Source organism: Pseudomonas sp. 22082, from assembly GCF_052046055.1.
Classification (GTDB): Bacteria; Pseudomonadota; Gammaproteobacteria; order Pseudomonadales; family Pseudomonadaceae; genus Aquipseudomonas; species Aquipseudomonas pharyngis.
The window spans coordinates 169588-226681 of the sequence record NZ_JBQEQB010000004.1 but is presented as its reverse complement, the minus strand read 5'-3'; the positions used below and the strand labels follow the sequence as shown (position 1 = coordinate 226681).

The following is a 57094-nucleotide window of genomic DNA, read 5'->3' as shown; positions in this document are numbered from 1 at the left end:
TCAGGTAGTCCACGGAGGCCGCGCCGACTTCTTCGCGATCTTTCATGGCGGCCATACCGACCTTCATGGTCAGTTCGCCCCACTCTTTGTTCAGTGCAGCCAACGGTGCGACGAATTCTTTAACAGCTTCGTTGCCTTCGTTGTTCTGGCAGAACTTGTGGACGATCTTGGTGAAGCCTTTGAGCGCCTCGCCTTGAGTCATCAGCACTTTACGGCCCAGCAGGTCGAGTGCCTGGATGCCGGTGGTGCCTTCGTACAGCATCGAGATGCGGCTGTCGCGAACGTTCTGCTCCATGCCCCACTCGGCGATGAAGCCGTGGCCACCGTAGATCTGTACGCCGTGGTTGGCGGATTCGAAACCGACTTCGGTCATGAACGCTTTGGCGATCGGAGTCATGAAGGCCAGTAATGCGTCGGCTTTCTTCTTCTCTTCGTCGTCCACGCCGTATTTGACGATGTCGACCTGTTTGGCGGTGAAGTACACCATCGCACGGTTGCCTTCGGCGAATGCCTTCATGGTCAACAGCATGCGGCGTACGTCTGGGTGAACAATGATCGGGTCAGCAGCCTTGTCCGGCGCTTTCGGGCCAGTCAGGGAACGCATTTGCAGGCGATCGCGAGCGTATTTCAGGCCGCCCTGGAAGCCGATTTCGGCGTGAGCCAGACCTTGCAGTGCGGTACCCAGACGTGCGGTGTTCATGAAGGTGAACATGCAGTTCAGGCCTTTGTTCGCCGGGCCGATCAGGAAGCCGGTCGCGCCGTCGAAGTTCATCACGCAGGTCGCGTTGCCGTGGATGCCCATCTTGTGTTCGATCGAACCGCAGGTCACAGCGTTGCGTGCACCGACGGTGCCGTCGGCGTTCGGCAGGAACTTGGGAACGATGAACAGCGAGATGCCCTTGGTGCCGGCCGGTGCGTCCGGCAGGCGAGCCAGTACGATGTGGACGATGTTGTCGGCCATGTCGTGTTCACCGGCCGAGATAAAGATCTTGGTGCCGGAAACTTTGTAGGAACCGTCGGCCTGAGGTTCGGCCTTGGTGCGCAGCATGCCCAGGTCGGTGCCGCAGTGCGGCTCGGTCAGGCACATGGTGCCGGTCCATTCGCCGGAGACCAGTTTGGTCAGATAGGCTTCCTGCTGCTCTGGGGTGCCGTGCTCGGAGATGGTGTTCATCGCGCCGTGCGACAGGCCCGGGTACATGCCCCACGACCAGTTGGCTTCGCCGACCATCTCGCTGACAGCCAGACCCAGCGACTCAGGCAGACCCTGACCGCCGTGCTCGACGTCATGGGCCAGGCTCGGCCAGCCGCCTTCGACGAATTGCTTGTAGGCCTCTTTGAAGCCGGTCGGGGTTTTCACGCCGGACTCGCTCCAGGTGCAGCCTTCGGTGTCACCCACGCGGTTCAGCGGTGCCAGCACCTGCTCACAAAACTTGGCGCCCTCTTCGAGAATGGCGTCAACCATGTCCGGCGTTGCTTCTGCACACGCTGGAAGGCTCTGATAGTGCGCTTCGTAGCCGAGCAGTTCGTCACGAACGAAGCGAATATCACGCAAGGGGGCCTTGTAGTCAGGCATAGCGATAAACCTCTGCTGATGTAACCGGGAATGAACGACCGCGTTGATTTGTTGTGACGGTCAAACAGTTGTTTGAAACATACGTTTACGCCGAAATCTTGTCAAGCGTCGTTCTTTTGCCATTCGTCATCACATTTTCCGAACGCCGGACACAGCAGCGCGACATGTGCCCGACCGAGCCATGTGCACTGAAAAAAGATTAGTTGAGGGAGAAGGACTTACAACGAAAAACGCCGCGAACAGTCGCGGCGTCTGGCAAAGCGCAGATCAAAAAAATCAGGCGAATGTGTCGATGATCGTACCGAGCATTTCATCGGAAGCCTTGGCGACTTTCACGCCCAGTTCCGCCTGAAACTTGCCTTGGGCCATCTCGACCATGTTGCTCGACAGGTCCGATTGCTGGGCGCGATCCACCGAACGCAGACGATCGACCTGCACTTCCGAAGACTGGCTGGTCACCGAACGCTCGATAGTGCTGCTGGCGATCTGGCTGGCCGCCTGATCGACGCGGTTCTGCCCGGTCTGAATGGTGCTCAGACCTGCATAAAAAGCTGTGTTTCCGGAGATTTCCATGGGAGCTCTCATCCTTGGGAAGGATCAATGGTCGCCATTGAACCAGAGGCGCCAGAAAAACACCCGTCAAAAACACTAATGGCACAGTGCCTTGTCATAGCCAAAATCAGTCGAGCAGATCCAGTTGCAAGTGATCGGCAACCGCTTCGGCGCTGACCGCCTTGAGTTTTGGCACCCGCCCCAGGCACGGCGCCGGGATTCGCTCGGCCAGTGTCGCCAGGTTTTCCTCCAGCCGCGAAGTCTTCGGATCAATAATATTCGCCACCCACCCGGCCAATTGCAGCCCGTCTCGGGCAATTGCCTCGGCAGTCAGCAACGCATGGCTGATGCAGCCCAGACGCACGCCGACCACCAGAATCACCGGCAACTTCAACGCAATCGCCAGATCCGACAAATTGTCCTGATCCGCCAACGGCACCCGCCAGCCGCCCGCACCTTCGATCAGCGTGAAGTCGGCGTTCATGGCCAGGATCTCGCGCATCGGCGCCAGCAACGATTGCACGGTCAGCGCCACACCCGCCTCACGCGCTGCCAGATGCGGCGCGATGGCCGGCTCGAACGCCACCGGGTTAACCTGTTGATAGGTCAGCGGCAACGAGCATTCGGCCTGCAACGCCAGCGCATCGGAATTGCGCAAACCTCTGGGCGTCACCACACAACCGGACGCCACCGGTTTGCCCGCTGCCGTGCTCAATCCTGCCGACCGCGCAGCGTGCAGCAACCCGGCGGCGACGGTGGTCTTGCCGACGTCAGTGTCGGTTCCGGTGATGAAATAGGCTGCGCTCATAAGGGTTTCTCCAACACGGCGTAGACCACCTGATAGGTCGCTGGCAGCCCTTGAGGCTGACGGAACTGCTCGTAAGCCTCGACCAGCCCCAGAATCCGCGCCCGCCCGGTCAATCCACCCGGCCGGCCAGGGTTCAGGTTATGCGCGCCCAGTGCCTTGAGTTCGTGGGTCAGGCTGCGCACATCCGGGTAATGCAGCACATGCGGCCGATTCTCCAGACTGGCCGTACGCAAACCACTGGCCGCGCACAATTGCTCATAGCGGGCGAACTCGCGGAAGCGGTTGACGTGCACCAGGCCATCGACCTGACGCCAGCTGTCGCGCATTTCGTACAGCGTCCCTACACAAAGACTAGCAAACGCGAAAATCCCCCCCGGTTTCAGCACCCGAAACGCTTCGCCGAGCACCGCTTCAAAGTCTGCGCACCACTGCACGGCGAGGCTGGAGAAGATCAGATCACATGTCGAATCCTGTAACGGCAAACGTTCGGCATCGCCAGCGATAAAGTGCGTGGCGCCACCCAACGGCCGCGCGTGATTGAGCATGCCTTCCGCGATATCCAGCGCCAGCCCCTCACCAAATCGCTCGGCCAGTGCCCGAGTGAAATACCCGGTGCCGCAGCCCAGATCCAACCAGCGTGCCGGCCGAAAATCCACCGGCAAGCGATTCATCAACTGCGTACCGACATCGCGCTGCAATTCGGCGACGCTGTCGTAGCTGGCCGCTGCGCGAGAAAAAGAAGCTGCGACCTGGCGCTTGTCAGGCAAGCCGCCGGGCAACGCCGCAACAGACAAATCAGTCATCACCGCACTCACTCAAAAACGCCTGGATCGCACCCGCCACACCGTGGGGGTCTTCCAGAAGAAACGCATGGCTGGCCTGTTCGATCAGACCAACTTCGACATCTGCCAGCAAGGCGAACAACTCACCCGCGGCTTCCGCAGGCACCAACCCGTCCAGCCCGCCAAACAGATGCAATTGCGGGCCGCGAAACGCCTGCAAGGCTTCACGCGTATCGATCTGCGCCAACAATTCAAGACCGGCCATCAAAGCGGCCGGCGAGGTATTCGGCGCGCCGCCGAGCAACAGCCGCGACAAGCCGCGCGCATCTTGCGCGCCCTGGGCGCACAGCAGCGAGAATCGCTTGAGGGTCGTGCGCGGGTCGGCGCTGCAGCCGGCCAGAAACGCATCGAAGGTCTCGCCGGGCATCGCGCTCGGCCATTGTTCATGGGCGACAAACGAAGGATTGCTCGCCAGGGTCAGCAAGCCGCAGCAATGTTCGCCACGCCGGGCCGCCAGCTCGGACGCGAGCATGCCGCCCAGCGACCAGCCGCCAAGCCAGGCATCTTCGGGGACGCGCTCATCGAGCTCGTCGAGCCAGTCGTTCAGATCGCTGGAGTCCAGCTCCGGCAACGGCTCGATGTCGACCTGCAGGTGTTCGTCGAGTCCGCGCAACGCAGCGGCCAACGGCTCCAGCGGCGAAACGCCGAGCCCCCAACCCGGTAACAAAATCAGGCGATCACGCATGACTCGGCTCCGACGTAAGTTGAGCAAAGCAATCGGCCAGTCCTTCTAACAATAGCTGCACCTGCGCCTCGCTGTGGGCAGCGGTCAGCGTCACCCGCAACCGCGCACTGCCGGCAGGCACGGTCGGCGGGCGGATTGCGGTGACCATCAGCCCACGCTCACGCAGCATCTGCGACAGACGCACGGCGCGACCGGCATCGCCAATCAGGATCGGCTGGATCGGCGTGAAGCTGTCCATCAGTTCCAGGCCGATCTGTTCGGCGCCGTGGCGGAACTGGCGGATCAGCGTCTGTAAATGTTCGCGACGCCAGTGTTCGCTGCGCAGCAGTTCCAGACTTTTCAACGTTGCGCAGGCCAGCGCCGGCGGTTGGCTGGTGGTGTAGATGTACGGGCGGGCGAACTGGATCAGGCTTTCGATCAGCTCTTCACTGCCCGCGACGAACGCACCCGCCGTGCCGAACGCTTTGCCGAGGGTGCCGACCAGTACCGGCACATCCTCCTGGCTCAAACCGAAATGCTCGACGATGCCGCCACCGTTCGCCCCCAGCGGACCGAAACCGTGAGCGTCATCGACCATCAGCCAGGCGCCTTTGGCCTTGGCTTCCCGGGCCAGCGCCGGCAAATCAGCAAGGTCGCCGTCCATGCTGAATACGCCGTCAGTGACCACCAGTGTATTGCCGGTGGCTTTCTCCAGGCGCTTGGCGAGGCTGTCGGCGTCGTTGTGCAGATAACGATTGAAGCGCGCGCCGGACAACAATCCGGCATCCAGTAACGAGGCATGGTTGAGCCGGTCTTCCAGCACCGTATCGCCCTGCCCGACCAGCGCCGTGACCGCGCCGAGGTTGGCCATGTAACCGGTGGTGAACAACAGCGCACGCGGCCGTCCGGTGAGGTCAGCCAGGGCTTCTTCCAATTCGTGATGCGGGCCGCTGTGGCCGATCACCAGATGCGAAGCACCGCCACCGACGCCCCACTTCGACGCACCGGCGCGCCAGGCCTCGATCACTTGCGGATGATTGGCCAGGCCCAGGTAATCGTTGTTGCAGAACGCCAGCAACGGCTGACCGTCGACCACCACTTGCGGCCCTTGCGGGGTTTCAAGCAGCGGTCGCTGGCGGTAGAGATTTTCGGCACGACGGGCAGCAAGGCGTGCGGCGAGATCGAAAGACATGCAAGCCTCACGGGTGGCAAATGAATCAGCAGGTGCCGTCCGAGGCAGCGCCTGAGAAGGACGGGCGATCAGACCGCCGCGTTGTAGAACTGCTCGCTGCTCTTCTGCTCCACCAGCGCCTGCTCGATAGCGGCCTGATGGACTTCGTCGGCATGCTCTTCGCGGGCTTCCGGCTGAATGCCCAGGCGCGCGAACAGTTGCATGTCCTTGTCGGCCTGCGGGTTGGCGGTGGTCAGCAGTTTGTCGCCGTAGAAGATCGAGTTGGCGCCGGCGAAGAATGCCAGGGCCTGCATCTGCTCGTTCATCGCTTCGCGGCCGGCGGACAGGCGTACGTGGGATTGCGGCATGAGGATGCGCGCCACGGCGAGCATGCGGATGAAATCGAACGGATCGACGTCGTCGGCGTTTTCCAGCGGCGTGCCGGCCACTTTCACCAGCATGTTGATCGGCACCGACTCCGGATGCTCCGGCAGGTTGGCCAGCTGGATCAGCAGGTTGGCACGGTCATCGAGGGACTCGCCCATGCCGAGAATGCCGCCGGAGCAGATCTTCATCCCCGCGTCGCGCACATAGGCCAGTGTCTGCAGACGCTCGGCATAGGTGCGGGTGGTGATGATGCTGCCGTAGAACTCCGGCGAGGTATCGAGGTTATGGTTGTAGTAGTCGAGCCCGGCCTTGGCCAGGGCTTCGGTCTGGTCCTGATCGAGACGGCCGAGGGTCATGCAGGTTTCCAGGCCCATGGCCTTCACGCCTTCGACCATCTTCAGCACGTAAGGCATGTCCTTGGCCGACGGGTGTTTCCACGCCGCGCCCATGCAGAAACGGGTCGAACCGATGGCCTTGGCGCGGGCAGCCTCTTCGAGGACCTTCTGCACTTCCATCAGCTTTTCTTTTTCCAGCCCGGTGTTGTAGTGACCGGACTGAGGACAATATTTGCAATCTTCCGGGCAGGCGCCGGTCTTGATCGACAGCAGAGTGGAAACCTGGACGCGGTTGGCGTCGAAATGCGCGCGGTGCACCGTCTGCGCCTGGAACAGCAAGTCGTTGAATGGCTGAACGAAGAGTGCTTTGACTTCGGCCAAAGTCCAGTCGTGACGCAGGGTGGCAGTGGTGCTGGCGCTCATGGGCGTTTCCTTGGTTATGCTTGGCTGGCGCCTGGGGAAACGGAATACCCACAGGCACGACACGGATGTTCGGCATATTTAAGGAAGAGTCATGCGCTGTCAACCATACTACGACAGGCCGGTTTACATCTGGCTAAAAAACAAACAATACTGTTTATTGTGCGACGAACCGGCAGACGCGCAAATCCCGATCTGCACCGCTTGCGAAACCGATCTGCCGTGGTTGGGCGATCAATGCCTGACCTGCGCCCTGCCCCTCGCCGCCGACCTGATTTGTGGTGGCTGCCTGCAGGAGCCACCGGCCTTTGAACAGGTCGCCGTGCCCTGGACTTACGGCTTTCCGGTGGACACGCTGATCACCCGTTTCAAGCACAACGCCAAATGGCCGCTTGGCCACTTGCTCGCCGACGTTCTCGGCGAGTTTCTGCAACATCGCTTCGAAGAAGACCTGCCTCGCCCGGACGCCCTGCTACCGGTGCCGCTTGCGCCGAAACGCTTGCGCCAGCGCGGCTTCAATCAAGCGGCGATGCTCGCGCAGTGGCTGGGCAAGTCACTCGACCTGCCTTGCGAGGAACACAGTCTTTTGCGGGTGCAGGATACCGACGCCCAGCAGGCGCTGAACGCCAAGGCGCGGAAACACAATCTGCGTCATGCCTTCGCCTTGAGCCCCGATGCCCACGTGAAAGGCCGGCACCTGGCCCTGGTCGACGACGTGCTGACCACCGGCGCCACCGCCCAGGCGCTGGCCCGTTTGCTGATGGACGCCGGTGCCGCGCGGGTGGATGTGTACTGCTTGGCCCGCACGCCAAAACCCGGCGACGCGGCTTGACGGATACGCCATGAGCCGCCAACGTCCTCCCTCAACCCTTCAGTACAAAGCGTCCGCCATGTCCCTGCCCAGTCTGTTGTCCCAGCACATCGTCCGCCGTCCGCAGCGCATCGCCTTGCTGCAACACATCGCCGAACAGGGTTCGATCACCCGTGCCGCGAAGAGCGCCGGCCTGAGTTACAAGGCGGCGTGGGATGCCATCGATGAGCTGAACAACCTCGCGCAAAAGCCTCTGGTCGAGCGCGCGGTAGGCGGCAAGGGCGGTGGCGGAGCCAAACTGTCGAGCGAGGGCGAGCGAGTGCTGCGCCTCTATCAAAAGCTGCAAGCCTTGCAGGCTCAGGTACTGGAGGCGGCCGAGGATGCCAGCGATCTGGATCTGCTCGGTCGGCTGATGCTCAGGACCAGCGCACGCAATCAGCTGCACGGCAAAGTCGTGCTGATCGAAGGTCAGGGCCGCAACGACCTGATCCGCCTCGAACTGGCCGAGGGCCTGTCGATCAACGCACAGATCACCCACGACAGCACCGTCCATCTGGAACTGCAACCGGGCACCGAAGTGGTGGCGCTGATCAAGGCCGGCTGGCTCGAACTGCTCGCTCCACAGGCCACGCCTGCCGTCGGCCACAACCTGTTGAACGGTCGGATCGAGGCGATTCTCGACGCCGAAGATGGCCCGAGCGAAGTGCGCATCGCGCTGCCCAACGGCCAGACCCTGTGCGCGCTGGCCGAACCGCTGGACTTGCGCAGCCGGGGCCTGACGGTCGAGCAAGCGGTGCAGGTGCAGTTTTCCCCGTCGAATGTGCTGCTGGGCACACCGCTCTGAGCGCACTGCAACGAAAGCGTCATCGACCCGCATTAAGGTGGCTGCCAAAACCATGCAGGGAGCCTGATGTGAGCCTATTAGAAGAAAACCAATCCACAGACCTGGAAAAAATGGTCGGCCTGAGCCGTCGCGGTTTCATCAGCGCCGGCGCGCTGTGCGGCGCGGCGATGTTCCTCGGCGGCAACCTGCTGAGTCGCAGCGTGCTGGCCGCCAGTGTCAGCGCCGGCAACAGCCGTCTGCTCGGCTTCGACAGCATTCCAGCCGCCACCACTGACACCATCAGCCTGCCCAAAGGCTACAAGTCGTCGGTGCTGATCAGCTGGGGTCAACCGCTGCACAAGAACGGCCCGGCCTTCGACCCGAGCGGCAATGGCACCGCGGCTGCACAGGAAGTGCAGTTCGGCGACAACAACGACGGCATGAGCCTGTTCGAATTCCCGGGCGAGAAAAACCGTGCGTTGATGGCGATCAACAACGAATACACCAACTACCGCTACCTCTATCCGCACGGCGGCATGCCGCAATCGGCCGAGGACGTGCGCAAGGCTCTGGCCTGCGAAGGCGTGTCGGTGATCGAAGTGCAGCGCAAGAACGGCCAGTGGCAGTTCGTCCAGGGCTCGCGCTACAACCGGCGCATTCACGGCAACTCGCCGCTGCGCATCAGCGGCCCGGCCGCCGGTCACGATCTGATGAAAACCAGCGCCGACAAGCACGGCAAAAAAGTCCTCGGCACTTTCCAGAACTGCGCCAACGGCAAGACACCGTGGGGCACTTATCTGACCTGCGAAGAGAACTTCACCGACTGCTTCGGCAGCAGCAACGCCCAGCAACAGTTCGACCCGGCGCAAAAGCGCTACGGCGTATCGGCCGCCAGCCGCGAGATCAACTGGCATCCGTTCGATCCACGCTTCGACATGGCGAAGAACCCCAACGAGCTCAACCGTCACGGCTGGGTCGTGGAGATCGATCCGTTCGACCCGCAATCGACCCCGGTCAAACGCACTGCGCTGGGCCGCTTCAAACATGAAAACGCCGCGCTGGCCGAGACCGACGACGGTCGCGCCGTGGTGTACATGGGCGACGATGAACGCGGCGAGTTCATCTACAAATTCGTCAGCCGCGACAAGATCAATCACCGCAACGCCAAGGCCAACCGCGACATCCTCGATCACGGCACGCTGTACGTGGCCAGGTTCGATGCCGGCGACGGCAATCCGGATCACCCGAAAGGCCAGGGCCAGTGGATCGAACTGACCCACGGCAAGAACGGCATCGACGCCAGCAGCGGTTTCGCCGATCAGGCCGAAGTGCTGATTCACGCGCGTCTCGCCGCCAGCGTGGTCGGCGCCACGCGCATGGACCGTCCGGAGTGGATCGTGGTCAGCCCGAAAGACGGCCAGGTCTATTGCACCCTGACCAACAACGCCAAGCGCGGCGAAGACGGCCAACCGGTGGGCGGGCCGAACCCGCGCGAGAAAAACGTCTACGGACAGATCCTGCGCTGGCGCACCGACCGCGACGATCACGCGGCGAAAACTTTCGCCTGGGACCTGTTCGTGGTCGCCGGCAACCCGGGCGTCCACGCCGGTACGCCGAAGGGCGGCTCGTCGAATATCACCCCGCAGAACATGTTCAACAGCCCCGATGGCCTCGGCTTCGACAAGGCCGGACGGTTGTGGATTCTCACCGACGGCGACTCGAGCAACGCCGGTGATTTCGCCGGGATGGGCAACAACCAGATGCTCTGCGCCGATCCTGCCACCGGGGAAATTCGCCGGTTCATGGTCGGGCCGATCGGCTGTGAAGTCACCGGGATCAGCTTCTCGCCGGATCAGAAAACCCTGTTCGTCGGGATTCAGCACCCGGGCGAGAACGGCGGTTCGACCTTCCCCGAGCACCTGCCGAACGGCAAGCCGCGGTCATCGGTGATGGCGATTACCCGTGAGGATGGCGGGATCGTTGGCGCCTGATCGGGCGACGCTCTGATCGTTCCCGTGCACTGCACGGGAACGATCCCACTCAAGACAGCCCGTCTGCGCTACCATGCTGAGCCGGACGCGGCAGCCTGCTGCGCGCAGGAGTCAGCATGGCCCACCCGTTTGAAACCCTCACCCCAGACCTCGTGCTCGATGCTGTCGAAAGCATCGGCTTCCTGAGCGACGCGCGCATTCTGGCGCTCAACAGTTACGAAAACCGCGTCTATCAGGTCGGCATCGAAGACTCGGAACCGCTGATCGCCAAGTTCTATCGCCCGCAGCGCTGGACCAACGAAGCGATCCTGGAAGAGCACCAGTTCACCTTCGAACTGGCCGAAGTCGAGATCCCGGTGGTGGCGCCACTGATCCACAACGGCGAAACCCTGCACGAACACGCCGGATTTCGTTTCACCCTGTTTCCCCGTCGCGGTGGCCGGGCGCCGGAGCCGGGCAATCTCGATCAGTTGTATCGCCTCGGCCAGTTGCTCGGGCGCATGCACGCGGTCGGCGGCACCAAACCGTTCGAGCACCGCGAAGCGCTGGCGGTGAAGAATTTCGGCCATGACTCACTGGCCACCCTGCTGGAAGGCAACTTCATTCCCAAGAGCCTGCTGCCGGCCTACGAGTCCGTCGCCCGTGACCTGCTCAAGCGTGTGGAAGACGTCTACGCCAGCACGCCGCACCAGAACATCCGCATGCACGGCGACTGCCACCCCGGCAACATGATGTGCCGCGACGAGATGTTCCACATCGTCGACCTCGACGACTGCCGCATGGGCCCGGCGGTGCAGGACATCTGGATGATGCTCGCCGGCGACCGTCAGGATTGTCTCGGGCAGCTGTCGGAATTGATGGACGGCTACAACGAATTCCATGACTTCGACCCGCGCGAACTGGCGCTGATCGAACCGCTGCGCGCCCTGCGCCTGATGCATTACAGCGCCTGGCTGGCCCGGCGCTGGGACGATCCGGCGTTCCCCCGCAGCTTTCCATGGTTCGGCAGCGAGCGGTATTGGGGCGATCAGGTGCTGGCGTTGCGCGAGCAACTGGCGGCGCTGAACGAAGAGCCGTTGAAGCTTTTCTGACACGACACGTCTATACAACTGCCCGTACAATCGCTGCTTTGTTAGCTGCCTAAGCAAGGATTCTGCATGCAAGCCGCCAACCCGCGTCGCGGGTACATTCTGGGCCTGAGCGCCTACATCATCTGGGGACTGTTCCCGCTCTACTTCAAAGCCATCGCCGAAGTGCCGGCGGTGGAAATCATCATTCACCGGGTGCTGTGGTCAGCGCTGTTCGGCGCGCTGCTGTTGATGGTGTGGAAGCATCCCGGCTGGTGGCAGGAACTGCGCGACAACCCGAAACGCCTGGCGATTCTTGCGCTCAGCGGCACCTTGATCGCGGCCAACTGGCTGACCTACGTGTGGTCGGTGAACAACGGCCGGATGCTGGAAGCGAGCCTCGGTTACTACATCAACCCACTGGTGAACGTGCTGCTGGGCATGCTGATCCTCGGCGAACGCTTGCGGCGCATGCAGTGGCTGGCGGTTGGTCTGGCGGCGGTCGGTGTTGCGCAGCAGGTGTGGCAGGTCGGCAGTCTGCCGTGGGTATCGCTGGTGCTGGCGCTGACCTTCGGTTTCTACGGGCTGATCCGCAAGCAGGCGCCGGTCAAGGCGTTGCCGGGGCTGGTGGTGGAAACCTGGATGCTGGTGCCGATCGCCCTCGCGTGGCTGCTGTTCAATCCGACCGCCACCAGCGCCCAGGTCGAGTTCTGGACCACCTCCGAAGCCTGGTGGCTGGTAGCGGCCGGCCCGGTGACGCTGGTGCCGCTGGTGTGCTTCAACGCGGCGGCACGGCATCTGCCCTACACCACCCTCGGTTTCCTGCAATACCTGGCGCCGACGTTGGTACTGCTGCAAGCCGTGCTGCTGTTCGGCGAGCACTTGTCGTCCAGCACGCTGATCGCCTTCATGTTTATCTGGGCCGGTCTGGCGGTCTACAGCGTCGATGCGTGGCTGAGCCTGCGCCGGCGCAGCTGATCAAAAAACGCACAAACCTCCACAGGCCACGGTTCTCGTGGCCTGTATCGTTCCTTCCCAAGGTTATCCACAGCGTGATCCCCGCCGTTTGTGCGCAAGTCACTGAATGCTGGCGGTTTTTTGATCAATTTTCGCCAAGCCACGGCGGACGTGGCCTGGCGTCCGGTCTCTACAGGTTATCCACAGGCAGGTGCACGCTAAAACTGGATAACCCATTCCGCTCTCATGGATCAGTGCGCAGCACCAGTTCCACCATCAAGTCATCGGCCAGGGTTTCCAGGCGCGATTGCAGCACGTCCAGCGACAGGGTCAGCGGCACTGCCAGGATCGCCTCGGCGTGGAACAGCGGCTCGCTGCTCATCGGCGCCGGTCGTACTTCGGTCACCAGCCGTTCGAGGTTGACGCCCTGCTCGCTCAGCAACCGAGTAATGTCGCGCACGATGCCGGGACGATCATTGCCCACCAACTCCATGGCGATCGGTTTCCAGGTGCAGGCCTGTTCGATACCGCTTTCCGCCACCAACACGCGAATGCCCTGTGCCGACAGTGCTTGTAAGGCATCGACTAATTCGTCGTAAGCCTCCGCCGGCACGCCGACCCGCAGGATCCCGGCGAACTGCCCGGCCATGCACGACAGGCGGCTTTCCAGCCAGTTGCCGCCGTGTTCGGCGATGCATTGGGCGATGCGCTCGACCTGCCCGGGCTTGTCCGGTGCGAAGACGGTGAGTACGAGGTGATCCATGGCGCAGCCCTCTTGTCATGACTTTTGTTATAGAAAAGCAAGTATAGGCAAGCGTTCTACAGACGCCTCAGACGCTCGAAGTCACAAATCGTGTACAACTTTTTATATTTAACTGGAACAATCCATTGGTTTTTTGAGAACATCCCGTTCCGCGCCGTGACCGCAATGCGTCATGGGGTCGCAGAACGACGTAATTAGTCCGATTTTCACAACCGCAACTCATCATGTAGTATGCCGCAGCGCGCACTACATAACGCTGGATCGATGTCTGCCCAAGGCACGTTCGCAACCCTGAAAGCCCCGTCAGCAAGGCCCCCAAGCCGTTGATTGGTCCCAACCCAGCCGCCAGCGATGGCATGTACTGGTCGAAGGGTTTGTGGTTTAAATGGCCAGAGGCTTCATTGTTAAATTGACGAGCTGAAAAGCGAAATAGCTGAGCAGAGTGAGGCAAGCAATGACTGAACACGTTCAAGTCGGTGGCCTGCAGGTCGCCAAAGTCCTGTTCGACTTCGTGAACAACGAAGCCATTCCCGGTACCGGCCTCACCGCCGACAAATTCTGGGAAGGTGCCGACAAGGTCATTCACGACCTGGCGCCGAAGAACAAAGCCCTACTCGCCAAACGCGATGACTTCCAGGCTCGTATCGATGGCTGGCACCAGAGCCGTGCCGGTCAGCCCCACGACGCCGTGGCCTATAAAGCCTTCCTGCAAGAGATCGGTTATCTGCTGCCAGAAGCGGCTGATTTCCAGGCAACGACGCAAAACGTCGATGACGAAATCGCCCGTACCGCCGGCCCGCAACTCGTGGTGCCGGTGATGAACGCCCGCTTCGCCCTCAACGCCTCGAACGCCCGCTGGGGTTCGCTGTACGACGCCCTGTATGGCACCGATGCCATCAGCGAAGCCGGCGGCGCGGAAAAAGGCAAAGGCTACAACAAGGTGCGTGGCGACAAAGTCATCGCCTTCGCCCGTGCATTTCTCGACGAAGCCGCGCCACTGGCGACCGGCTCCCACGTCGATTCCACCGGCTACAAGATCGCTGACGGCAAACTGGTCGTCACCCTCAAGGGCGGCAGCACCAGCGGCCTGCGCAACGACGCACAGCTGATCGGTTTCCAGGGCGACGCCAATGCGCCGATCGCGATTCTGCTGAAAAACAACGGCCTGCATTTCGAGATCCAGATCGACGCCAGCACCCCGGTCGGCCAGACCGATGCCGCCGGCGTCAAAGACATCCTGATGGAAGCGGCCCTGACCACCATCATGGACTGCGAAGACTCCGTGGCTGCTGTCGATGCCGACGATAAAGTGGTGATCTACCGCAACTGGCTCGGCCTGATGAAGGGCGATCTGGCGGAATCCGTGTCCAAGGGCGGCCAGACCTTCACCCGCACCATGAACCCGGATCGTACCTACACCAAGGTCGACGGCAGCGAACTGACCCTGCACGGCCGCTCGCTGCTGTTCGTGCGCAACGTCGGCCACCTGATGACCATCGACGCGATCCTCGACAAGCACGGCAACGAAGTGCCGGAAGGCATCCTCGACGGTCTGGTGACTTGCCTCGCGGCGATGCACAACCTGAACGGCAACACTTCGCGCAAGAACACCCGCACCGGTTCCGTGTACATCGTCAAACCGAAGATGCACGGCCCGGAAGAAGCGGCGTTCACCAACGAGCTGTTCGGTCGCATCGAAGACGTGCTGGGCCTCAAACGCAATACCCTGAAAGTCGGGATCATGGACGAGGAGCGCCGCACCACGGTCAACCTCAAGGCCTGCATCCAGGCTGCCAGCGAGCGCGTGGTGTTCATCAACACCGGTTTCCTCGACCGCACCGGCGACGAAATCCACACCTCCATGGAAGCCGGCCCGGTGGTTCGCAAGGCTGACATGAAGGCCGAGAAGTGGATCGGTGCCTACGAGAACTGGAACGTCGATATCGGCCTGAGCACCGGCCTGCAAGGTCGTGCGCAAATCGGTAAAGGCATGTGGGCGATGCCCGACCTGATGGCGGCGATGCTCGAACAGAAAATCGCTCACCCGATGGCCGGCGCCAACACCGCCTGGGTTCCGTCGCCGACCGCCGCTGCGCTGCACGCGCTGCACTACCACAAGGTCGACGTGTTCGCCCGTCAGGCCGAGCTGGCCAAACGTGCCCGCGCTTCGGTCGATGACATCCTGACCATCCCGCTGGCGGTCAACCCGAACTGGACCCCGGATCAGATCAAGAACGAGCTGGACAACAACGCCCAGGGCATTCTCGGTTACGTGGTGCGCTGGATCGATCAGGGCGTGGGCTGCTCGAAAGTGCCGGACATCAACGACGTCGGCCTGATGGAAGACCGTGCAACGCTGCGTATCTCCAGCCAGCACATCGCCAACTGGCTGCGTCACGGTGTGGTCACCGAAGCGCAAGTGATGGAAAGCCTCAAGCGCATGGCGCCGGTGGTGGACCGTCAGAACGCCAACGACCCGCTGTACCGCCCGCTAGCCCCGAACTTCGACAGCAACATCGCCTTCCAGGCGGCAGTCGAACTGGTGATCGAGGGCACCAAACAGCCGAACGGTTACACCGAGCCGGTTCTGCACCGTCGTCGTCGCGAGTTCAAGGCTGCCAACGGCCTGTAACCTTCGCGGATGCCGGACATGAAAAAGCCCTGATCTTTTGGTCAGGGCTTTTTTGTTTGTGATAAACATCAATCGGACGAAGCCGTATAGCTGCCGGAGATTTTGACAATCGGAACACTGTCCGAAAACGTTACGTTCTCCAGCGTACCGTGATGTTTGAAGTCCCCACCGAACGGAGGACGCTCGACGATTACCGTGAGCTTGCCACTTTTCGGACCGAAATGTTCAGTACCTTCGGGATCACGATAGTCCAGCCGTTGACCGGGCTGCGCTGCGTAATCTATGGTGTGCGTACCGTCAGGCAGAGCAGAGCCGTATTGGACAAAGACACTTTCAGGCCATTCACCATTGAGCGTTGCATACGATAGATAGGCGATGCCGTCTTCCACTTCAAACTTGCGTGGCGGCTCATCCCCTACATAAACCAGAAAAGTACCTGTTACGGTCACTTTCGGCGATGCGGAATCCTGGGTACTCATGACAAACTCCTTTAACCGGGTTTTAGGCGCTGACTGATTGTCAGCCCTGGAGCGCTCAGTTAACGGAGTTTCGGAAGTGTATGGCTACTGTCAGAACTGACAGTTGACAATGATTTCAGATCAACGGCAATACCAAAACGAACATAGCCGATTCAGGGCTCGATCCCCAGTTCATGTCTGACGAGACCGAGCAACTTGGCGGTATCGATCGGTTTGAGCAGGAAATCCACCACACTCAAATGCATCGCCGCGATCGCGTCCTTCACGTCGGCATCGCCCGAAACAATGATGATCGGCATCGCCGCCCGTACCGATTCACGCACCTGACGAATCAGGTCCAGCCCATCGACATTGCCCATCCGCAGATCGGTGATCACCAGGCCGATGGAGGGCCTTTCCTCGAGCATCTTCAGCGCGGACTCACCGCTGGCCGCGGTCATGCAACGAATACCGTCCAACCCGAGAATCTCCGACAACAGCTCCCGGGCGTCCTTGTCGTCATCGACGATCAATACGCGCTGCGGTGGCAGATCGGGTTCGAGCATTACAGCGCTGAGCGCTTCGCGCTCGGCGTCGCTCAAAATATCGTGGTCGGACATGGCGTTCTCTACGTTTTCAATTCGATCCCCTGGCACAGTGGTCAGACATCGCTGGGCAGAGCTTCAATGTGCACTTCGTCGGATTTTTTTCCAAGGGGCGAACCGAAGAATTTCCGACTGATTTTGTAGGGCATATCCGAAAATTCCCCAACGGCATGCCCAACCTAGACTTACGTCCAATGGGCACCCCGCGCGATGGGGTCGACCATGGCTGCAACGATCCGACAACAACAATTCGAAAAAGACTGCGGTAATGGTTATGAGTAAAGCGGACGCCTTCACCCAGGCAGGGAAAACCGCGGTGTTGCAGAACATTCAGGGCACTTTGCAATTCCTCCAGCGCTTCCCCCCTTTCAATCAAATGGAACACGCCCACCTGGCCTACCTGGTGGAGCAATGCCAGCTGCGCTTCTACGGTCAGGGCGAAAGCATCATCAAACCCGCCGACGGGCCGGTCGAACACTTCTATATCGTCAAGCAGGGCCGAGTGGTCGGCGAGCGTCCGCACACGGCCAAGGGCGGCACCGAAACCACGTTTGAAATCACCACCGGCGAGTGTTTTCCCCTCGCTGCGCTGCTCGGCGAACGGGCGACCCGCACCGAACACCTGGCCGGCGAAGACACCTTCTGCCTGCAACTGAACAAACTGGCGTTCATCAAGCTGTTCGCCCTTTCCAGCACCTTCCGCGACTTCGCCCTGCGCGGAGTCAGCAGCCTGCTGGATCAGGTCAATCAGCAAGTCCAGCAGAAAGCCGTGGAAACCCTCGGCACCCAATACTCGCTGAACACCCGTCTCGGCGAATTGGCCATGCGCCATCCGGTGACCTGCAACCCCTCCACCCCACTGCGCGAAGCGGTGAAGCTGATGCACGAACAGCAGGTCGGCAGCATCGTCGCGGTGGACGAGCAAAAGGCACCGCTGGGGATTTTCACCCTGCGCGACCTGCGCCATGTCGTGGCGGAAGGAGTTGGCGACTTCAGCGAGCCGATCGAGCGTCACATGACCCGCTCGCCGTTCCATCTGTCGCCGGATCACAGCGCCTTCGACGCGGCGATTGCCATGACCGAGCGGCATATCGCCCACGTGTGTCTGGTCAAGGATCGACGCCTGTGCGGCGTGGTTTCCGAACGGGATCTGTTCTCGCTGCAACGGGTCGATCTGGTGCACCTGGCGCGGACCATTCGCAGCGCCCAACGGGTCGAACAGCTGGTGACCCTGCGCGGCGAGATCGGCCAACTGGTGGAGCGCATGCTGGCTCACGGTGCCTCGTCGACCCAGATCACCCACATCATCACCCTGCTCAACGATCACACCGTGTGCCGGGTAATCGAACTGACCCTTGCCGAAAAAGGCGACCCCGGCGTACCGTTCAGTTGGCTGTGCTTCGGCAGCGAAGGCCGGCGCGAGCAGACTCTGCACACCGATCAGGACAACGGCATTCTGTTCGACGCGCGGGATGCGGCCCATGCGGCGGAGATTCGCGGCAAGCTGCTGCCCATCGCCCAGCAGATCAATACCAGCCTGGCGCAATGCGGTTTCACCCTGTGCAAGGGCAACGTCATGGCCGGCAATCCGCAGCTGTGCCTGTCCCGCGCCGAATGGGCCCGACGCTTTGCCGCGTTCATTCGCGAGGCGACGCCGGAGAACCTGTTGGGCTCCAGCATCTATTTCGACCTGCGCGTGGTCTGGGGTGATGAACAGGGCTGCGAGCAATTGCGCCGCGGGATTCTCGATCAGGTCGGCGACAATCGTCTGTTCCAGCGAATGATGGCCGAGAACGCCTTGCGCAACCGTCCGCCGGTTGGGCGATTCCGTGAGTTCGTGCTGACCCGCAAGAACGGCGAGAAAGCCACGCTTGACCTGAAAATCCAGGGCCTGACCCCCTTTGTCGACGGCGCACGTTTGCTCGCACTGGCCCATGGCATCGACGCCAACAACACCCTCGAACGCTTTCGCCAACTGGTGGATAAAGAAGTCATCGACCGGCTGGATGGCGCCGCGTACGAAGAGGCCTATCACTTCATCCAGCAGACGCGCATGCAGCAGCATCAACTGCAGACCCGGGAAAACCTGCCGTACTCGAACCGGGTCGATCCCGACAGCCTCAATCATCTGGACCGGCGCATCCTGCGTGAATCCCTGCGCCAGGCCCAGCGCCTGCAAAGCAGCCTGACCTTGCGGTATCAGCTATGAGCCTGTTTTCGTGGCTGCGCCCGGCCAGCCCCGTTGTGCCGCACGACCTGCAACAACGCCTGACGAAACTCCCGGCCATCGGCGAGCTGCGCGAGTGCAGTCTGCGCGAACAGCGTTGGGTGGTGCTGGATCTGGAAACCACCGGGCTGAACCTGAACAAGGACCGGGTGCTGTCGATCGGCGCGGTGGTGATCGAGGACGGAGCGATCGACTTCAGTCAGCAGTTCGAACGCACCCTGCAATGCCGCGAGCTGAAACTCGGCCCGAGCGTGTTGATTCACGGTCTGGCACCGAGCGCGATTGCCGCCGGCAGCGAGCCCACCGAAGCCCTGGTCGAGCTGCTGGAGTTTATCGGCGACAGTCCGGTGCTGGCGTTTCACGCCTCCTTCGACCAGCACATGCTCGGCCGCGCATTGAAGGAACATCTGGGGCACAAGTTGCAGACGGTGTTCCTCGATGTGGCGCAGATCGCCCCGCTGGTTTGCCCCCAGGCGCACATTCGCGAGGCGGGGCTGGACGAGTGGATCGACTGGTTCAAGCTCGAAGTGTTCGAACGTCACCATGCGAGCGCCGATGCTCTGGCCACGGCGGAACTGGCGCTGATCCTGTTCAGCCGGGCACGCCAGCAGCAGATCCACAGTCCGCTGAATCTGCAGCAACGCCTGAGTCAGTGGAAACGCCGCCAGCAGACGCATTCGTTCTGAATCCGGGTTGTCGCCCGACAACCCGACCGGTGGCCAATTGCTAACCATTCCCACCTCTGCCACAATCGCGAACAATTCTCGTTAGTTAACACTTCCCAGTCGGTGTCGTCGTGTCTTCAGCCCAAAGCCCTCACAGTGAGCTCGTCGGTGCGTTGTATCGCGACCACCGCGGCTGGCTGCTGGCTTGGCTGCGGCGCAACGTGGCTTGCCCGCAACGCGCCGAAGACCTGAGCCAGGACACCTTCGTCCGCCTGCTCGGCCGCGACGAGTTGCTGACACCCCGCGAACCCCGGGCGTTTCTGGTAGCGATCGCCAAAGGGTTGCTGTTCGACTACTTCCGCAGGGCCGCGCTGGAACAGGCGTATCTGACCGAACTGATGCTGATCCCCGAGGGCGAACAGCCCTCGGTCGAAGAGCAGCAACTGATCCTCGAAGACCTCAAGGCCATCGACCGCATGCTCGGCAAGCTGTCGACCAAGGCCCGCGCCGCTTTCCTCTATAACCGCCTCGATGGCCTGACCCACGCCGAGATCGCCGACAAACTCGGCGTGTCGGTCCCGCGCGTACGCCAGTATCTGGCCCAGGGTATCCGCCAGTGCTACATCGCGCTGTACGGTGAGCCAACATGAGCCCGGCCAGTTCTAGACCGGTCCCGGCCCATGTGCTGGACGCGGCGATTGCCTGGCAATTGACCCTCGATTCCAGCACCCCACTGGAGCGCGAAGAGTTCGCCAAGTGGCACGCGGCCAACGAAGAACACGCCCGCGCCTGGCGCCAGTTGGGCATGCTCGACCAGCGTTTCAGCGTGGCCAAGGGCCCGGCACGCACCGCGTTGCTGCAATCGCGCGAAGGTATCCGCCGCCGGGTGCGCAAGCTGGGCAGCGGGCTGGCCAGTGTCGTGGCGGTGGTCGGGCTGGCGTTGTTTGCCGGCGAACGTTATCTGCCGCTGGATTACTGGCTCGCCGATCAACGCACCGCCACCGGCGAACAGCGCACCGTGCGCCTGGCCGACGGCACCGTACTCAACCTCAATACCCACAGCGCGGTGGATGTCCGTTTCGATGAAAAACAACGCCTGATCGTGTTGCAGGAAGGCGAAATCCTTGTCGAAACCGGTCACGGCGATGCGCGGCCATTCATCGTCGAAACCGCCGAGGGCAGCATGCGCGCCCTGGGCACGCGGTTTCTGGTCAAGCGCGAAGACGCCGGCACGCGCCTGAGCGTTCTGCGGTCGGCGGTGGCGGCGCATCCGCAATCCGATCCGCAGGAACAGATCCTGCGCGAAGGCCAGCAAGTGCTGATCCGCCACAACGGTCTGGATTCGGTGGTGGCGCTCAACCCCGGCGCCGATGCCTGGACCCGCGGCATGCTGGTGGTGGACAACGCGCGCCTGGAAGACCTGGTGCATGAACTCGGTCGCTATCGTCGCGGCCATCTGGGCATTGCGCCGGAAGTCGCCGACCTGCGCATCACCGGCAGCTTCCCGCTGCACGACACCGACAAGGCGCTGAACGCCCTGCTGCCGACCCTGCCGGTGCAGATCGAGCAGCACACCCCATGGTGGGTGACCGTGGCCAAGGCTGATCCGAAGCCCTGACATTCAGCGCTGCCTGCTCGCGACAGGCCACCTGCCACACCCCTGAAAACGGACTTTCTGCTGACTTGCGCAGCCATGTCGTTCGTTAATCGAAATTATTTTCATCCAGCCCTATCACTTTTCGAATCTCGTCCGGCACACAGGCAATTGAGAAATATTTCCATTCAGGAGCCGCCGTATGTCCCGTTCGCTAGACACCTTGTTGCGCCCCAGTTTGCTGGCGGTCGCCATTGCCCTCTGCACCCCGCTGGCCAGCAGCCAACTGATCGCCGCTGAACAGGCATCGAGTGTGCGCGCCTACAACCTGCCGGCGGCTCCGTTGTCGACCACCCTGAACCAGATCGCCAGCCAGGGCGGCCTGACGCTGTCGCTGAACCCGTCGCTGGCGGCGGGCAAGACTTCGGCGCCGGTCACCGGCCAATATGACGCGGCCGGCGCCCTGCGCGCGGCGCTGCGTGGCACCGGCCTGCAACTGGAACAGAGCGGCTCTGGCACCTACACCCTGGTCGCCGTGCCGGAAGGCGCGATGGCCCTGCCGGAAACCTCGGTGATCGGCGTGGAAAACTTCGAAAGCGCCTGGGGCCCGGTCGAAGGCTACACCGCCACGCGCACCGCCGCCGGCACCAAGACCGACATCGCGCTGGTCGAAGCGCCGCGTTCGATTTCGGTCGCCACGCGCCAGCAAATGGAAGACCGAGGCGTGCACAGCCTTGATGACGCCGTGCGCTACATGCCGGGCATCACCGCCAGCAGCTACGGCAGCGACACTCGCGCCGACTGGCTGCGCGTGCGCGGCTTCGAACCGACCCAGTTCCTCGACGGCCTGCCCCTGCCAAAAGGCGTGTACGCCAACCCGAAACAGGAAACCTGGAACCTCGACCGCCTCGCCCTGCTGCGCGGCCCGGCCTCGTCGGTGTACGGCCAGACCCCGCCGGGCGGCCTGCTCGACATGGTCAGCCGTCGTCCGAGCGATGTGCAGAGCAGCGAAATCCAGTTGCAGTACGGCAGCGACAACCACCGCCAGATCAACTTCGCCAGCACCGGCAAGATCGACGACGCCGGCCAGTTTCTCTACGGCCTCAGCGGTGTGGTACGTGACAGCGGCACGCAGATCGACCACGTCGACAACAAGCGCTACAACATCGCGCCGAGCCTGACCTGGAACATCGACGACGACACAAAATTCACCCTGCTGACCCAGTTCACCCGCGACGATACCGGCATCACCAGCCAGTTCCTGCCGGTGCAGGGCACCAAGATCGACATGCCGTTCGGCAAGGTTTCCCATCACAAGAACCTCGGCGATCCGGACTGGGAATACTACGACCGCACCTACTACGCGCTGGGCTATGCCTTCGAACATCGCCTGAACGATACCTGGCAGTTCAAGCAGAACCTGCGTTACACCAAGTCGGATCTGTCGTTCCAGGGCATCACCGTCGGCTCGTATCCGTTCACTCAAGTGGACAATGACGGCAACGTCGGCCGTACCACGACCATCGTCGACGAGGACATCAGCCAGTTCGCCGTGGACAACAACTTCCAGGCCGACTTCGCCACCGGCGACATCCGCCACACCCTGTTGCTGGGCCTGGATCACCAGCGCAGCAACACCAACTACACCTCGATTTTCGGCAGCGCACCGGAGATCAATGTGAACAACCCGATCCATGGTCAGCCGATCGTGCGCCCGGCGCGTTCCACCGCCTTCTATGACTACAACCAGAAGACCTACCAGACCGGCCTCTACGTCCAGGACCAAATGGCCCTGGACCAATGGCGCCTGACCCTGGGCGGTCGTGAAGACTGGGTGCACACCAGCACTCAATTCATCAACAAGGGCGACGCCACCAACACCCAGCGCGACAAGGCGTTCAGCGGTAACGCGGCGATCAGCTATGTCTTCGACTCCGGTTTCGTGCCGTACCTGTCCTACGCCGAATCGTTCCAGCCGACCACTGGCGCCGACGCCTCGTCGACCGAATCGCTCAAACCCACCGAAGGCAAGCAGTGGGAACTGGGCATCAAGTACCAGCCACCGGGCAGCAAGACCCTGCTGACTGCGGCCGTGTATGACCTGACCCAGAAAAACGTCTCGGTCAGCTCGTTCGTCAACGGCGTATCGATCACCAGCCAGACCGGTGAAGTCAAAGTCAAAGGCCTGGAGCTGGAAGCCGTCTCCGACGTTACCGACAACCTGAAGGTCATCGCCGCGTACACCCTGGCCAAGTCCGAAGTGCAGAACGGCGCCGACAAGGGCAACCGCCTGCAACTGATGCCGAACCAGCAAGCGTCGCTGTGGGCCGATTACACCTGGCACAGCGGCGTGCTCGACGGCTTCGGCATCGGCGCCGGCGCGCGCTACACCGGCAACACCTACGGCGACAAAGCCAATACCTGGCTGGGCAAGGCAGACGCCTACACCGTGTTCGACGCCGCCGTGCATTACGACCTCGGTCGTCTGGACAACAGCCTCAAAGGCGCGTCGCTGGCACTCAACGCCACCAACCTGCTGGACAAGGATTACATTTCCACCTGCGACAGCTTCTACTGCTACTACGGCGACCAGCGCAGCGTCGTCGCCAGCGCCACTTACAAGTGGTAAGCGCCTGAGCTGAACAGGCCCTGCAACCAGGCCGTCCCTCGTGGACGGCTTGGGTGTTTTTGAAGGTCATGAAATGAAAAGTAAAACAATTCGCCGCTGGTCCTTCGTCCACACCTGGACCAGCCTGATCTGCACCGTGTTTTTGCTGCTGCTGGCCCTGACCGGCCTGCCGCTGATTTTCCATCACGAGATCGACCACCTGCTGGGCGATGCGCCCGAGTTGCGGGTGATGCCGGCGGACACGCCGCATCTGAACCTGGCGCAACTGGTCGAAGCGGCGGAGAAGCATCGGCCCGGCGAGGTCGTGCAGTACTTCGGTTTCGAAGACGACGAACCGAATGCCGTGCTGACGATCATGGCCAGGACCGCCGGCACCGAACCCAACTCCTCGCACACCTTCATGCTGGATGCGCGCACCGGCGAAGCACTGGAAATGCCGTCGGCCAACGGTGGGCTGATGCTGTTCATCCTGCGCCTGCACGTCGACATGTTCGCCGGTCTGCCGGGCAAGCTGCTGCTGGCGTTCATGGGTTTGCTGTTCGTGGTCGCGATCGTGTCCGGCACGGTGTTGTACCTGCCGTTCATGCGCCGCTTGAAGTTCGGCACCGTGCGCCAGGACAAATCCACCCGCCTGCGCTGGCTCGACCTGCATAACCTGATCGGCGTGGTGACCCTGACCTGGGCGCTGGTGGTCGGCGTGACCGGTGTCATCAGCGCCTGCGCCGATCTGCTGATCGCCGCGTGGCGGGCCGAAGCCCTGACGACCCTGATCGCGCCCTACCGCGATGCCCCGCCCCTGACGCAACTGGCCCCGGCCACCCATGTGCTGGAAATTGCCAGTGACGTCACACCGGGGATGAAACCGGACTTCATCGCCTTCCCCGGCACGCGCTTCTCCAGCGAGCACCATTACTCGGTGTTCATGAAGGGCGGCACCCACCTGACCTCGCACCTGCTGACCCCGGTGCTGATCGACGCCAGCACCCTGCAAGTCACGGCGGTGGCAGAGCGACCGTGGTACATGGACGCCATGGGCATGTCGCAGCCGCTGCACTTTGGTGACTACGGCGGCATGCCGATGAAAATCCTCTGGGCCACGCTGGACGTGCTGACCATCATCGTCCTCGCCAGCGGCGTGTACCTGTGGGTGGTGCGGCGCAAGGCCGCGAAACCGGTGTTGGAAACGGCGGAGGCCGCTGCATGAAGCCGCGTCAGTCGAATTTCTGGAAAGTCTTCAGCACGCCGCTGGTGATCGCGCTGCTGAGTGCGGCGGGCCTGTTCGCGGCGCTGCTGGGCGACGGGATCTGGGATGGCCTGAGCTGGGTGGGTCTGGGCATTCCGGCCACCATTGCTCTGCGCGGATTGCTGCAACGTCGCTGAGATTTGCATTGGCTGGACTGGCCTCTTCGTCGGATCGCCGCCCGGGGCAAGCCTGTTCCCACAGGGTTCGCGGTGTTCACGGGATCGGTGAACACCCGAGAACGTGTGGGAGCGGGCTTGCCCGCGAAGGCGTCTGCAAAGACGCTATCAAACTCTCGCCAGCCACGCCGGAACTTACTAGGCTACGCCTTTGCACTTTGAAGACTGCCGAGGAATGCCCATGTCCGCTCCCAGCATGACCCTGTTCCACAACACCCTGTCCCCGTTCGTGCGCAAAGTCATGGTGCTGTTGCACGAGACCGGCCAGCAGGATCGCGTCGCGCTGCAGGATTGCGTGCTCAGCCCTGTCAGCCCGGACGCCGCCCTCAACGAAGACAACCCGCTGGGCAAGATCCCGGCCCTGCGCCTGGCCGACGGCAATGTCATCCATGACAGCCGGGTGATCCTCGATTACCTCGACCACCAGCACGTCGGCAACCCGCTGATTCCCCGCGACGGCTCGGCTCGCTGGCGGCGCCTGACCCTGGCCTCGATGGCCGACGGGATCATGGACGCCTCGGTCATGGTGCGTTACGAGCAGGCCCTGCGCGCCCCGGAAAAACACTGGGACGAATGGCTCGACGCCCAGCGCGAGAAGATCCGCCGCGCCCTCGCCCTGCTGGAACGCGACGCGATTGCCGAACTGACCTGCCATTTCGACGTCGCTTCGATCAGCGTGGCCTGTGCGCTGGGTTATCTCGACCTGCGCTTCCCGGATCTGGGCTGGCGTGAAGCCAATCCGCAACTGGCCAACTGGTTCTTTGAAGTGAGCCAGCGGCCGTCGATGATTGCGACGATGCCGAAGGTTTGATGTGCCGGGCGGGAGGCAGCGAGGCAAAGATCAGCGTCATCAACACCTCGGCCTCCCGCTGCTCCTCACGCAACCCCACGAACCGGCTCATTGCACCGCTCCGATATCGAATTCCAGCGGTTTGGCCGGTTTCTGCCCGATCCCGTACCAGTCCAGATTGCGGGTCAGCACCATGAACACACCGAGCAGACCGAACAGCAGCAGCGAGCCCATCAGCAGCGCGTAATCCTCGGCGCTCAGCAGGCCGTAGAGCAAGCCGTACAACGCCGCCAGCCCCGCCGAAAAACTCAAGCCATGCCGCACGCTGCGCAGCACATGGCAGACGTAGAACCCGATCAACAGCACACAACCGCTGGCCGACAACAGATACGCCAAGGCAAAACCGATGTGCTCCGACAACGACAGCAGCAACAGATAAAAGAACGCCAGCGCCACACCCACCAGCGCGTATTGCACCGGGTGCACCGCCAGGCTTTTCAGCACTTCGAACAGGAAGAAACCGGCGAACGTCAGGACGATGAACAGCAGCGCATATTTGATCGCCCGGTCACTCTTCAGATACTGATCCACCGGATCGATGAAGCTCACGCCGAAACTGCGCCCGTTGAACGCCTCGCAATCATTGCCCGACACGCAGCGGCTCATCGCTTCTTGCAAATTGGTGGAGAAAAACGAGGTCTGCCAGTCAGCGGTAAAACCCAGATCGTTGATCTCGCGTTTGGCCGGCAGGAAGTTACCGATGAAGCTTGGGTGCGGCCAGTTGGCGGCGAGGTTTACCCGGCTGGTTTTGCCCACCGGCAGCACCTGCAACGAACCGGTGCCTTGCAGGCGCAAGTCGAAACCGAAGGCCAGTTCCGTGGTCTTGCTGGTGTCCAGCGCCGGCAGCGTCACTCGCACACCCTCGCCCAGCCAGCCAACCTGAGTACCGGGCACGAAGTCCAGGCGTTGCGCGCCCAGTTCCAGCTTCAGCGCGTTTTCAATCCCGCGAATGTCACTGATACCGACCGCCAGGAACGGCGCTTCGAAGCTGTAATCGGCAAAATCCTCCTTGATCCCCAACTGCGCCGGCAGCGAGAAATGCCCACTGATGCGGTTGTCGGCATGGAACAGCCGCGCCTCGTAAATGCCCCGGGCACGCAGCTCGGTCTGCACCTGGCCGTCGAGCTCAAAACGCTCCGGGAGGAAATACAGGCGTCCACGTTCTTCGCCGATTTCCTGGTAACGCTCATCGCTTTTCTCTTTGGTTTTCCAGGTGCGCACCACTTTGCGATACGGCACAACCATCACCGGCCCGCTGAGTTGCTGGCTGAAGCTTGAGCTTCTGGCAATGTCTTCCAGCACACCGTCGCGCAGTTGCTGGCGATCGTCGATGATGCCGTCAATCATCAACAGCGGCACCAGCAATACCAGGATCAGCAGGGCAATGGCCCCGAGTTTGAATGTCAGATTTCGGTTCATCGGAACGCTCCCTTGTTGGAATGGAGCGAGTCTGCAAACGCTGTATGGATTTGTTATGGAGGTTGTGTGGGCTTTACGTGGAAATACCTGTAAAACGCTGTTCCACGGGAGCCGCCACCCGACTTTTCCGGCACCGGCGGACAAATGGAACAAAGGACTATTGGATTGCGTAACAACTCTTTCGATCTGATCAGGCACGTGGCCGCGTTATTGGTGCTGGTCAGCCACCACTTCGCCCTGAGCGGTTTGCAGGAGCCGGGCATTTCTGGCTACAACTCACTGGGTGGCATTGCGGTCATTGCCTTCTTTTCGATTTCCGGCTTGCTGATTACCCACAGTTTCCTCAATGCCAAGGGCCTCGCTGACTATCTGGGCAAACGTGTCGCGCGGATCTTTCCGGCGCTGATCGTTTGCGCCTTCCTCATGACGTTTGTGGCCGGCGCGCTGTTTGCCGAGGGCTATGTGACGAGCCCCGCCGTCCTGATCGACTTCCTGCGTATCTCGCTGTTCGGTCGGGCGAGCATCGAGCCAGTCACTGACGGGTTTATCTTCAGTGAATCCTTCAACGGCAGCCTCTGGACACTGAAAATCGAATTCGCTTTTTATCTGTTGGTCGCGGTGGTGCTGAGTCTGCACCGACGGGCGGCAGCAGCGGGTGCGATGCTTGCGCTGTTCTGCGTGGCGACCTTTGTACTGGGCAACAGTCCGGCTACCGCACTGACTCAGAAACTGGCGGTGTATGGATGTGCCGGTATCGCGTTTTTTGCCGGATCGCTGCTGGCCTTCTACAAGCAATTGCTGGGCGACAGACGCCGATTGGCAATCATGCTAGTGGCCTGTATCGGGATTGCTTCGCTGGCGATCGGGACACCGGTGGCCGGCGTGGTCGTCACCCTGAGCATCTGCCTGGCCACCCTGAGTGTGGGCCTGCTCTACGTCGATCGCACCATCCGGGGTCGATTCGACCTGTCCTACGGCATCTACCTGTATGCGTTTCCCGTACAGCAGTTGGTGATCAACAAGACATCACTGACGTTCGTGCCCTCCATGCTGCTGTCGGCGCTGATCGTGATCGTGCTGGCCATCGCCTCCTGGCACTGGGTCGAGCGACCGGCGCTGCAATGGGCGCATCGCCGAAACAAGGCTCGAATCAACGAAGCGGCAACGCCGTCCTGAGCGGGCGAAGGATTACCGGGCTAATCACGGCAGGTGCAATTGCACCTGCACGCCCCCTGCGAGGTTCTCGATGCGCAGAGAACCACCGTGCAGCTTGATCACCTCCTCGACGAAGTTCAGCCCAAGCCCCGTGCTTTTGCGCCCGCTGTCAGGACGCGGCAATGAATAAAAGCGCTCGGTCAGACGCATCAGCGCGTAATCGGGGATGGGCGCGGCCTCGTTGAACAGGCGAAACACAATCTCGTCGCCAACCCGCTCTGCATCAAATCGCAGCAAGCCCTTGGGTGGCGTGAAATCCAGCGCGTTTTCCAGCAGATTGCCCAAGGCCTGGCGCAGCAGAAACGGCTCGCCGAGCAATGCCAGATCGGCGGGGATGGCCCGTTCGATTCTCAGTTGCCGCCCTTCAATCCGTGCGGCCTGTGCCTGCAAAACTTCATCGACCAACGCCGCGAGCGGTACGGCGACACGTTCTTCCAGGTCCTGACGCTGCTCCACCTGAGCCAGATCGAGCAGGCGCTCGATCAACTGCTGCATCCGGGCACTTTCACTGTCGATGTTGCCGACAAAGCGTAATCGCTGATCCGCCGGCATCTCGCCCTGCAACAACTCGGCGGCACCGCGAATCGCCGCCAGCGGGCTCTTCAATTCATGGGTCAGGGTGTGCACATAACGTTCGACGTAGGCCTTGCCTTCGAGCTGGGTACGCATCTGTTCCACGGCGGTCGCCAACTGCTCCAGCTCGCCGCCGCGATAGTGCGGCACCGCCACCCGACGGCCCTCGCTCACGGCCTGGGCGTACACGGTCAAGCGGTGCAGCGCGCGGCTCAGCCACCACGACAGCACGGCGCCCAGCAGCAGGCCGAGGCCGATCAATCCGGCGCCGTAACCGAGCAAGCGCCGTTCGGTGCGATCGACATAGGGTTGCAGTGAACTGTTGGGTTTGGCCACGGTGACCACGCCGATGATCGCGCCGTTGTCGCGGATCGGCGCACCGACGTGCATCACCGAGGAGTTCGGGTCATTCGGGTCACTGCGGCTGGAGCGTGCGCCGTATTCGCCGCGCAGGGTCAGGTAGACGTCGTTCCAGCGCGAGTAGTCCTGGCCGACCGCGCTACCACTGGAGTCCAACACCACAATGCCCTTGGCGTCAGTGACGTAGATGCGGTGGTTGACCTGGTTTTTCGCCAGGCCCCAGATCGTCGCCTTCGGCTGGCGCTCGCCATAGGCACGGAGCAATTCGGGCCAGCGATTCTGGTTGAGGGTCCCGGCCTTGAAATCGTCCCGCAGGATTTCCGCCATCAGGTTGGCGGTGTCGACCAGGGTTTCTTCGGTGGACTGGCGCACGCCGGGGCGGATTTCTTCCATCACGGTGTTGAGCACGAAATACCCGGTCAGGCCGATAAACAGCACGTACACCAGGAAAATCCGCAGCCCCAGCGACATCAGCTGTGCCCCGGACTGTAGCTGTAGCCGAGGCCGCGATGGGTCTGGATCGGCTCGGCCTCGGCGCGCACCAGGCGCAATTTGGCGCGTACGCTTTTGATATGGCTGTCGATGCTGCGCTCGTAACCGGCATCCGCCGCCACGCCCAGCGCATCGAGCAATTGCTCGCGGCTGAACACCCGCTCGGGTTGTTCGAGCAGGCATTGCAGTAGCCGGAATTCGTGGCGGGTCAGGCTCAGGGGCTGGCCGCGATAGCTGATCTGTACGCGCTCGGGATCGATGCGAAACAGCGCCGAGGACGCCTCAATGACCGGACGTGGCGCCATGCGCTTGAGAATCGCCCGGACCCGCGCCGCCACTTCCCGTGGGCTGAACGGTTTGACCACATAATCATCGGCACCGATTTCCAGGCCCACCACCCGGTCGATCTCGGCGTTGCGCGCGCTGAGGAACAGCACCGGTACCTCGCTGAAGCGACGCAATTGCTTGCAGGTTTCGAAGCCGCTGATGTCCGGCAGGCCGATGTCGAGGATGATCAGATCCGCCGGGGTCTGGCGCTGATGCTCCAGCGCTGCCGCGCCCAGGCTCAGCCAGGTCGTGGTGAAGCCCTCGCCCTGCAAGGCAAAAATCAGCGTGTCGGCAATCGCCGCTTCGTCTTCGACAATCAGGATATGAGGCATGGCGTCCGAGCCTGTGGGTTAAGTGCGCGAACGGTGCCCCAAGCCCGGCGTTACGTCAATGAGACCACTTGTTTCAGCAATCAGGTTTGTCGGCGGTGAAGCGCCGAGCCGGGTTCACCGCCGCGCCGAACTCGCGCAGGGCCTTGGCACCGATCAGCAACGGGTAGTTGAAGTTGCTGCGGTCGGTCAGGTTGACCTCCACGGTACGCTTGACGTCGCCCAGGCACAGCTCCAGATCGACCACCGGGCGCTTGGCCACTTCGGTGCTTTCGCCCTCGTCTTCTTCATCCGAGCGACTCTTGATCTTGCTGATCCGCGCGACCTTGTGTTCGTACACCTTGTTGCTGGCGTCCTTGGTGGCCAAGCGGAAACGCACCCAGTCTTCGCCGTCACGGGTGAAGGTCTCGATGTCCTTGGCCGAGAGCGAGGCGGTCAGCGCGCCGGTGTCCATCTTGGCCTTGAGCACTTCACCGCCGATTTCCGGCAGCGCGATGTATTCGTAACGACCGTACAGGGTCGGTTCGGCGGCGAGCACCGGCAGGGCGACGAGGGAAAGCAGTGCAAGGAGGGATTTCACGTAAGGGGCTTCCTTGGGAAATGGGGGCGTCAGACGCGAGATTTTAGACCGTTGTTCGCATGAACGTTCCCGGCAGGTTATCGCGCCACAGGTGAAACATTCGTCACCGGCGGATTTGGCCTGCCGGCCGAAGCCACTTATCATGGCGCGCCCATCCGTTTTCCAAGAGTTGCTTATGCGCCGCCTGCTCACCGGCTGTTTCGTCACCCTGCTGCTGTTGTCCAACACCCTGGTATTGTTCGGCCCGCTGATGGTGTTCGCCGTGCTCAAGCTGATCCTGCCGGGGCGCTTTCGCGACTATGCCTCGTGGGCGGTGATGTGGATCGCCGAAACCTGGGCGGAAATCGACAAGCTGATCTTCCGCCTGTGCATTCCCACGCAATGGGATATTCGCGGCGGCGAAGACCTGCGCAGCGACACTTCCTACCTGGTGATCAGCAACCATCAGTCCTGGGTCGATATCCCGGCGCTGATCCAGACTCTCAACCGGCGCACGCCGTTCTTCAAGTTCTTCCTCAAGAAAGAGCTGATCTGGGTGCCGTTCCTGGGCCTGGCCTGGTGGGCGCTGGATTACCCGTTCATGAAGCGCTACACCAAGGCGTTCCTGGCGAAGAACCCGGAACTGGCCGGCAAGGATCTGGAAATCACCAAAGCCGCCTGCGAGCTGTTCAAGCGTCAGCCGGTGACCGTGGTGAATTATCTGGAAGGCACGCGTTACACCGCTGCCAAAAGCACTCAGCAGCAGTCACCGTTCAGCCACCTGCTCAAGCCCAAGGCCGGCGGCGTGGCGTTCGTACTGGCGGCGATGGGCGAGCAGTTGGACGCGATTCTCGATGTGACCGTGGTTTATCCACAGCAGAAGATTCCGGGGTTCTGGGACCTGATCAGCGGCAACGTGCCACGCGTGATCGTCGACATCCAGACCCGCGAACTGGACCCGACCCTGTGGCAGGGCGATTACGAAAACGATCCGGCGTTTCGCGAGAAGGTCCAGAACTGGGTCAACCAGCTCTGGACCCTCAAGGATCAGCGCATCGCCGAACTCAAGGGCGAGCGCCGCTGAGTCAACCGTTGGTGCCGGTGCCCCAGATGCTGCCCAGGCTTTGCAGCAGCGAACCGCCGACACCCTGCTGACCGAGGTATTGCAATAGGATCGGGGCAAACTGGCCGACCATCCCGCTGTCCATGCCCAACGCACCGAAGGCGTTGTTCAGGTCATTGGTGTCCTTGACGTTGCCCAGCGCATTTTCCAGCCCGGCGGACTTGCCGGACGAGCCGAGCAAGCCGCTCAACGCCGCCAGATTGCCGCTGCCGCCCGACAGTTTGTCGATGCCCGGCACTTCCTTGGCCAGCTCGGAATAATCCGTGTTGCTGAGCTGGTTTTTCGCCAACCCCAGCATGGCACTGGTGCCGCCGACCGCTTGCTGCGGCGTGACGTTCAGCGCGCTCAGGGCACTCAACAGACCGGCGGTTTCCGACGTCGGCGCCGCAGCGGCAGCCTTGTCCCCACCCTGCATGCCCGATACCGCACCGGCCACGTCACTCAAACTGAAACCGGCAAACACCGGCCCTGCCGCCAGGGTCAGGAGCGATGCCAGGGCAAAACCGCGTGAAATCTTCATTCAGACATCCTCTTGTGGCGTGAAGACCGCTTGGATACAGGCGATCAAACTGCCGGTTTGACCGGGGATATGGCGGCACGTTCCGGTCATTCCAATTGGAAGTCTGAGTTATTCCAAAAGGTTTCAAAAAACTGTCAAACCTGACAGTTACCGGCTGAATTCAAGTGAATTACATTGAATTCGACACAAGTTTGCCGCGGATCATTTCGAGAAAGGTGCTGCGATGGAGAAGCAATTGTCAGACCGCGACGACTCGAGCATCCCGCCGGGGAAGGAACCGTCGAAGGACGCTGCAAAGGATGTGATGAGCAACCCTCATCAATCATCTTTCGCATTGATCCTGACGACCCAATCATTGGAAAAATCAGGGCCGGACAAAGAGTCAGTTATGAAGTGATGAAAAGCGATAGGGCGGGATTACACGATTAACGTTCGACTGGTTCGCGACCTAAGTACAGGTAAAAACTGGTCGTGGACCCTTGATTTCGAACAGCAAACAGGAAGCATAGACATGTCAAACAGACAAAGCGGCACCGTGAAGTGGTTTAGCGAGACCAAAGGTTTTGGCTGGATTGCTCCTCAGGACGGCAGCGATGATCTTTTCGTCCACTACACCGCCATTCAAACGGATGGATTTAGAAACTTGACAGAAGGACAGACTGTGACCTTCGTCGCTGTAAAAGGACAGAAGGGAATGCAAGCGGATCAAGTTCAGGTCGTATAGAAACCCGTTCAAAAAACGGCGCCTCAATGGCGCCGTTCTCGTACTGCGTAAACCCTACGCCGCACTGAACAACTTGTGCGGATCAATCACAAACTTCTTCGGAACACCCGCATCGAATTCGCCATAACCTTCCGACGCTTGGTCGAGGCTGATGACCTGCATGCCCGATACCGCACCGGCCACGTCATTCAAACTGAAACCGGCAAACACCGGCCCTGCCGCCAGAGTCAGGAGCGATGCCAGGGCAAAACCGCGTGAAATCTTCATTCAGACATCCTTGTGGCGTGAAGACCGCCCGGATACAGGCGATCAAACTGCCGGTTCGACCGGGTAGGCGACAGCATGTTCCGTCTGAAGGCCCAGCGGTTTCACACCAAGATATCCGCCAACCACCGTTCGTTAGTTCGTCGCCTTCTCAATACTCAGAAAGCTATTACAAACAGATCTAAAAAACTGTCATTTATGACAGTAGGAAAGACGAGGAGGAAAACCGAGGATATGACCTCCCATCCAGTAACGGAGTACAAGCAATGAAGCTGAAAATGATGTTGGGGGCTTTGACTTGTCTGGCGATGATTAACAGCGCCTATGCAGTTACCTGTCCGACTCTCTCGGTAACCGGTTCGAGTAGCGCCGAAGACCTAACCTTTACCTCTGCGCGCATCAAGGACGGAAGCAGCGCCAGTTCAGTTGTCATTTGCCGTTACGAAGGCAAAGACGACGTTGGTGCCTCATCTGGCCTCAGACTCGAAACTCCGGTCAAGGGCACGGGAAGCAATTGGAAAGGTGATGATTGTGCGGTTACTGACGGTGATGCCAGCAAGTGCGCATTCAAATAGTCAGGACTGATTTGAAAAAAAGAGCAACCTACGGGTTGCTCTTTTTTGTGGCTGAAACTTACGCCGCACTGAACAACTTATGCGGATCAATCACAAACTTCTTCGGCACACCCGCATCGAACTCGCCGTAACCTTCCGGCGCCTGGTCGAGGCTGATGACCTGCACGCCCACCACTTCGGCGATGTTGATGCGGTCCCACATGATCGCCTGCATCAGCTGACGGTTGTACTTCATCACCGGGGTTTGCCCTGTGTGGAAGCTGTGGGATTTGGCCCAGCCCAGACCGAAGCGGATGCTCAGGCTGCCCATTTTCGCGGCAGCGTCCACAGCACCCGGATCTTCGGTCACGTACAGGCCCGGAATACCGATCTTGCCAGCTACGCGCACCACGCCCATCAGCGAGTTGAGCACAGTGGCCGGGGCTTCGGATTTGACGCCGTCGTGACCATGACCACGGGCTTCGAAGCCCACGCAGTCCACCGCGCAATCCACTTCCGGTTCGCCCAGCAGCGCGGCGATCTGTTCGTGCAGCGGGGTGTCTTTCGACAGGTCGACGATTTCAAAACCCTGAGCCTTGGCGTGGGCCAGGCGGACGGTGTTGACGTCGCCGACAATCACCACCGCAGCGCCGAGCAAACGGGCGGAGGCGGCAGCGGCCAGACCGACCGGGCCTGCGCCCGCGATGTAAACGGTGCTGCCCGGACCGACGCCCGCGGTAACGGCGCCGTGGTAACCGGTCGGCAGAATGTCGGAGAGGCAGGTCAGGTCACGGATTTTCTCCATGGCCTTGTCGCGGTCCGGCAGTTTCAGCAGGTTGAAGTCGGCATACGGCACCAGCACGTATTCGGCCTGGCCGCCGGTCCAGTCGCCCATGTCGACGTAACCGTAGGCACCCCCGGCGCGAGCCGGGTTGACGGTCAGGCAGACGCCGGTGTGTTGCTCCTTGCAGGAGCGGCAGCGCCCGCAAGCCACGTTGAACGGAACGGAGACCAGATCGCCGATTTTCAGGCTTTCGACGTCGCTGCCCTTCTCGATCACTTCACCGGTGATCTCGTGTCCCAGCACCAGACCGACCTGAGCGGTGGTACGGCCGCGCACCATGTGCTGGTCGGAGCCGCAAATGTTGGTTGAAACCACACGCAGGATGACACCGTGCTCGATCTTCCTGCCGCGCGGATCCTGCATTTTCGGATAGTCGATTTTCTGTACTTCGACCTTGCCAGCGCCGAGATACACCACACCACGATTGCCAGACATGCTTTCACCTCGCTGTTGTTTTTATGGAACCGCGCCGCCCAGGCAGGCAGCGCGTAAATGCTCGGGTTATTGCTTGTTGGTTTTGCGTTGTCAGTTATGACCCCTTCGCGGGCAAGCCCGCTCCCACATTGGCTCTCTTGGGTGCATGCCATCTTGCTCAAACCACAAATCCCCTGTGGGAGCGAGCCTGCTCGCGATGGCGATCTAAAGAACGACGGTTCTGTTGGCGTTCAAAAAAACCCTTCTTTCAATGTGATACCCGACAGCCCGGGCCAGGGTCAGGCCTTCGATGTCGCGGCCCTTGGCGATCAGGTCCTCGGGGTAATGACTGTGATCCACCGCCTCGACGCCCTGGGCGATGATCGGCCCTTCGTCGAGGTCGTTGTTGATGTAGTGCGCGGTGGCGCCCACCAGCTTCACGCCCTTGTTGTAGGCCTGGTGATACGGTTTGGCGCCCTTGAAGCCCGGCAGCAGCGAGTGGTGAATGTTGATCGCCTTGCCATCGAGCTTGCGGCACAGCTCCGGCGACAGCACCTGCATGTAGCGGGCGAGGATCACCAGTTCGGCGCCAGCCTCCTCGATCACCTGCCACACCTGCCGCTCCTGGGCCGGTTTGTCGTTGGGGTCGAGGGGGAAATGGTAGTAGGGAATCTGGTGCCAGTCGGCCAGCGGCTTGAGGTCCGGATGGTTCGACACCACTGCCGCCACGTCCATCGACAACTGGCCGATGCGCTGGCGGTAGAGCAAGTCGTTGAGGCAGTGATCGGCCTTGGAGACCATGATCACCACTTTTGGCCGGTAGTTCGGCGCGGTCAGCTCGAAGATCATGCCGAACGCCTGTCCGCGTTCGGCGAGGCCGGCGCGGAAGGACTGCTCGTCAAAACCGTCGGGCTGACGGAACTCCACCCGAATGAAGAAACGGCCCGAGAGCCGGTCATCGAACGAGTGGTGCTCGGTGACGTAACAGCCCTGCTCGAACAGAAAACGCGTCACCGCGTCCACGGTGCCGAGAACGCTGGGGCAGTCGGCGGTCAGAATCCATGTATCCGGGGCGCGGCTCATCGTTTTCTCCTGATCAGGCCTGAACGCTCAGGCCGTATTCGGCGGACGCATCCTGCAACCACAACCACCAGTAATCCGAGAAGCTGCGACGGATCAGCAGTTCCCAGGTGTCTTCGGCGGTGTGGCGGATCATCAGCTGCGACTTGGCGAACACCGTGCCGACCGCCTTGCCGACCGGGAAGTTGTTCGGGTGCACGTCGTAGCTGGTGGATTTCATCAGCACCTGACGCACGTTCGGGCCGCTCAGTTCGAGCACTTGCTGGCCGCCGCTGACGTTGACGATGGCGATGTGCAGATCGCCCAGCGCTTCGCGCAGTTTCTGCTCGGCGGCGAACTCTTCACCGCTCGGCACGATCAGCAGCCACTCATCCGGTCCCATCCATTGCAGGCTGGTTTCGCCTTTGACGATGACGCTCAGGGCGCCCGGCAACTCGATGCCCAGGGCCTTGTGCACGCCGGCAGCGAACGCGGCATCGTGGCCGTCGCCACGAATGGTCAGGTGACCGAGGAGTTTTTTCTCGCGCACGGTCACACCGGCGGTCTTGCGGCCCTTGCCGACCAGGCTGGCGAGGTCGGCGTGGTGCAGCGACGACTCGGCCTTGGCCCCGGTGGTCGGGCGTTGTTGGTAAACGTTGGCTGCGGTCATAAAACACCTTCCTGAATTCTGTTGATTACGGCCCTTGTGGTGGCTGTACCGCCGCCTTCGCGAGCAAGGCGAACGTCGCACCGCCGCTCCCACATTCGACCGCATTCCCCTGTGGGAGCGGGCTTGCTCGCGAATGGGCCGACTCGGTGTCATTGCCCACTCACAAGTCCTGAAGCCACTAGATGTTCTGGCGATCGCCTTTCGGATCGAAGAACACCGAAGAAACGATTTCCGCCTCGATCACGCTGCCGTCCGCCAGCGGTGCGAACACCCGCTCGCCCATGCGCTTGAGACCGCCCTTCACCACGCCCATGGCAAACGAATAGCCGAGGGAGTTGTGCGCGTAACTGGAGGTCACGTGGCCGACCATGGTCATCGGGATCGACTGCTTGGTGTTGAACACCAGCTGTGCACCTTCCGGCAGCCAGACGTTCGGATCGATCGGCTTCAGGCCCACCAGCTGTTTACGCTGGTCACGCACGCAGTCTTCACGGTTCATGCCGCGCTGGCCGATCCACGAGAACGGTTTGGTGCGGCCGACGCACCAGCCCATGTTCAGGTCGTCCGGGGTCATCGAGCCGTCGGTGTCCTGGCCGACGATGATGAAGCCCTTCTCGGCCCGCAGAACGTGCATGGTCTCGGTGCCGTACGGCGTCAGGTTGTACTGTTTGCCCGCCTCGACGATTTTTTCCAGCACGCCCATCGCGTAATCGGCCTGAACGTTGACTTCGTACGACAGCTCACCGGTGAACGAGATACGGAACACCCGCGCCGGCACACCGCCGACCAGACCTTCTTTCCAGGTCATGAACGGAAACGCTTCGTTGGCCAGGTCGATGTCGGTCACGGCGCTGAGCAGCTTGCGGCTGTTCGGGCCGGACAGGGTCATGGTCGCCCAGTGGTCGGTGACGGAGGTGAAGTAGACCTTCATCTCTGGCCATTCGGTCTGGTGGTACAGCTCCAGCCACTGCAGGACGCGAGCCGCGCCGCCGGTGGTGGTGGTCATGACGAAATGGTTGTCGGCCAGACACGCCGTCACCCCGTCGTCGAAGACCATGCCGTCTTCCTTGCACATCAGGCCGTAACGGGCCTTGCCCACGTCGAGCTTGGTCCAGGCGTTGGTGTACACGCGGTTGAGGAACTCGCGGGCGTCCGGGCCCTGGATGTCGATCTTGCCCAGGGTCGAAGCGTCCAGCAGACCGACGCTGTCACGCACAGCCTTGCATTCGCGTTTGACGGCCGCATGCATGTCTTCGCCGTTTTTCGGGAAGTACCACGGACGTTTCCACTGACCGACGTCTTCGAACTCGGCGCCATTTTTCAGGTGCCATTGATGCAGTGCGGTGTAACGCACAGGTTCGAAGATGTGCCCGCAGTGACGACCGGCTACCGCGCCAAACGTCACCGGCGTGTAGTTCGGACGGAACATCGTGGTGCCCATCTGCGGGATGGTCACGTTCAGCGAACGGGCGGCAATCGCCAGGCCGTTGACGTTGCCGAGCTTGCCCTGATCGGTGCCGAAGCCCAGCGCCGTGTAGCGTTTGACGTGCTCGACCGACTCGAAACCTTCGCGGGTCGCCAGTTCGATGGCGGCGGCGGTCACGTCGTTCTGCAGGTCGACGAATTGCTTCGGTGCCCGCGAAGTGCCCTTCTCGTGGGGCACCTGGAACAGCGCCAGGGTTGGTTCTTCGAGACGGCTCAGGGCTTTCGGCAACACGGCTTCAACGGCCTGGAAACCGGCTTCGGACGCAGCGCGCACGCCGCCTTCAAAACCGTCAGCCAGAGAATCGCCGAGGCCGTAGACACCATTGATGCCACCGACACACACACGTTTCTGCGGTGCTTCGCCCGGTACGAAGCCGAGGATGTCTTCGCGCCAGATCGGCTTGCCGCCCAGGTGCGACGCCAGGTGCACCACCGGGCTGTAACCGCCGGAGCTGGCGATCAGGTCGCAGTCGAGCCATTCGCCCGGGCTGGTGACCTTGTGGCCTTTGACATCGATCGCCGCCACGCGGGCAGCGGTGACGTGCTTGCTGCCACGGGCCTCGATCACGGCGCTGCCGGTGAGGATGCGAATGCCTTTGGCGCGCGCCTCTTCAACCAGTGCGCCACGCGGATTGCTGCGGGCGTCGGCGATGGCGACCACTTGCAGGCTGGCATCGAGCCAATCCAGCGCCACGCGGTAGGCGTGATCGTTGTTGGTCGACAGCACCAGCTTTTTGCCCGGTGCCACGCCGTAACGGCGCACGTAAGTCGACACCGCGCCGGCGAGCATGTTGCCCGGCACATCGTTGTTGCCGTAGACCAGCGGACGCTCGTGAGCGCCGGTTGCCAGCACCACACGCTTGGCGCGGACGCGGTGGATGCGCTGACGCACCTGGCCGATCGGCGCGCGGTCACCGAGGTGATCGGTGAGGCGTTCATGAATGGTCAGGAAGTTGTGGTCGTGGTAGCCGTTGACCGTGGCGCGCGGCAACAGCAGCACGTCCGGAGTACTCTTCAATTCAGCGATGACGCCGGCCACCCATTCCATCGCCGGTTTGCCGTCGAGGCTTTCGCGGGAATCGAGCAGGCTGCCGCCGAACTCTTCCTGCTCGTCGGCGATGATCACCCGCGCACCGCTGCGCGCAGCCGCCAGTGCAGCGGCCAGACCGGCCGGGCCGGCGCCGACGATCAGCACGTCGCAGTGCTGGTTCATGTAGTCGTAGGTGTCCGGATCGACTTCGGTCGGCGAACGACCAAGACCTGCGGCCTTGCGAATGTATTTCTCGTAAGTCATCCAGAACGATTGCGGGTACATGAAGGTTTTGTAGTAGAAACCCGGCGGCATAAGCTTGCCGCCGACCTTGCCAAGAATCCCCATCATGTCGTTGTTGACGCTCGGCCAGCCGTTGGTGCTGGTGGCGACCAGGCCCTGGTACAACGCCTGTTGCGTGGCGCGCACGTTAGGGATCTGGGTGGCTTCGGTAGCACCGATCTGCAGCACAGCGTTCGGCTCTTCGGCACCGGCGGCAAAGATGCCGCGCGGACGCGAATACTTGAAGCTGCGGCCAATGATGTCGACGCCGTTGGCCAGCAGGGCGGCGGCCAGCGAGTCGCCTTCAAAACCTTTGTAGGTCTGGCCGTTGAAGGTGAAGCTCAGCACTTTGTTGCGGTCGATCCGTCCACCGTTGGACAGGCGATTGGTCTGGCTCATACCTTCTCTCCCAGCGCCGTCGTGGCTGTTTTCGCAGTGTCAGCCTTGTCGGTGAATTGCGGCTTGGTGCCGATCTTGTAGGTTTCGAGAATTTCGTAGGTCACGGTGTCGCGGGTGACGTTGAAGTACTGGCGGCAACCGGCGACGTGATCCCACAACTCGTGGTGCAGACCGCGCGGGTTGTCGCGGAAGAACATGTAATCGCCCCACTCCTCGTCGGTGCAGCTGTTCGGATCCAGCGGACGCGGGATGTGCGCCTGACCGGATGCGTGGAATTCCTCTTCGGAGCGCAGTTCGCCGCAGTGAGGACAGAAGATATGCAACATGGGGATTTCTCCTGTTAGTGGGCGACAGCCGCAGCGCCGTGTTCGTCGATCAACGCACCGTTGTGGAAACGGTCGATGGAGAAAGGAGCGGCCAGCGGGTGCATTTCACCCTTGGCCAGACTCGCGGCAAACACGTTGCCCGAGCCAGGTGTGGCCTTGAAGCCACCGGTGCCCCAACCGCAGTTGAAGAACATGTTCGGCACCGGGGTTTTCGAAATGATCGGGCAGGCATCCGGCGTGGTGTCGACGATGCCGCCCCACTGACGGTTCATGCGCACTCGCGACAGCACCGGGAACATCTCGACGATGGCCTGGATGGTGTGCTCGATCACCGGGTACGAACCGCGCTGGCCGTAGCCGTTGTAGCCGTCGATACCGGCGCCGATCACCAGGTCGCCCTTGTCGGACTGGCTGATGTAACCGTGCACGGCGTTGGACATGATCACGCTGTCGATGATCGGCTTGATCGGCTCGGACACCAGCGCCTGCAACGGGTGGGACTCGATCGGCAGACGGAAACCGGCGAGCTTGGCCATGTGCCCGGAGTTACCGGCGGTGACCACGCCGACGCGCTTGGCGCCGATGAAGCCCTTGTTGGTTTCAACACCGATGCACACGCCGTTTTCCTTGCGGAAACCGATCACTTCGGTCTGCTGGATCAAGTCCACGCCGAGGGCGTCGGCGGCACGGGCAAAGCCCCATGCCACGGCATCGTGACGGGCCACGCCGCCGCGACGCTGAACGGTCGCGCCCATCACCGGGTAGCGGGTGTTTTTCGAGCAGTCGAGGTACGGAATTTCGTCCGCGACCTGCTTGGCGTTGAGCAGTTCGCCGTCGACGCCGTTGAGGCGGTTGGCGCTGACCCGACGCTCGGAATCACGGATGTCCTGCAGCGTGTGGCACAGGTTGTAGACGCCGCGCTGGGAGAACATCACGTTGTAGTTCAGGTCCTGAGACAGGCCTTCCCACAGTTTCATCGCGTGTTCGTACAGGTGCGCCGACTCGTCCCACAGGTAGTTGGAGCGAACGATGGTGGTGTTGCGCGCGGTGTTACCGCCGCCCAGCCAGCCCTTTTCGACCACGGCCACGTTGGTGATGCCGTGCTCTTTGGCCAGATAGTAGGCCGTCGCCAGACCGTGCCCGCCGCCGCCGACGATGACCACGTCGTAGACCTTTTTCGGGGTTGGCGTGCGCCACATGCGCTGCCAGTTTTCGTGGTGGCTGAGGGAGTGTTTGAAGAGGCCGAAGCCCGAATAGCGTTGCATAGTCATGTACTCCAGAACGCTCAGCGATAAACCGGGAAGTCAGCGCACAGGGCCGAAACCTGCTGGGCGACGTTGGCCTCGACATCGGCATCGCCGAGGTTGTCGAGGATGTCGCAGATCCAGCCGGCCAGCGTCACGCACTGGGTCACCTTGAAGCCGCGAGTGGTCACCGCCGGGGTGCCGATGCGCAGGCCGGAGGTCACGAACGGCGACTGCGGGTCGTTCGGTACGGCGTTCTTGTTGACGGTGATGTGCGCGCGACCGAGGGCAGCGTCGGCGTCCTTACCGGTGAGGCCCTGACGGATCAGGCTGACCAGGAACAGGTGGTTGTCGGTGCCGCCGGACACTACATCGTAGCCACGTTTGATAAAGACGCTCGCCATCGCCTGGGCGTTGTCGATCACTTGTTGCTGATAGGCCTTGAAGCCAGGTTCCAGCGCTTCCTTGAAGCACACGGCCTTGCCGGCGATGACGTGCATCAGCGGGCCGCCCTGGGCGCCGGGGAATACGGCGGCGTTGAGCTTCTTCTCGATTTCTTCGTTGGACTTGGCCAGGATCAGCCCGCCACGCGGACCGCGCAGGGTCTTGTGAGTCGTGGTGGTGACCACGTCGGCGTACGGCAGCGGGTTCGGGTACAGACCGGCAGCCACCAGACCGGCGACGTGGGCCATGTCGACGAACAGCAGCGCACCGACCTTGTCGGCGATCTGACGGAAGCGCGGGAAGTCGAGGGTTTTCGAGTAGGCCGAGAAACCGGCGACGATCATTTTCGGTTTGCACTCGACGGCCAGACGCTCGACTTCGTCGTAATCGATCAGACCGGTCTTGGTGTCGATGCCGTACTGCACGGCGTTGTACAGCTTGCCCGAGGACGAGACCTTGGCGCCGTGTGTCAGGTGACCGCCGTGGGCCAGGCTCATGCCGAGAATGGTGTCGCCCGCTTGCAGCAGGGCCAGGTACACGGCGCTGTTGGCCGAGGAACCGGAGTGCGGCTGGACGTTGGCGTAATCGGCGCCGAACAGTTGCTTGGCGCGTTCGATGGCCAGGGCTTCGACCTTGTCGACGTGCTCGCAGCCACCGTAGTAGCGCTTGCCCGGATAGCCTTCGGCGTATTTGTTGGTCAGGCCGCTGCCTTGCGCTTGCATCACGCGTTTGCTGGTGTAGTTCTCCGACGCGATCAGCTCGATGTGATCTTCCTGACGTTGCTCCTCGGCATTCATCGCCGCCAGCAGTGCATCGTCGTAACCCTGGATCTGGTCTTGCTTGCTGAACATCGCGTCTCTCCCAGCGGCATCTGTGCGCCATTCGTCTCGGTAAGGCACGGCGTTCAGCCAATGCCCTTTGATGCGATGGTATGGCCGGCGCAGGGAGGTCAAATGCCTACGGACGCCACGCAAAGGTGCGTTTACGACATGGCGGCGGCGACGGACTCAAACAAGCAGCTGGCGCAAGGCCAGAAGAACCATGAAATGCGCGGGATAGAGCGCATACGCCCAGCGCCGCATGGGTGGCGCGTGGAGGCAAGTGGCGTGTCGCAACAGGAACATTCCGAGCAGTGGCGCGATCAGGCAGGTCGCAATCCCGAGGATGGCGACGAAGTTGCCGAACTGCGCGGATTCGTAGAGCACCCGCCATTGATTAGCGGCCAGACACAGCAGGCCCGGCAACAGGCTGAAAAACCAGGGTTTGCGAAACACCAGCAACATCGCCAGCGGCAGCAGGACACCGAACAAACCGAACATCAGTCGCTCCGGGAACAGCGCGGCCACCAGCAAAGCACTGACGCCCAGCAGTCGCGAAATCAGCGCTCGATCCTGCCAGCCCCGCGCCACCAGCAGGCCCAGCGCCAGCGTCGGCATCACGTTCAACGTGTCGGGCTCTGGAATGTACAAACGGTAGGGAATCTCGCTGAGCAGACTGAACAGCAACAACCAGCCCAGATAACGCCATTCGGTCTTGCGCGCGCCGTCCCGTGCCAGGTTCGCCGCCATCGCCAGACAGAACCACGGGAAGGCCAGCCGTCCCGGCCCATACAGCCAATCGGCGCTGATCCCGACATATCGCAGGTGATCGAGCAGCATGCTCAGCAACGCCAGCCACTTGAGCAGATCGAGTGCGCCGTCACGCTGGCTCAGGTGCATAATCGGCTCGCATCCCTGTAATGTTCTGACAGCGACATCCCGTGTGCTCCCCGGATGATCTTCGGTAAAGTGCGCACCATCATTGACCAACGGAGCGCCACAAGCGCGCCGACCACGGAAGCCGGCCATGACCGACAAGAGCCAACAATTCGCCAGCGACAACTATTCCGGTATCTGCCCTGAAGCCTGGGCTGCCATGGAACAGGCCAACCACGGCCACCAGCGCGCCTATGGCGACGATGAATGGACAGCCCGCGCCTCGGATGATTTCCGCAAGCTGTTCGAGACCGACTGCGAAGTGTTCTTCGCCTTCAACGGCACCGCCGCCAACTCGCTGGCGCTGTCATCGCTGTGCCAGAGTTACCACAGCGTGATCTGCTCGGAAACCGCCCACGTCGAAACCGACGAATGCGGCGCACCGGAATTCTTCTCGAACGGCTCGAAATTGCTGATCGCCGGTACTGAAAACGGCAAGATTACCCCGGCCTCGATCCGCGAAGTCGCCCTCAAGCGCCAGGACATCCACTACCCGAAACCGCGCGTCGTGACCCTGACCCAGGCCACCGAAGTCGGCAGCGTCTACACCCCGGAAGAAGTCCGCGCCATCAGCGACACCTGCAAGGAGCTGGGCCTGAACCTGCACATGGACGGCGCGCGTTTCTCCAACGCCTGCGCCTTCCTCGGCTGCTCGCCGGCAGACCTGACCTGGAAGGCCGGCGTCGACGTGCTGTGCTTCGGCGGCACGAAAAACGGCATGGCGGTGGGTGAGGCAATCCTGTTCTTCAACCACAAACTGGCCGAAGACTTCGACTACCGCTGCAAACAGGCCGGGCAACTGGCCTCGAAAATGCGCTTCCTGTCGGCGCCGTGGGTCGGCATCCTGGAAAACGACGCCTGGCTCAAATACGCCCGCCACGCCAACCACTGCGCGCAACTGCTGGCCGAACTGGTCAGCGACATCCCGGGCGTGGAACTGATGTTCCCGGTCCAGGCCAACGGCGTGTTCCTGCAGCTCTCGGAACCGGCGATTGCCGCCCTGACCGCCAGGAACTGGCGCTTCTACACCTTCATCGGCAAGGGCGGCGCCCGCTTCATGTGCTCGTGGGACACCGAAGAAGAACGCGTACGCGAACTGGCGCGCGACATCCGCGAAGTCATGTCGGCCTGATTTATCCCTTCCTCCCCCTTCTCCTGATCGTTCCCACGCTCTGCGTGGGAACGATCAGGCTCCCTCCCGTTTCAGCTCCATCGTCTACATTGTCTGTCGAGCCATCGCTCACATAACAATAAGCAGGAGCTTGCGCATGTCGCTAAAAGGCAAAACCTTGTTCATCACCGGCGCCAGCCGTGGCATCGGGCGTGAGATTGCGCTGCGGGCAGCAAAGGACGGGGCCAATATCGTGATCGCGGCCAAGAGCGCCGAGCCGCACGCCAAGTTGCCCGGCACCATCCATAGCGTCGCCGCGGAAGTCGAAGCGGCCGGCGGCAAGGCACTGGCGCTGCAACTGGATGTGCGTGATGAAGACGCAGTGCGACAAGCGCTGGCCCAGGCCAACGAACACTTCGGCGGAATCGACGCACTGGTGAACAACGCCGGGGCGATCAAGTTGACCGGTGTGCAGCACATCGAACTCAAGCGTTTCGACCTGATGCATCAGATCAACACCCGCGCGGTGTTGCTGTGCAGCCAGGCCGCCCTGCCCTATCTGAAAAAATCCTCCGGACACATTCTCAACCTGTCACCGCCGCTGAATCTGGCCAGCAAATGGTTCGCGCAATACAGCCCTTACACCGTGACCAAGTACGGCATGAGCATGCTGACGGTGGGCATGAGCGAGGAATTCGCCAACTACGGGATCAGTGTGAATTCGCTGTGGCCGCAGACCATGATCGCCACGGCGGCCATCGAATTTCAGCTGGGCAATCGCGAGTCGTTCAAGCATGCGCGCACGCCAGCGATCATGGCGGATGCGGCGCATGTGATTTTGAGCAGCAGCGGGCGGCGGATTACCGGGCGGTTGTTGATTGATGAGGAGATTTTGCGGGAGAGCGGCGTGACCGAGTTCGATCATTACCGCTTTGAGCCGGGGAGTGATGCGAAGTTGATGACAGACCTGTTTATCGACTGAGCATTTTCAGAAACGACCTACGCCAGGGCCTACATAAACCAAACAGGCCTCGCCATAGACTGCCGACTCCATTTTCGAGGAGCGCAGACTATGGCGAACCCTGCCTACATGACCATCACCGGCAAGACCCAAGGCCTTATTTCAGCCGGATGTTCGACGCCGGAATCGGTCGGCAACAAATACCAGACGGCCCATACCGATGAAATCATGGTGTTCGCCCTGAGCCATGAAATGCGCCGCGACGCCAATCTGGGAAAACCCGTCCACCGGCCGGTCATCATCACCAAAGCGGTCGACAAATCTTCCCCATTGCTGGCTCAGGCGCATTCGAACAGCGAAGAACTGGACTGCACGATCAGCCTCTACCGCACTTCGCCCCAAGGGCAGCAGGAAAAATTCTATTCGATCACCCTCGACGGGGCGGTTCTCGCTGAACTGTCGCAGGATGTGCCGCACGTGATTCTGCAAAATGATGCCCAGCCTCAAGAACAACTGGCCATTCGTTACCGCGGCATCAGTTGGGTACACCACATTGCAGGCACCACTGGCTATACCTCGTGGGGCGAAGCGGGTTGAGTTCACGGCAGCATGATCTGTGCGATGTGCAGGACGCCGCCGGCAACCTGCTTGGACAGGCACTGACCATCGGAAACCGTCATCTGGCATTTGGCATTGCACGTGTGCAATTCCATCAACAAGTCGCGTACTTCGCCAAGCAAATTACCGAGGAGGTAGCGGACGGACGCCTCACGCCGCAGCAAGGGATCAATGCGCTTGCGCAGGAACAACGAAACCTGTTGATCCAGTCCCGAGCCCTGCAGCAGAACAGACACGGCACGCTCACCGGCGCGGCCAGGACACCACGCTTGTCGATGCTTCCACATGCCGCAGAAAACCCCGATCCGCAACGTTTACTGCGGGCCGTTCGCCAGCAGAATCTGAGAGTGAAGCGCCTGAACTCAGCCCCGCTCTCATCTGTGCATCCAGTCAACGACTTGCGATTCTTCCCCCGCGAACACTGGCCCCAGGAATTGCCGGCACCGGAGGAGCCCGGGTTCTACATCGTGCCCAAAAGCCTGCCCGCCGAGAAACTGCAGGCGCAACTGTTTCCGTCGCCCAATCCGAATGTCATCGCCAAATTCAAAAGCCTCAATCAGCTGGACGACGTGGTGAAAGCCGGAACGCTGATTGTCCTGAGCGACCCGAACAATCAGCAATGCACCTATGAAGAATCATTGCTGATGGAAACCGCGCACATCGTCAGCACGGCGCTGGAGCCGCTGACGCTGGAAGAAGCTGATTTCATGGCGCAACACCACGGCGTTATTCAGAGTGCACTTTCAGTTGAATCGAAAGTGATAGGCGTCACCACGGCCATGGCGGCCAATTATCTGGATGGAATAAAAAACGCGCCTCAAGAAATCGAAAACTTGCATACCAAAACCCTCAACGCGAATGGCAGCCTGAACTCAAAAGCGTTTAAAAAACAACGTACACAGCTGCTTAACAAGCTGGATAGCCGACTCACCGACTTCACCAAAATAACTATTGGCCTGCCTGATCACCCGAACCTCAAAGCAGCCCTCGGCATTGATCATCCGCACCTGGTGCATCGATGGAGAAAGGCTGGCGGCATCGGCCAGAACCCGGGATATGCCACTCATATTCAAGCCGTCACCAAGGCATCGCGATATGTCAAATATGGAGGTTGGATTGGCACCGCTGTGGGAGGTAGCGCATCGGCAGTGAAGGTTCAGGATGTTTGCTCAAATGGCAGCATTGAAGCGTGTGAAAAGGTGAAGTTCACGGAGACCGGTAGCTTTTTGGGTGGAGTGGGTGGCGGAATGGTTGCCGGCGCGCTCGTGAGCTTAACGGCCTCAACGATCTGCGTAGGAGTTGGTCTCCCGACTGGCGGGCTCGGTACTGCCCTTTGTGCTGCTCTATTGGCAGGAGTCGGAAATTACGCGGGCGGGACTTTGGGCGAAAAAGGCGGCGAGCAGGTCGCGGAGAAAGTATACGAGGCTGCTAAATGATTCTTTGCATTACAGAGAAAATATTGTTGTTGATCGGCATTGTAGATTTCATCGGTATATTTACGCTGATAGGCGTGATGTTGTATGTCGCCAAAACAAAAACCGAAACCATATTAAGCCACCTAACAAACAGTTCAATTTCGAGCAAAATAACAATGCTTTGGCACGGAGGACCTTGGGGCAGAATTTACATGATGGGAGAAGTGTTCGCCATCATGAGAAGTCCTGCGATTTATATTCATACCGGAAAGCTTTGCGCGAAAGACTTTGAAAACTTCCCACGAAAACTTAGAAAAAAATTAATTACCTTATACAGACTCGTATTCATTTTTTACGCAATCATGATATGCCTGGGGTTAGTCGCATACATAGAAGATATGCAAGACATCGCAATAAACCCAATAGTAATTATGACAATAGTGAGCTTCACAGGTCTGTTATTAGTAAATGGAATTTTGCTTTATGTCGCCAAAAGAAGACTAGAAATAATCCTTACCAGCCTTAAACACAGCTCGATCACCTCGTCTCTGTTCATGCTATGGCAAGCGGGCTTGGGGGGGCGAATTTATATGTTGGGAGAGATTTCTGGCATCCTAAAAAACCCTTCACGGTATATTTCCCAAGGCAAAGTAAGCGCAAGAGACGTTAAGAATTTCCCACCGAAACTCAAACGCGACTTGCTTAAACTGAATAAATGCCAGCAAATATTTGGCTTTACGTTCGTGGGCTTTGCCTTGCTCGCCATGTCCGGACTGATTTGAAATCGCATTTTCCAGGCGATTTCCTCAAAGAGGAGATCGCCCTAAGTGCAAACCTACTCAAAACTCGATACGAACATCCCCCTTCGGCACACTGCAGCAAGAAAGAATGTACCCCTCCGCCTCGTCGTCCTCGGTGATCCCGCCGTTGTGATCCATCTCCACCTCGCCGCCCAGTTTGAGCACCTTGCACGTCCCGCAGATCCCCATGCCGCAGGCTTTCGGGATCATCAGGCCGACCTTCGCAGCCGCCGCATGCACGGTCTCGCCCGGCGCAACGCGGATGCTCTTGTCCGAAGAGGTGAATTCCACCAGGTGCAGATCCGCCGCCGGCACTTCCGGTGCTTCCGCCGCCTGCTCGGCCTGCTCCACCGCATCGGCACGGGCTTCCGGCGGCGTGGCGCCGAAGGATTCCTCGTGATAGCGCTTCATGTCATAGCCGGCGTTTTCCAGCAGGCGCTTGACCGCCGTCATGTACGGCGTCGGGCCGCAGCAGAAGACTTCGCGCTCGAGGAAGTCCGGCACCATCAGTTCCAGCATCTTGTGGTTGAGGTAGCCGCGATAGCCGGCCCACGGCTCGCCCAGCCCATGCTTTTCGCAGATCAGGTGCAGGCTGAAGTTGTCGATCCGCGACGCCATGTGTTCCAGCTCGCGGTGGTAAATGATGTCTTTCGGCGAGCGGGCGCTGTGGATAAACGTCATGTCGACGTTGCCGTTGGTGTCGTAGAACCAGCGCGCCATCGACATCACTGGAGTGATACCGACGCCACCGCTCAGGTACAGCACTTTCGGGCTCGGGAAATCGATGGCGTTGAACAGCCCGACCGGCCCGTGTACCGCCAGCTCCTGGCCTTCATGCAGCGTGTCGTGCAGCCAGTTGGAGACCTTGCCCCCCGGCACGCGTTTGATGGTCACCGAAAAGCTGTACGGCACCGATGGCGAGCTGGAGATGGTGTACGAACGCATGATCGGCTGGCCTTCGATCTCCAGCTCCAGGGTCACGAACTGTCCGGGCTTGAAGAAGAACAGGATCGGCTGGTCGGCCATGAAGCAGAAGGTGCGCACATCCCAGGTTTCCTGGATGACTTTGACGCAACGGACGATGTGTCGGCCATTGGCCCAGGTCTGGGTGGTGACCGGATTCAGGAAGCTGTTCGACATGCTGTTCTCCACGGCCGACTGTCGGCCTTCATGTGGCGATTCTGCGTATAGCGCGAACGCCCCGTTTACCTATCCGCGACATTCACATACTTATCGCGACCAGCCCCCAACCACCGGGGGTTGCGCGTCGGGAACAGATTGCACCATGTCGCCCATGGATAAGGTTCACGCCTGCGCCGGCCCCACACTCGCCCTCAACACAAACAGATTCTTTACACCTTGCGCTGCAACCCTGATCAGCCACTTTCGCGGCCACGCAGATGGCCTTGAGGAATTCATCGATGGACACCGCAAAAATCAGCCTGGGCGACCCGCTGGAACCCGCACGCAAGGCCACCGCACAAATGCTGCAGGAACGCGAGCGCACCTATTCGCTGCCGCAGCCGTTCTACAGTGACGAGCGCCTGTTCGATATCGACATGCAGGAGATCTTCCAGAAGGAGTGGCTGATCGCCGGCATGACCTGCGAAATCCCGGCCAAGGGCAACTACATCACCCTGCAGATCGGCAAGAACCCGATCATCGTCATTCGCGGCGCCGATGGCGTGGTGCACGCGTTCCACAACGTCTGCCGCCACCGTGGCTCGCGCCTGTGCACCAGCGACAAGGGCAAGGTCGCCAAACTGGTCTGCCACTACCACCAGTGGACGTATGAGCTGGACGGTCGCCTGCTGTTCGCCGGCACCGAAATGGGTGCCGATTTCGACATGAAGCAATACGGCCTCAAACCGGTGAACGTGAAGACTGCCGGCGGCTACATCTTCATCAGCCTGGCGGAGAACCCGCCGGCCATCGATGACTTCCTGTCGACGCTGAACCACTACATGGAACCGTATGACATGGAAAACACCAAGGTGGCGGTGCAAACCACCTTGATGGAAAAGGCCAACTGGAAACTGGTGCTGGAAAACAACCGCGAGTGCTACCACTGCAACGGCTCCCACCCTGAACTGCTGAAAACCCTGCTGGAATGGGACGACGTCACCGACCCGCGCGCCGATCAGGCGTTCAAGGATCACGTCGCCGCCTCCGCCGCTGCCTGGGAAGCCGAGAAAATCCCTTACGCCCACGCCAGTTTCGGCCTGCGCAACCGCATCGTGCGCATGCCGCTGCTCAAGGGCACCGTATCGATGACCATGGACGGCAAACAGGGCTGCGCCAAGCTGATGGGCCGGATCAAGAACCCCGATCTGGGCTCGATGCGCATCCTGCACCTGCCGCACTCGTGGAACCACTGCATGGGCGACCACATCATCGTGTTCACCGTGTGGCCGATCAGCGCCCAGGAAACCATGGTCACCACCAAGTGGCTGGTGCACAAGGATGCGGTCGAAGGCGTGGATTACGACGTCGAACGCATGCGCCAGGTGTGGGATGCGACCAACGATCAGGACCGTCGCCTGGCCGAAGAGAACCAGCGCGGGATCAACTCCACCGCCTACCAGCCGGGCCCGTACTCCAAGACCTATGAGTTCGGCGTGGTCAACTTCGTCGATTGGTACAGCGAGCGGATGCTGAGCAACCTCGGCGCCGAGCCTGCGCCGTATCTCAAGGGGGTTCCGGTTCAGGGTTGATTCGCGTCATTGATCGTTCCCGCGCCCTGCGCGGGAACGATCAGAACGGATCACGTCGATGACCACCTCACCGATCCATCCTCCCCGATAAACTCCTCGAAAATCTCCTCCCCCACCAACCTGATCTTCGCGTACCCATTCAACACCCGCAGCGGATAGTCCGGATCGTTGGCATCCTGCGTCTCCGAAAACAGCACCCGCGAATGCCCGTTCAGCTCGCTGGTGGTGCCGTAGGGAATCGCTCCATGCCCGGCACAGCGCGCGTGCAGCCCACCCTGCGGCGCATAGACGATGCCATTGTGCAGATGCCCCCAGTACCAATAATCCGGCTCGCGCCCCAGTGCATCGCACACCGGTTGATACAGCGCGGTCTTGTTGTGCCCGGTGATGTCCAAGCCCTGATGGTGGCTGAGCACCATGAGTTTCTTGCGTTTGGGCAGGCTTTTCATCCACTCGATCTGCGGTTTGTTGAGTGTGCCGTCCATGTACAGGTTCATGACATCCGAGGCGTACGCGGTGTCCAGCCCGACAATCAGCCAGTCATCGTTGATCAGGGCAAAGTAGCTGGTGCCCTGCTGCCCCGGAAAACGCGCGGCCAGTTCCTTGAAATAACCATGGGCGCCGCTGTACATCTCGTGATTGGAGTTGAGGGTGAACGAACCGTGGGTGCCCATCGGCCACCCGGCCATGTCGGTGTCCTCCTGGGAGTGGGTGCCGGCGTAATAGACATCCCCCAGGTGAATGGTGAAATCGGCATTGGCCAGTTGCATCTGGTTGGCCACCGACACCGCCGGCGCATGGCTGTTGAACGGCCCGGTGCCCCAGTCGCCGGCAATCGCCAGCGTCACTTCGCGATCCATTGTCACCATTGCCGGATCGGTGCCGAAGGTCGCGTGATGGCGAAGGTTCTCGATCCACTTCAGCAGCGCCTCGCTCCACAGCAGATCCAGCAGCTCCCATTTGCGGCAGCCCAGCAGCGTGCCGTCCTTGAGCACCTTGGTCTGCAGTTGATCGGGCGATTGCGGCAACGGCGTCGCATTGCCGATGCGCAGGATCGACAGGCCGTGGGACAACTCCCACGGCACCGCCGGTTCGTCGTCCGGCAGCTCGCCGTGCTTGAGCACGTATTGCGCCTGATCGTGACCGCGCTGGAGCAACTTGATGATGGCTTGAAACTCCTGCGGCTCCAGCTCGCTGATGAGCTTCATCCAGGCCATTTCGATGCGCGTGAACAACCCGTGCAGGCGCAGCTTGACCTTGTCGTATTCGTGTTTCAGATGACCGACCGCTGACATGGCGTAATCCTCTATCCGTAGGGGTTCACAGGGTTTTCATGAATTCGATCAGCGCACGCTTGTCGTCGTCCGACAGCGTCGTGCCGTACAGGTGACCGCTGTTGTGGTTGCCCTCCAGGCGCGTGTCGTAGGTGAAATCCGCCGAGGCTTTGGCCTGGGCGCCACTGGTCACGAAGCCGACGTTGACCGGGTCGTAGACATCGGAGCCGGTGATGAACACCTGCGGACGTTTTTCCGGCGGTTGCAGCAAGTCCCACAGGGTCGGCACCGAACCGTTGTGCAGGTACGGCGCGCGCAGCCAGATGCCGTCGGTGGGCGTGTTGCTGTAGCTCTGGGTCTTGCGATAGGCGCCGAAATCGAACGGCGGTTTCTTGAAGGTGTGGAACGCGGCCACCAGCCCGGTGGTGAACGAGTTCAGCCGGTGCGGATCGGTGCCGAGCTGGTCGATGTTGGTGGTCACCTGCCCGGTGTCGACGCGACCGAAATCGTGACAACCCGCGCAGTTAGCCTCCCACACCGGTTTGCCCTGAGCGACCCTGGCCTGATCCAATGCCCACGGCCACGCCGGCGCCTTGTGCCCGAGCAGCCAGTTGGTCACCCGGTTGAAACTCGGCGGCAGCACCGATTCTGGCGTCGCGCCCACGGCCATCGCAGCGGCGTAGTTGCGCTCGTGGATCTTGTTGTTATTGCCGTCCCAGTGCAGGTACATCGATTCCCGGGGTTTCTGGTTCCACACTTGCGGCAGGTCGACGGTGCCGATGGTCGAGTCATCCGGGAAACCGAACACCACCATTTTCGTCGGGTTGAAGGTGTCGGTTCTCCCCGGTCCCTGTTGCGGGCGCAGCTTCTGCCAGGCGTAGGCCTGCTTCTGTTTGAGCAACGCGCTCTTGGCCATCGGGATGATCAGGTAGCGGTTGTAGAGCTTCTCGAAAAAGCCGAGCTGGAACTTGCTGTTGATCGCCGCCATCACCGCGTCGGTGGTGAATTTCGGATCGCTGGCGCAATCGTAGGCGAACCACTGGAAGGCTTGCAGTTGCAGGGTGTTGGCCGGTGCGCTCGGCACATTCACCGCGACGTCGCTGGCATTCGCCCGGTAGGAACCGGTGTGGCACAGCGCGCAGTTCGGCTCGACGGTCGGGTAGCCGATCTGCCGCTTGGCCATGCCGATCGGCAGGTCCTTGCCGTTCTCGAACAGGAAACCGAAGACTTCCCAGCCACCGGGTTTCGGCAGTTTTTCCGGGCACATCTGCGGCAGCACCGAGAACAGGTAATACGGGATTCGCGCTTCGATGCCCAAGCCAATCGCGGCGTATTTGTAGTGGTCTTCGTCAGAGGCGTAATCCTGCTCTGGCACCACGCGCAGCATCTGATACCAGGTCTGGTAACCGATGAACGCCAGCAGCGCCACAACAACCAACGTGCCGACCTTGAACCCGTGGCTCTGCCAGTGCCGCGCCCACGCCGCCCGCCATTCGCGCCAGCCGTCACAGAGCAGCGCCAAGGGTCGGTTTTCAGGGGTGGTGCCGAGGTACAGCAGGATGCCGAGGATCAGGAAAAAGCTCAGGTCGCCCATCAGCATCGGCACGAACACCGAACCCTGGCTGCTGGTGTTGATCAGGTAGATCCAGAACGCCACGGCGATCAGCCGCGTCAGCACGCACAGCCAGGAATGCACCACGTAGTGCGGCGCGTTGAAGCCCGACGGTATGTAGAACACGCTGATACCCACCAGCAGCATCCCGGCGTTTTCCAGCCACGGGTCGGAGAGTTGCGGCGGCAGGCCGACCACCGATGTCAGCAACCCCGGCGCGAACAGCGCCGGGATCGCGAACACCATGTTCATCGCAATGCTGAGCCAGATGAAGCGTTGAAACCAGCGGATGTAGCTGTCCATGTCATCCTTTTCCTTGTGCAAACCCGAGAGATGTATTGCCTGACCTACCGCCTTCGCGAGCAAGCCCGCTCCCACATTGGACTGGGGTGTCTGCTGATTTTGTGTCTGGCACAAAACCCTGTGGGAGCGAGCCTGCTCGCGATTGCAGTCGACTCGGTTCAAGTCAACCGAGGGCTGTTTTCTCCAGGTGTTCAAGGATGATCGGATACACATCGACCACCGCGTTCTTGCCGAACATGCAATCGATGTGGCCGTAACCCGGTACCACATGCCGGCTGTAGCGTTCCGGCCCGTGCTTCTCGCAAACCCGCTGGTAGGTCTTGAGCGTGCTTTCCGGCAGATAACACTGGTTATCGGCGCCGCTGATGAAGCAGATCGGCATGGTCAGCCGATCAAAGTGCGGCATGTACACGTCGTGCCCTTTGAAATCCACCAGATGCCCTTTGCGCACGATCAGCGCCAGGTGCTCGAAGGTCTCGATGTTCGACTCGCCGAACAGCTCGTGCAGGTTGTCGTGCAGCGTTTCATTGAGGGTGTCGTGGCGATACAGCGAGGCGTACATGAAGGTGATGCGGTGGCACACCGGATTGGTGCAATAGCCCTGGGCTTCGATTCGCGCGTAGCCGTTGAGCGCCTTGTCGTAGAGCCGGTTGAACCAGTTCTCCTTGCTGTCGGCGTAGGCGGTCATGGATTTGATGCCGATCGCGTCGAGCATTCCCGGCAAGTGCAGACCGGCCTTCAACCCCGTTGCGGTCGCGACCACCGTGTCGGCGGCAATCTGCGAGCAGACCACCGAACGCACGCCCTGCAAGCCGGCGAGCAATGACATGAAGAACGTGGTCGCGCCATAGCAATGCACCACGCACTGCACGTCCTTGGCTTTGGTTTCCTGCTGGATCTGCGCGATGGCGGCCTTGAAGTCGTACTGGGCGATCTGGTCGCCGTTCCATTCTTTCTTGCTTGCCGGCAGCAGGATGCTCACCCGGAAATCCAGCAGCCACACGTCGTAGTCGTGCTTGCACAGAAACTCGAGCAGGTTGGTCTGGATCGTATCGGTGGAAAAGATATTCGAGCCCACCCCCAGACCATGTACCAGCATCACCGGGCCTTTGCTGCCGGCCTGATAACGGGTCAGACGCAACTGCACGCCATCTTCGGTGGAGAAGAAATGCACGGCCGGCGTCGGCGCATCCAGTGGCCGTTTCAGCCGTGGCGGCGCGTCGGGGTTGAAGTATTTGTCACCGGCGAACACTCCGCCGTAACTCTCCCAGAGAATCCCGGCGAAGAACTTGCCGAACCGCGCCAGCCCTTCGATGCGCTCACGCTCGTTGCGCGCATTGAGGACTTTCATGGTGGTCATCTGCTTGGCGAAATCGGTCGGTTTGATGTGCATCACTCCGGAGCCGATCACCTCGCCGGTCTTGTCCGGCCCGCGATACAGCGTGACGTAGAGGGTGCTGGTGTCATGCCAGATATTCAGCACGCCGTTGTCTTCCGGCACGGTCTTGAAGGCGCTGAAGAAGTAGTCGTTGCCGTCCTCGGCGGTCAGTTTCATGTCGTACTTCATGTGGCGCGTATCGACCTGCTGCTCGAACTGCTCGAACAGGTTGAACACACCGTTGCTGGCGGTCAG

General features: G+C 61.1%; 52 protein-coding genes and 2 pseudogenes (2 of these 54 running past the window's edge). 25 read left to right on the top strand and 29 right to left on the bottom strand.

Annotated features, from left to right (window positions below):
- The 7 genes from ACTJK9_RS06965 to bioB form a co-directional block, all read right to left on the bottom strand.
- Positions 1 to 1573: the 5' portion of a phenylacyl-CoA dehydrogenase gene (locus ACTJK9_RS06965; protein WP_085612953.1), read on the bottom strand. 233 nt of this gene lie to the left of the window's left edge; only the first 1573 of its 1806 coding nucleotides appear in the window; the start codon lies at positions 1571 to 1573; its stop codon lies beyond the left edge, outside the window.
- Positions 1574 to 1849: 276 nt separating this feature from the next.
- A complete protein-coding gene (locus tag ACTJK9_RS06960; protein WP_085612954.1) occupies positions 1850 to 2146 on the bottom strand; it encodes a pyrroloquinoline quinone biosynthesis protein PqqE in 297 nt (98 codons plus the stop codon).
- Between the two features lie 106 nt (positions 2147 to 2252).
- Positions 2253 to 2933 (bottom strand): dethiobiotin synthase, encoded by a 681-nt coding sequence (gene bioD, locus ACTJK9_RS06955; RefSeq protein ID WP_007959854.1) that lies wholly within the window; start codon positions 2931 to 2933, stop codon positions 2253 to 2255.
- Entirely contained in the window at positions 2930 to 3736 is an 807-nt protein-coding gene (gene bioC / locus ACTJK9_RS06950) for a malonyl-ACP O-methyltransferase BioC (RefSeq protein ID WP_440813065.1), read from the bottom strand. The genes bioD and bioC overlap by 4 nt, the downstream gene beginning before the upstream one ends.
- Entirely contained in the window at positions 3729 to 4460 is a 732-nt protein-coding gene (locus ACTJK9_RS06945; protein ID WP_064599891.1) for an alpha/beta fold hydrolase, read from the bottom strand. Before ACTJK9_RS06945 ends, bioC begins: the two co-directional genes overlap by 8 nt.
- The gene (gene bioF / locus ACTJK9_RS06940; RefSeq protein WP_221398223.1) at positions 4453 to 5631 is read right to left on the bottom strand and encodes an 8-amino-7-oxononanoate synthase; all 1179 of its coding nucleotides are present in this window, start codon (positions 5629 to 5631) and stop codon (positions 4453 to 4455) included. The genes ACTJK9_RS06945 and bioF overlap by 8 nt, the downstream gene beginning before the upstream one ends.
- Before the next feature lie 68 nt (positions 5632 to 5699).
- On the bottom strand, positions 5700 to 6755 hold the full coding sequence (gene bioB, locus ACTJK9_RS06935) for a biotin synthase BioB (protein WP_011336244.1): 1056 nt from the start codon (positions 6753 to 6755) through the stop codon (positions 5700 to 5702).
- 91 nt (positions 6756 to 6846) lie between these two features.
- Here bioB and ACTJK9_RS06930 point away from each other — a divergent pair, with 91 nt between their 5' ends.
- From ACTJK9_RS06930 to rarD, 5 genes are all read left to right on the top strand, one after another.
- Positions 6847 to 7584, top strand: coding sequence for a ComF family protein (locus tag ACTJK9_RS06930; protein ID WP_440813061.1), 738 nt, complete (start codon positions 6847 to 6849; stop codon positions 7582 to 7584).
- Positions 7585 to 7642: 58 nt separating this feature from the next.
- Positions 7643 to 8407 (top strand): TOBE domain-containing protein, encoded by a 765-nt coding sequence (locus ACTJK9_RS06925; RefSeq protein ID WP_221398225.1) that lies wholly within the window; start codon positions 7643 to 7645, stop codon positions 8405 to 8407.
- Positions 8408 to 8475: 68 nt separating this feature from the next.
- On the top strand, positions 8476 to 10377 hold the full coding sequence (locus tag ACTJK9_RS06920) for a PhoX family protein (RefSeq protein WP_085612960.1): 1902 nt from the start codon (positions 8476 to 8478) through the stop codon (positions 10375 to 10377).
- A gap of 116 nt (positions 10378 to 10493) precedes the next feature.
- Positions 10494 to 11468 carry a serine/threonine protein kinase gene (locus ACTJK9_RS06915; protein WP_440813058.1) on the top strand — a complete coding sequence of 325 codons (975 nt, stop codon included), beginning with the start codon at positions 10494 to 10496 and terminating at the stop codon, positions 11466 to 11468.
- A gap of 66 nt (positions 11469 to 11534) precedes the next feature.
- The gene (gene rarD / locus ACTJK9_RS06910) at positions 11535 to 12422 is read left to right on the top strand and encodes an EamA family transporter RarD (RefSeq protein ID WP_440813056.1); all 888 of its coding nucleotides are present in this window, start codon (positions 11535 to 11537) and stop codon (positions 12420 to 12422) included.
- Positions 12423 to 12645: 223 nt separating this feature from the next.
- Here rarD and ACTJK9_RS06905 read toward each other — a convergent pair whose 3' ends face one another.
- Positions 12646 to 13164 carry a glycine cleavage system protein R gene (locus ACTJK9_RS06905; protein WP_440813053.1) on the bottom strand — a complete coding sequence of 173 codons (519 nt, stop codon included), beginning with the start codon at positions 13162 to 13164 and terminating at the stop codon, positions 12646 to 12648.
- 454 nt (positions 13165 to 13618) lie between these two features.
- Here ACTJK9_RS06905 and ACTJK9_RS06900 point away from each other — a divergent pair, with 454 nt between their 5' ends.
- The gene (locus ACTJK9_RS06900; RefSeq protein ID WP_221398227.1) at positions 13619 to 15796 is read left to right on the top strand and encodes a malate synthase G; all 2178 of its coding nucleotides are present in this window, start codon (positions 13619 to 13621) and stop codon (positions 15794 to 15796) included.
- 68 nt (positions 15797 to 15864) lie between these two features.
- On the opposite strand, the gene ACTJK9_RS06895 is transcribed toward ACTJK9_RS06900, so the two are convergent.
- Both ACTJK9_RS06895 and ACTJK9_RS06890 read right to left on the bottom strand, forming a co-directional pair.
- Positions 15865 to 16275 carry a hypothetical protein gene (locus ACTJK9_RS06895; RefSeq protein WP_085612963.1) on the bottom strand — a complete coding sequence of 137 codons (411 nt, stop codon included), beginning with the start codon at positions 16273 to 16275 and terminating at the stop codon, positions 15865 to 15867.
- 152 nt (positions 16276 to 16427) lie between these two features.
- Positions 16428 to 16874 carry a response regulator gene (locus tag ACTJK9_RS06890; protein WP_064599912.1) on the bottom strand — a complete coding sequence of 149 codons (447 nt, stop codon included), beginning with the start codon at positions 16872 to 16874 and terminating at the stop codon, positions 16428 to 16430.
- 253 nt (positions 16875 to 17127) lie between these two features.
- On the opposite strand from ACTJK9_RS06890, the gene ACTJK9_RS06885 reads away from it, so the two are divergent.
- From ACTJK9_RS06885 to ACTJK9_RS06850, 8 genes are all read left to right on the top strand, one after another.
- Entirely contained in the window at positions 17128 to 19068 is a 1941-nt protein-coding gene (locus ACTJK9_RS06885; RefSeq protein WP_440813050.1) for a putative nucleotidyltransferase substrate binding domain-containing protein, read from the top strand.
- Positions 19065 to 19772, top strand: a complete 708-nt coding sequence (locus ACTJK9_RS06880; RefSeq protein WP_085612965.1) for a 3'-5' exonuclease — start codon at positions 19065 to 19067, stop codon at positions 19770 to 19772. Before ACTJK9_RS06885 ends, ACTJK9_RS06880 begins: the two co-directional genes overlap by 4 nt.
- A gap of 110 nt (positions 19773 to 19882) precedes the next feature.
- The gene (locus ACTJK9_RS06875) at positions 19883 to 20401 is read left to right on the top strand and encodes an RNA polymerase sigma factor (RefSeq protein WP_039768032.1); all 519 of its coding nucleotides are present in this window, start codon (positions 19883 to 19885) and stop codon (positions 20399 to 20401) included.
- Positions 20398 to 21369 (top strand): FecR family protein, encoded by a 972-nt coding sequence (locus ACTJK9_RS06870; RefSeq protein WP_440813047.1) that lies wholly within the window; start codon positions 20398 to 20400, stop codon positions 21367 to 21369. Before ACTJK9_RS06875 ends, ACTJK9_RS06870 begins: the two co-directional genes overlap by 4 nt.
- Before the next feature lie 178 nt (positions 21370 to 21547).
- Entirely contained in the window at positions 21548 to 23974 is a 2427-nt protein-coding gene (locus tag ACTJK9_RS06865) for a TonB-dependent siderophore receptor (protein WP_440813044.1), read from the top strand.
- A gap of 73 nt (positions 23975 to 24047) precedes the next feature.
- Positions 24048 to 25178 carry a PepSY-associated TM helix domain-containing protein gene (locus tag ACTJK9_RS06860; RefSeq protein WP_085612968.1) on the top strand — a complete coding sequence of 377 codons (1131 nt, stop codon included), beginning with the start codon at positions 24048 to 24050 and terminating at the stop codon, positions 25176 to 25178.
- Positions 25175 to 25354 (top strand): hypothetical protein, encoded by a 180-nt coding sequence (locus ACTJK9_RS06855; RefSeq protein WP_011336259.1) that lies wholly within the window; start codon positions 25175 to 25177, stop codon positions 25352 to 25354. The genes ACTJK9_RS06860 and ACTJK9_RS06855 overlap by 4 nt, the downstream gene beginning before the upstream one ends.
- 220 nt (positions 25355 to 25574) lie before the next feature.
- The gene (locus ACTJK9_RS06850) at positions 25575 to 26204 is read left to right on the top strand and encodes a glutathione S-transferase (protein ID WP_440813040.1); all 630 of its coding nucleotides are present in this window, start codon (positions 25575 to 25577) and stop codon (positions 26202 to 26204) included.
- A gap of 87 nt (positions 26205 to 26291) precedes the next feature.
- On the opposite strand, the gene creD is transcribed toward ACTJK9_RS06850, so the two are convergent.
- Complete coding sequence (gene creD, locus ACTJK9_RS06845; protein ID WP_085612970.1) at positions 26292 to 27662, bottom strand: cell envelope integrity protein CreD; 1371 nt, start codon at positions 27660 to 27662, stop codon at positions 26292 to 26294.
- A 165-nt stretch (positions 27663 to 27827) separates the two neighbouring features.
- Between creD and ACTJK9_RS06840 the strand changes: the two genes are divergently transcribed.
- Positions 27828 to 28838, top strand: coding sequence for an acyltransferase family protein (locus tag ACTJK9_RS06840; protein WP_440813038.1), 1011 nt, complete (start codon positions 27828 to 27830; stop codon positions 28836 to 28838).
- Positions 28839 to 28862: 24 nt separating this feature from the next.
- On the opposite strand, the gene creC is transcribed toward ACTJK9_RS06840, so the two are convergent.
- From creC to rloA2, 3 genes are all read right to left on the bottom strand, one after another.
- Complete coding sequence (gene creC / locus ACTJK9_RS06835; RefSeq protein WP_440813035.1) at positions 28863 to 30281, bottom strand: two-component system sensor histidine kinase CreC; 1419 nt, start codon at positions 30279 to 30281, stop codon at positions 28863 to 28865.
- Entirely contained in the window at positions 30281 to 30961 is a 681-nt protein-coding gene (creB, locus tag ACTJK9_RS06830; RefSeq protein WP_007959816.1) for a two-component system response regulator CreB, read from the bottom strand. The genes creC and creB overlap by 1 nt, the downstream gene beginning before the upstream one ends.
- 73 nt (positions 30962 to 31034) lie before the next feature.
- Entirely contained in the window at positions 31035 to 31538 is a 504-nt protein-coding gene (gene rloA2, locus ACTJK9_RS06825; RefSeq protein ID WP_064599935.1) for a retropepsin-like aspartic peptidase RloA2, read from the bottom strand.
- Between the two features lie 175 nt (positions 31539 to 31713).
- Between rloA2 and ACTJK9_RS06820 the strand changes: the two genes are divergently transcribed.
- Positions 31714 to 32601: an acyltransferase gene (locus ACTJK9_RS06820; protein WP_221398232.1), complete on the top strand. Its 888-nt coding sequence runs from the start codon at positions 31714 to 31716 to the stop codon at positions 32599 to 32601.
- Position 32602: 1 nt separating this feature from the next.
- Here ACTJK9_RS06820 and ACTJK9_RS06815 read toward each other — a convergent pair whose 3' ends face one another.
- Positions 32603 to 33160 carry a DUF2780 domain-containing protein gene (locus ACTJK9_RS06815; protein ID WP_085612974.1) on the bottom strand — a complete coding sequence of 186 codons (558 nt, stop codon included), beginning with the start codon at positions 33158 to 33160 and terminating at the stop codon, positions 32603 to 32605.
- 223 nt (positions 33161 to 33383) lie between these two features.
- Between ACTJK9_RS06815 and ACTJK9_RS06810 the strand changes: the two genes are divergently transcribed.
- Positions 33384 to 33557, top strand: coding sequence for a hypothetical protein (locus ACTJK9_RS06810; protein ID WP_440813030.1), 174 nt, complete (start codon positions 33384 to 33386; stop codon positions 33555 to 33557).
- 114 nt (positions 33558 to 33671) lie between these two features.
- A complete protein-coding gene (locus ACTJK9_RS06805; RefSeq protein WP_440813027.1) occupies positions 33672 to 33884 on the top strand; it encodes a cold-shock protein in 213 nt (70 codons plus the stop codon).
- Positions 33885 to 33938: 54 nt separating this feature from the next.
- Here ACTJK9_RS06805 and ACTJK9_RS06800 read toward each other — a convergent pair.
- Both ACTJK9_RS06800 and ACTJK9_RS06795 read right to left on the bottom strand, forming a co-directional pair.
- Positions 33939 to 34055: pseudogene (locus tag ACTJK9_RS06800) on the bottom strand (hypothetical protein); the annotation flags it as partial.
- Positions 34041 to 34151 (bottom strand): annotated as a pseudogene (locus tag ACTJK9_RS06795) (DUF2780 domain-containing protein); the annotation flags it as partial. The pseudogenes ACTJK9_RS06800 and ACTJK9_RS06795, both read right to left, overlap by 15 nt.
- 263 nt (positions 34152 to 34414) lie before the next feature.
- Here ACTJK9_RS06795 and ACTJK9_RS06790 point away from each other — a divergent pair.
- Positions 34415 to 34723, top strand: coding sequence for a hypothetical protein (locus ACTJK9_RS06790; protein WP_440813024.1), 309 nt, complete (start codon positions 34415 to 34417; stop codon positions 34721 to 34723).
- Between the two features lie 58 nt (positions 34724 to 34781).
- On the opposite strand, the gene fdhA is transcribed toward ACTJK9_RS06790, so the two are convergent.
- From fdhA to ACTJK9_RS06750, 8 genes are all read right to left on the bottom strand, one after another.
- Complete coding sequence (gene fdhA, locus ACTJK9_RS06785; protein ID WP_085612977.1) at positions 34782 to 35981, bottom strand: formaldehyde dehydrogenase, glutathione-independent; 1200 nt, start codon at positions 35979 to 35981, stop codon at positions 34782 to 34784.
- 204 nt (positions 35982 to 36185) lie between these two features.
- Positions 36186 to 37043, bottom strand: a complete 858-nt coding sequence (gene purU / locus ACTJK9_RS06780) for a formyltetrahydrofolate deformylase (RefSeq protein ID WP_007959808.1) — start codon at positions 37041 to 37043, stop codon at positions 36186 to 36188.
- A gap of 13 nt (positions 37044 to 37056) precedes the next feature.
- Complete coding sequence (locus tag ACTJK9_RS06775; RefSeq protein WP_064599941.1) at positions 37057 to 37689, bottom strand: sarcosine oxidase subunit gamma; 633 nt, start codon at positions 37687 to 37689, stop codon at positions 37057 to 37059.
- A 178-nt stretch (positions 37690 to 37867) separates the two neighbouring features.
- Complete coding sequence (locus tag ACTJK9_RS06770) at positions 37868 to 40885, bottom strand: sarcosine oxidase subunit alpha (RefSeq protein WP_039768017.1); 3018 nt, start codon at positions 40883 to 40885, stop codon at positions 37868 to 37870.
- Positions 40882 to 41211, bottom strand: a complete 330-nt coding sequence (locus tag ACTJK9_RS06765) for a sarcosine oxidase subunit delta (RefSeq protein WP_011336273.1) — start codon at positions 41209 to 41211, stop codon at positions 40882 to 40884. Before ACTJK9_RS06765 ends, ACTJK9_RS06770 begins: the two co-directional genes overlap by 4 nt.
- Positions 41212 to 41225: 14 nt before the next feature.
- A complete protein-coding gene (locus ACTJK9_RS06760) occupies positions 41226 to 42476 on the bottom strand; it encodes a sarcosine oxidase subunit beta (protein ID WP_003206307.1) in 1251 nt (416 codons plus the stop codon).
- Positions 42477 to 42496: 20 nt separating this feature from the next.
- Complete coding sequence (gene glyA, locus ACTJK9_RS06755) at positions 42497 to 43750, bottom strand: serine hydroxymethyltransferase (protein ID WP_064599942.1); 1254 nt, start codon at positions 43748 to 43750, stop codon at positions 42497 to 42499.
- Positions 43751 to 43906: 156 nt separating this feature from the next.
- Positions 43907 to 44617: a TraX family protein gene (locus tag ACTJK9_RS06750; protein WP_085612978.1), complete on the bottom strand. Its 711-nt coding sequence runs from the start codon at positions 44615 to 44617 to the stop codon at positions 43907 to 43909.
- Positions 44618 to 44744: 127 nt separating this feature from the next.
- Between ACTJK9_RS06750 and ACTJK9_RS06745 the strand changes: the two genes are divergently transcribed.
- The 5 genes from ACTJK9_RS06745 to ACTJK9_RS06725 all read left to right on the top strand — a co-directional run bounded on the left by ACTJK9_RS06745 (position 44745) and on the right by ACTJK9_RS06725 (position 49540).
- On the top strand, positions 44745 to 45785 hold the full coding sequence (locus ACTJK9_RS06745) for a threonine aldolase family protein (protein ID WP_039768015.1): 1041 nt from the start codon (positions 44745 to 44747) through the stop codon (positions 45783 to 45785).
- Positions 45786 to 45921: 136 nt separating this feature from the next.
- A complete protein-coding gene (locus ACTJK9_RS06740) occupies positions 45922 to 46746 on the top strand; it encodes an SDR family oxidoreductase (protein WP_221398233.1) in 825 nt (274 codons plus the stop codon).
- 90 nt (positions 46747 to 46836) lie between these two features.
- Entirely contained in the window at positions 46837 to 47322 is a 486-nt protein-coding gene (locus ACTJK9_RS06735; protein ID WP_108563425.1) for an Hcp family type VI secretion system effector, read from the top strand.
- A gap of 26 nt (positions 47323 to 47348) precedes the next feature.
- Positions 47349 to 48779, top strand: a complete 1431-nt coding sequence (locus tag ACTJK9_RS06730; RefSeq protein WP_440813014.1) for a hypothetical protein — start codon at positions 47349 to 47351, stop codon at positions 48777 to 48779.
- The gene (locus ACTJK9_RS06725; protein WP_085612981.1) at positions 48776 to 49540 is read left to right on the top strand and encodes a hypothetical protein; all 765 of its coding nucleotides are present in this window, start codon (positions 48776 to 48778) and stop codon (positions 49538 to 49540) included. Before ACTJK9_RS06730 ends, ACTJK9_RS06725 begins: the two co-directional genes overlap by 4 nt.
- 57 nt (positions 49541 to 49597) lie before the next feature.
- On the opposite strand, the gene gbcB is transcribed toward ACTJK9_RS06725, so the two are convergent.
- Entirely contained in the window at positions 49598 to 50698 is a 1101-nt protein-coding gene (gbcB, locus tag ACTJK9_RS06720; RefSeq protein WP_085612982.1) for a glycine-betaine demethylase subunit GbcB, read from the bottom strand.
- A 281-nt stretch (positions 50699 to 50979) separates the two neighbouring features.
- Here gbcB and gbcA point away from each other — a divergent pair, with 281 nt between their 5' ends.
- Complete coding sequence (gene gbcA, locus ACTJK9_RS06715) at positions 50980 to 52272, top strand: glycine-betaine demethylase subunit GbcA (RefSeq protein WP_221398235.1); 1293 nt, start codon at positions 50980 to 50982, stop codon at positions 52270 to 52272.
- 50 nt (positions 52273 to 52322) lie between these two features.
- Here gbcA and ACTJK9_RS06710 read toward each other — a convergent pair whose 3' ends face one another.
- From ACTJK9_RS06710 to ACTJK9_RS06700, 3 genes are all read right to left on the bottom strand, one after another.
- Positions 52323 to 53567 (bottom strand): metallophosphoesterase family protein, encoded by a 1245-nt coding sequence (locus ACTJK9_RS06710; RefSeq protein WP_440813010.1) that lies wholly within the window; start codon positions 53565 to 53567, stop codon positions 52323 to 52325.
- Positions 53568 to 53592: 25 nt separating this feature from the next.
- Positions 53593 to 55461, bottom strand: a complete 1869-nt coding sequence (locus ACTJK9_RS06705) for a hypothetical protein (RefSeq protein ID WP_440813007.1) — start codon at positions 55459 to 55461, stop codon at positions 53593 to 53595.
- 163 nt (positions 55462 to 55624) lie between these two features.
- Positions 55625 to 57094, bottom strand: partial view of a GMC family oxidoreductase N-terminal domain-containing protein gene (locus ACTJK9_RS06700; protein ID WP_440813005.1) — the 3' end only. 1983 nt of this gene lie beyond the right edge of the window; the window shows 1470 of its 3453 coding nt (coding positions 1984–3453); the start codon falls outside the window, past its right edge; its stop codon occupies positions 55625 to 55627.

Coding starts and splice junctions, on each gene's coding strand:
- ACTJK9_RS06960 (WP_085612954.1), bottom strand. CDS start 2,146: ATGGAAATCTCCGGAAACACAGCTTTTTATGCAGGTCTGAGCACCATT.
- bioD (WP_007959854.1), bottom strand. CDS start 2,933: ATGAGCGCAGCCTATTTCATCACCGGAACCGACACTGACGTCGGCAAG.
- bioC (WP_440813065.1), bottom strand. CDS start 3,736: ATGACTGATTTGTCTGTTGCGGCGTTGCCCGGCGGCTTGCCTGACAAG.
- ACTJK9_RS06945 (WP_064599891.1), bottom strand. CDS start 4,460: ATGCGTGATCGCCTGATTTTGTTACCGGGTTGGGGGCTCGGCGTTTCG.
- bioF (WP_221398223.1), bottom strand. CDS start 5,631: ATGTCTTTCGATCTCGCCGCACGCCTTGCTGCCCGTCGTGCCGAAAAT.
- bioB (WP_011336244.1), bottom strand. CDS start 6,755: ATGAGCGCCAGCACCACTGCCACCCTGCGTCACGACTGGACTTTGGCC.
- ACTJK9_RS06930 (WP_440813061.1), top strand. CDS start 6,847: ATGCGCTGTCAACCATACTACGACAGGCCGGTTTACATCTGGCTAAAA.
- ACTJK9_RS06925 (WP_221398225.1), top strand. CDS start 7,643: ATGTCCCTGCCCAGTCTGTTGTCCCAGCACATCGTCCGCCGTCCGCAG.
- ACTJK9_RS06915 (WP_440813058.1), top strand. CDS start 10,494: ATGGCCCACCCGTTTGAAACCCTCACCCCAGACCTCGTGCTCGATGCT.
- rarD (WP_440813056.1), top strand. CDS start 11,535: ATGCAAGCCGCCAACCCGCGTCGCGGGTACATTCTGGGCCTGAGCGCC.
- ACTJK9_RS06905 (WP_440813053.1), bottom strand. CDS start 13,164: ATGGATCACCTCGTACTCACCGTCTTCGCACCGGACAAGCCCGGGCAG.
- ACTJK9_RS06900 (WP_221398227.1), top strand. CDS start 13,619: ATGACTGAACACGTTCAAGTCGGTGGCCTGCAGGTCGCCAAAGTCCTG.
- ACTJK9_RS06895 (WP_085612963.1), bottom strand. CDS start 16,275: ATGAGTACCCAGGATTCCGCATCGCCGAAAGTGACCGTAACAGGTACT.
- ACTJK9_RS06890 (WP_064599912.1), bottom strand. CDS start 16,874: ATGTCCGACCACGATATTTTGAGCGACGCCGAGCGCGAAGCGCTCAGC.
- ACTJK9_RS06885 (WP_440813050.1), top strand. CDS start 17,128: ATGGTTATGAGTAAAGCGGACGCCTTCACCCAGGCAGGGAAAACCGCG.
- ACTJK9_RS06880 (WP_085612965.1), top strand. CDS start 19,065: ATGAGCCTGTTTTCGTGGCTGCGCCCGGCCAGCCCCGTTGTGCCGCAC.
- ACTJK9_RS06870 (WP_440813047.1), top strand. CDS start 20,398: ATGAGCCCGGCCAGTTCTAGACCGGTCCCGGCCCATGTGCTGGACGCG.
- ACTJK9_RS06865 (WP_440813044.1), top strand. CDS start 21,548: ATGTCCCGTTCGCTAGACACCTTGTTGCGCCCCAGTTTGCTGGCGGTC.
- ACTJK9_RS06860 (WP_085612968.1), top strand. CDS start 24,048: ATGAAAAGTAAAACAATTCGCCGCTGGTCCTTCGTCCACACCTGGACC.
- ACTJK9_RS06855 (WP_011336259.1), top strand. CDS start 25,175: ATGAAGCCGCGTCAGTCGAATTTCTGGAAAGTCTTCAGCACGCCGCTG.
- ACTJK9_RS06850 (WP_440813040.1), top strand. CDS start 25,575: ATGTCCGCTCCCAGCATGACCCTGTTCCACAACACCCTGTCCCCGTTC.
- creD (WP_085612970.1), bottom strand. CDS start 27,662: ATGAACCGAAATCTGACATTCAAACTCGGGGCCATTGCCCTGCTGATC.
- creC (WP_440813035.1), bottom strand. CDS start 30,281: ATGTCGCTGGGGCTGCGGATTTTCCTGGTGTACGTGCTGTTTATCGGC.
- creB (WP_007959816.1), bottom strand. CDS start 30,961: ATGCCTCATATCCTGATTGTCGAAGACGAAGCGGCGATTGCCGACACG.
- ACTJK9_RS06820 (WP_221398232.1), top strand. CDS start 31,714: ATGCGCCGCCTGCTCACCGGCTGTTTCGTCACCCTGCTGCTGTTGTCC.
- ACTJK9_RS06815 (WP_085612974.1), bottom strand. CDS start 33,160: ATGAAGATTTCACGCGGTTTTGCCCTGGCATCGCTCCTGACCCTGGCG.
- ACTJK9_RS06810 (WP_440813030.1), top strand. CDS start 33,384: ATGGAGAAGCAATTGTCAGACCGCGACGACTCGAGCATCCCGCCGGGG.
- ACTJK9_RS06805 (WP_440813027.1), top strand. CDS start 33,672: ATGTCAAACAGACAAAGCGGCACCGTGAAGTGGTTTAGCGAGACCAAA.
- ACTJK9_RS06790 (WP_440813024.1), top strand. CDS start 34,415: ATGAAGCTGAAAATGATGTTGGGGGCTTTGACTTGTCTGGCGATGATT.
- fdhA (WP_085612977.1), bottom strand. CDS start 35,981: ATGTCTGGCAATCGTGGTGTGGTGTATCTCGGCGCTGGCAAGGTCGAA.
- purU (WP_007959808.1), bottom strand. CDS start 37,043: ATGAGCCGCGCCCCGGATACATGGATTCTGACCGCCGACTGCCCCAGC.
- ACTJK9_RS06775 (WP_064599941.1), bottom strand. CDS start 37,689: ATGACCGCAGCCAACGTTTACCAACAACGCCCGACCACCGGGGCCAAG.
- ACTJK9_RS06770 (WP_039768017.1), bottom strand. CDS start 40,885: ATGAGCCAGACCAATCGCCTGTCCAACGGTGGACGGATCGACCGCAAC.
- ACTJK9_RS06765 (WP_011336273.1), bottom strand. CDS start 41,211: ATGTTGCATATCTTCTGTCCTCACTGCGGCGAACTGCGCTCCGAAGAG.
- ACTJK9_RS06760 (WP_003206307.1), bottom strand. CDS start 42,476: ATGCAACGCTATTCGGGCTTCGGCCTCTTCAAACACTCCCTCAGCCAC.
- glyA (WP_064599942.1), bottom strand. CDS start 43,750: ATGTTCAGCAAGCAAGACCAGATCCAGGGTTACGACGATGCACTGCTG.
- ACTJK9_RS06750 (WP_085612978.1), bottom strand. CDS start 44,617: ATGCACCTGAGCCAGCGTGACGGCGCACTCGATCTGCTCAAGTGGCTG.
- ACTJK9_RS06745 (WP_039768015.1), top strand. CDS start 44,745: ATGACCGACAAGAGCCAACAATTCGCCAGCGACAACTATTCCGGTATC.
- ACTJK9_RS06740 (WP_221398233.1), top strand. CDS start 45,922: ATGTCGCTAAAAGGCAAAACCTTGTTCATCACCGGCGCCAGCCGTGGC.
- ACTJK9_RS06735 (WP_108563425.1), top strand. CDS start 46,837: ATGGCGAACCCTGCCTACATGACCATCACCGGCAAGACCCAAGGCCTT.
- ACTJK9_RS06725 (WP_085612981.1), top strand. CDS start 48,776: ATGATTCTTTGCATTACAGAGAAAATATTGTTGTTGATCGGCATTGTA.
- gbcB (WP_085612982.1), bottom strand. CDS start 50,698: ATGTCGAACAGCTTCCTGAATCCGGTCACCACCCAGACCTGGGCCAAT.
- gbcA (WP_221398235.1), top strand. CDS start 50,980: ATGGACACCGCAAAAATCAGCCTGGGCGACCCGCTGGAACCCGCACGC.
- ACTJK9_RS06710 (WP_440813010.1), bottom strand. CDS start 53,567: ATGTCAGCGGTCGGTCATCTGAAACACGAATACGACAAGGTCAAGCTG.
- ACTJK9_RS06705 (WP_440813007.1), bottom strand. CDS start 55,461: ATGGACAGCTACATCCGCTGGTTTCAACGCTTCATCTGGCTCAGCATT.